Source organism: Pantoea sp. Tr-811 (assembly GCF_011752535.1).
Taxonomy (GTDB): Bacteria; Pseudomonadota; Gammaproteobacteria; order Pseudomonadales; family Pseudomonadaceae; genus Aquipseudomonas.
In genome coordinates this window covers 52858-106309 of record NZ_VWXJ01000012.1, presented here as the reverse complement: position 1 = coordinate 106309, position 53452 = coordinate 52858, and the positions used below count along the sequence as shown (strand labels likewise).

Here is a 53452-nt window from a genome sequence, read left to right as displayed (position 1 = left end):
ACACCAGCTGGGACAACATCGTCGCCGGGCTGCAGTCGCAGAAATGGGACCTGTCCCTGGCATTGAACGACACCCCGGAGCGGCGTAAGGCCATCTCGTTCTCCAAACCGGCAATCGGCTACAGCGTCAACTTCGCCTACAACAGCAAGAACCCGAAACTGGCCGCCGGCGTTGCCGGCATGGCCGATATCGACAAGCCAGGCATCAGCGTTGCGGTGATGTCGGGTACTGCCCAGGACAAGGCGATTTCGGCGGTGCTCAAGCAAGCCACGATCGTGCGCCTGCCGGGCTTCGATGAAACGCGGCTGTCGCTGATGGCCAAGCGTTCCGATTTTCTCGCCGACGACAGCATGACCAACACCCTGTTGACCTCGGCGCACCCGGACTGGGCCAAGACCTTCACGCCCACGCCCAAGCTTGCCGAGCAAGGCATCAACCTGGGCGTGAACAAGAACACCCCGGCTGAAGACATCGCCGTGCTCGACGCCTTCATCGAGGCCAAGATCGCCTCCGGCGAGATGGACAAGATGGCCAAGCACGCGGTGGACATTTCGTTGGCCGCCAGCAATTGACCCGCACGGCGCCTGCGCCATTGCGCCAGGCGCCGTCATTTCACCTTTCGCACTGACCGAGGACCCCCATGGCTCGTTCCGTCTATAAATGCATCGAAGGCCACACCGGCGGCATGCCGGTTCGCATGGTGATCAGCGGCGCACCGGCGCTTGAAGGCGCCGACATGAATGCCCGGCGGCTGCACTTCGTCGAGCACCATGACTGGCTGCGCAGCGCCTTGATGCTCGAACCCAAAGGCCACCCGAACATGTCGGGTACGCTGTTCTACCCGCCGCTGTCGGCCAACGCCGATTTCAGCCTGCTGTTCATCGAAACCTCCGGCTGCCTGCCGATGTGTGGCCATGCCACCGTGGGTTCGGTTACCTTTGCCATCGAGGCGGGGCTGGTCGAGCCCAAAACCCCCGGGGTGGTGGTGATCGACGTGCCTGCCGGGCAAGTGACCGCCCGCTACAGCTTCGATGGCGAGCGGGTGACCGGCGTGCGTTTCACCAATGTCGCCTCGTTCCTGTTGCACAAAGACCTGAAGGTGAGCATTCCGGCCCTGGGCGAACTCACCGTGGACGTGGCCTACGGCGGCAATTTCTACCCGATTGTCGAGGTTCAGCCGAACTTCCCCGGCGCCGAGTGCTACAGCCCGGAGCAGTTGCTGCAGATGGGGCGGCAGTTGCGTGACCAGGTCAATCAGGCCGTGGAGGTGGTGCATCCCGACTTCCCGCTGATCCGTGGCGTGAAGCACTGCATGTGGACCGGTGCCGCGCAGGCCGAAGGGTCCGATGGGCGAGGCGTGGTCATTGCTGGCGACCACATCATCGACCGTTCGCCCTGTGGCACGGGCACCTCGGCCAGGGTGGCGCAGCGCCATGCCCGTGGCCTGCTTGAAGTGGGGCAGCCGTACCGGCACGAGAGCATCATCGGCAGCACTTTCATTGGCCGTGTCGAAGCCGAGACAGCGCTGGCGTCGGGGTTGCAGGCGGTGTTCCCGAGTATCGAGGGGCGTGCCTGGATCACTGGCCGCAGCGAGCACTACGTGGACGAGTCAGACCCTTATGCCACCGGCTTCAGCCTGGAAGACTTCCGGCCTTAGCGGCAGGTATGGAGTTGCCGGGAGAGGGGTTGTAACCTGAATGGCAGCCTTCGGTAGCCCAGTGTCGGCACTTTGTCGACACCTGGGTGCTGAGGTATAGTGCGTCTTTGCAGTCAGGCCTACTCGCGTTGCCTGCCCCCTAGGAACCCGGAACATGGCCAAAGTTACAGAACCTCAAGCTCAGAAAGCAACCGGTGCTTCGCGCGTCTATGCCGTGCTGCGCGATGAAATTCTCACCATGAAACTGGCGCCGGGCACGGCGCTGGATGAAATCGGGCTGTCCGAGCGCTTCGACCTGTCGCGCTCGCCGATTCGCGAGGCCCTGGTGCGTTTGTCGGGCGATGGCTTGGTGTCGATCCTGCCCAACCGCAGCACCATCGTTTCGCAGATGGATTTTCGCCGTATCCCTGAATTTCTCGATGCCCTCGACCTGTTGCAGCGGGTGACCACCCGCTTGGCGGCCTTGCACCGCTCGGCGCTGGAGCTGGCCGACATGCGCACGGCACAGAAGGCGTACGAGAAAGCGATTGCCAGCTGCGTGAAGAATGGCACCAGCCAGGCGATGATCGAGAAGAATTACGAGTTCCACATGGCCATCGCCAAAGGCGGGCACAATGTGTATTTCGCCGACCTGTACCGGCGTTTGCTGGAGGAGGGCAGGCGCATGCTGCATTTGCACTTCGAGTTCCAGACCTTGGATGAACACATGACCGCCGAGGAAATCGGCCGCGACCATGCGCAGATCGTCGACGCCATTGCGGCGAAGGATGCCGATCTTGCCGAGGAGTTGGCCCACCAGCATGCCGCCCAGTTCAAGGGCCGGTTCATGCAGTTCCTCGACCGCAACATCACGGCGAGCATGAGCCTGAACTACCCGCAGGCCTGAAGCAGGCACCGCGGTCCGCCCCTGGTGGTAGGAGCGAGCGCAGCTCGCGATGGGCTGCAAAGCAGCCCCAGCGTGATGAGCTGCGAAGCTGAAGACCTGGGGCCGCTGCGCGCCCCATCGCGAGCTGCGCTCGCTCCTACCGGGGGCGGCGCAGGCCTGGAGATGGGCGCTGGATCGGCAGGCCAGGGTTGCGGTGTAGGTCAATCGGTGGTGTTCGCGTATCGCATTTTGGGCACCCACGCATTGCTGCGCGGTGGCAGGCAATGTTCCCTGTGCGACAGCGCAGCCCGCGAACACCGGCGTAGCCGGTGCAATCCGCCGCGTCGCCTGCTTCGCGGGCCGCTCCCACAGGACCCGGTAGGAGCGAGCGCAGCTCGCGATGGGCTGCAAAGCAGCCCCAGCGTTATTTGCTGCGAAGCTGAAGACCTGGGGCCGCTGCGCGCGCCATCGCGAGCTGCGCTCGCTCCTACCGGGGCGGCGCTGGCCTGGAGATGGGGGCCATCAGGTGGCCTGCTTCACCACCGAATTCATCACCCCACCCACCGCCCAATCCGAACGGGCATATTCGCTGATGATCACCTGAATGTGCTCCTCTGGGCACCGGGCGATTCTCGACGTCTCCCGCGTCAGCACCTCGGCCAGCTCGTTCTTCTGCTCCTGCGACCTACCGGCCAGCAATTCGACTCTCACTATCGGCATCTGAAAACCCTCATTCCAATCGGTTATGCAGCTGTTTTTTGCGTTTTTTAAGTCGACCAAATGTCGACATCAATGCTGTTCCTGATCACTTTCCCTGTCAATAACCCATCCCGTCGACGTGTCGTTTTTGAATTTTTCAGTTTTTTAAAACGTTAAAAATCAATTGGATAACAAAAATCTCATACGAATCTGCGACAAGCACGGTTGACACATGTCGGCATTAGGTCGACAAAATAGATCCAGGCGAAACGGCACATGGCAGGCACGAACGGCCCGCACTTTCGGACTCAGCCGAACCCACTGCCTGTCGAGATTTCGCGATACGACATACCGCGCACTCACTGAACGGATGGACTGCATATGGCAAGCGCACGCATTGGCGTTGATATTGGTGGCACGTTCACCGACCTGGTTCTGCTCGATGACCAAGGCCAGGTCACTTTCACGAAGGTATCGTCCACCCCGGCGGCGCCCGAGGAGGCCGTGCTCACCGGTGTTGCACGCATCCTGGAGCAAGCGGGGCTGGCCACCAGCGACGTGACCGAGGTGTTGCACGGCACCACCGTGGGGTCCAACACCATGCTGCAGAAAGTCGGCGCCAAGTGTGGCCTGCTCACCACCAAGGGCTTTCGCGATGTGCTGGAAATCGGCCGGGTGCGCACACCCACCATGTTCGACCTGTCCTGGGACAAGCCCGTGCCCCTGGTAGAGCGCCGCTACCGCTACGAGATCGATGAGCGCGTACTGGCCAGCGGCGAAGTGCTGCGGCCCACCCCGGTTGACCAAGTGCTCGAAGCCGGGCGCTTCTTCCAGAAAGAAGGGGTCGAGTCAGTCGCCATCTGCTTCATCAACGCCTACAAGAACAAGGCCAACGAAGCCGCCGCGCTGGAAGCCTTCCAGCAGCACTTCCCGGATATCAGCGTGACCGCCTCGATTTCCGTACTGCCGGAAATGCGCGAGTACGAGCGCACCTCCACCACCGTGGTCAACGCCTACGTGCTGCCGGCCCTGCGCACCTACCTGCAACGCCTGGAGTCGGGCCTCAAGCGCATTGGCGTGAAAGCACCGCTGCTGGTCAGCAACTCCAACGGCGGCCTGTCCAGCGCCAGCATCGCCCAGGACACCCCGGTGTTCTTCATCTCCTCAGGCCGCTCGGCCGGTGTGGTGGGCGCCGGCCGCCTGGGCCAGGCGCGCAACGACAAGGACCTGGTGGTGTTCGACATGGGCGGCACCACCGCCTCGGCCTCGCTGATCCACAACGGCGAGCTGGCCCGCACCAACGAGTATGAGTTCCGCGCCGGTATCTCCACGCCAAGCCGCTTCATCAAGGCCGGTGGCTACATGATGCGGGTGCCCACCATCGACGTGGCCGAAGTCGGCAGCGGCGCAGGCTCCATTGCCTGGCTCGATGCCGGTGGCCTGCTCAATGTCGGCCCGGTGTCCGCCGGTGCCTTCCCGGGGCCTGTGTGCTACGGCATCGGTGGCGAGAAACCGACGGTAACCGATGCCAACGCCATCCTCGGCTTCCTGCCCCAGAGCCTGGCCAGCGGCACCATGCAGCTGAACATCGGCGCGGCGCGCGACGCCGTCGAAACCCTGTTGGCAGGCCCCCTGGGCATCAGCGTGGAAGAGGCCGCGGTGGGAATCCGCGAGGTGGTCAACGTCAACATGGCGCGCACCATCAAGGCGGTTACCGTCGAGCGCGGCGTCGACCCACGTGACTTCACCCTCACCGCCTTCGGTGGTTCCGGCCCGGTGCATGCCTGCGACCTGGCCCGCGCCCTGGACATGGAGCGCGTGGTGTTCCCGGCAGCCCCCGGGGTGTTCACCGCCATGGGCATGCTCGCCGGTGCAGTGGAGCGCTACTTCGTGCACCCCTCGCTGCAGCAACTGGACGCCCTCGACCTGGCGGGCCTTGACCAGCAGATCGCCAAGATGCGCACCCAGGCCCAACAGGCGCTGGCCGCCGAAGGCTACAGCGCCGACCGCATCGAGTACGTCTTCGACCTGGACATGCGCTTCCGTGGCCAGGACTACGAATTGCCGGTGCGCGTGCCGGCCAAGCTGGACGAGTCAGCCCGCGCCCAACTGCGCAGCGACTTCCTGGCAGCCTACACCGCCATGTACGGCTATGCCTCCAAGGACGCCATCGAGTGCGCCAACCTGCGCCTGCTGGCCCGCGGCGTTGCCACCAAGACCCTGGACTTCAACGACCTGCGCACCCGCAAGGGCCAGGAGCAGGCCGCCGAACGCAGCAGCCGCAAGGTGTACTTCGACCGCCAGAGCGGCTGGGTCGACACGCCCATCCTGCCGCGTGCGGCGCTGACCGGCGAAGTGGTGGGCCCGGTGATTCTGGAAAGCACCGACACCACCATCGTCATTCCACCTCGCTGGCGCGCCACCGTCGATTCGATCGGCAGCGTAATCGCCACCCTTGCCTGATATTTGCGGAGCAGCCATGACCCAACGTAACGTTGACCCCATTACCTTCGCCGTCGTCAAGAACGCGCTGGACACCATTGTCGATGACATGGCCTTCGCGGTAATGCGCACTGCGCGCTCGCCCATCATCCGCGACGTGCTCGACTATTCGGTAACCATGTGCGACGCCGCCGGGCGCATCCTGGCCCAGGCCAAGACCGTGGCCCTGCACCTGGGCGCGGTGCCCGATGCAATCGATGTGATCATCGCCAAGTACGCCAACAATGTTGCGCCGGGCGATGTGATCATCCTCAACGACCCCTATGAAGGCGGCATGCACCTGCCGGACATCTTCATGTTCAAGCCGATCTTCTTCAAGGAACGGCTGCAGGGGTTCTCGGTGGTGATCGCCCACCACTGCGACGTCGGTGGCCGGGTGCCAGGCTCGAACGCCGCGGACTCCACGGAGATCTTCCAGGAAGGCCTGCGCATTCCACCGACCAAGCTCTACACCCAAGGTGTGGAAAACGAGACGCTGTTCGAAATCATCAAGAAGAACGTGCGCCTGCCGGACTTGGTGCTGGGTGACCTCGGTGCCCAGCTGGCCACCTGCAACATCGGCGAGCGTGAGCTGGTGCGCCTGTTCGACCGCTACGGCGAGCAGGGCCTGCGCGATTACTTCGATGAACTGCTCGACTACGGCGAGCGCCTGACCCGCAAGGCCATCGAGGCCTGGCCGGACGGCACCTACGAATTCCTCGACCACATCGACAACGACGGCTTCTGCGAAACGCCGATTCCGATCAAGTGCGCCGTTACCGTCAAGGGCGACCGCCTGTCGGTGGACTTCGCCGGTTCCTCGCCGCAAGTGCGTGGCGCGATCAACTCGACGCTGTCGTTCGTCAAGTCGGCCACCTACCTGAGCATCCGCTGCGCGCTGGACGCCGATGTGCCGAACAACGCCGGGGTTTACCGCTGCATCGACATCACCGCGCCGCAAGGCTCGATTCTCAACCCGAACATGCCGGCGCCGGTGGCGGCACGTGCCCTGACCGGCTACCGGGTGGTGGACTGCGTGCTCGGCGCCGTGGCGCAGATCGCGCCGAAGAAAGTGATGGCGGCAGGTGAGGGCGGCAATACCGTGATTGCCCTGAGCGGTTACGTCGAGCAGTCGACCGAACCCTACATCCTGGTCGACATGATCAACGGCGCCTGGGGCGGCCGGCACAACAAGGATGGCATCGAAGGGGTCACCAACCCCTCGCAGAACATGTCGAACATGCCCATCGAAACCCTTGAGGCCCGCTACCCGATCGTCATGGAGGCCTATGGCTTTGCCACCGATTCCGGCGGTGCCGGCGAGTACCGCGGTGGCCTGGGCCTGGTGCGCGAGTACCGCATCCTGTCCGAGGAGGTCGTTGCGCAGATCCGCTCCGACCGCGCCGTGCACGCACCCTACGGGTTGTTCGGCGGCAAGCCTGGCGCCTGTTCGGCCAACTACCTGCGGGTCAACAACGAACTGCAGCCACTGCCGAGCAAGTTCACCATGAACCTGGGCCGCGACGCGATCATCCGCCATGAGCAGGCCGGTGGCGGCGGCTATGGCGACCCGCTCAAGCGCAGCTTCGAGCTGATCGAGCAAGACCTTGCCAACGGCAAGATCACCCAGGCCTATGCCGAGCGCTTCCACGGGGTGGTGTTCAGCGGCGGCAAGCTCGACCGGGCGCACTCCCAGGCGCGTTGAGCGCCCGTTGAGTGGGGCGCGGCAGGCAGTTGCCGCGCCCATTGAAAGCACACACGAACGCCAAGCAAAGGTGGGCATATGGCTCAAACACTGAAACAACGGCTGGCTGCACTGGGGCATGAGTACCCCGATGCGCCCAAACCCGGCGCCAACTTCGCCGCCACGCGCCAGGTGGGCAACCTGCTGTACGTCTCGGGGCAGGTGCCGGTGGCCGGCGGGGTCGACCGCTTCGTTGGGCAACTGGGCGGTGAATTGTCCCTGGAGCAGGGCCAGGCAGCGGCGCAACTGTGCGCCTTGAACATCCTGGTACAGGTGGACCGGTTCGTCGCCGGGGATTTTGCCAAGGTGGCCGGTTGCGTGCGCCTGGGCGGTTTCGTCAACGCGGTACCGGGGTTCGCTGACCATCCCAAGGTACTCAACGGCGCGTCCGACCTGATTATCGGCGTGCTCGGCGACAGTGGCCGGCATGCCCGTGCGGCCGTGGGCTGCAGCTCGCTGCCGCGCAATGTGGCGGTGGAAGTGGAGGCGATTTTCGAACTGGCCAGCACTGCCGGGCACGCGCAGTAACCGCTCGCCCCGCTGCTGCAGCGGGGCATTGAAAAAACAAGAACAACACGAGAGGTTCGAACCATGATTCAGGTCATTCAACCGTGGCGCCAGGCGCTGGCAACCGTTGCCGTGCTCGGCGCCCTGGTACTGGGCGCACCCGCCCAGGCCGCGCAGGACGGCACCTGGGCCGAGGTACGCCAGGCCGGTGTGTTGCGCTGCGGCGCGGCGGTTTCGCCGCCCTATGTCATGCGTGACCCGAAAAGCGGCGAATACAGCGGCGTGTTCCCCACGCTGTGCCGCCAGTTCGGCGAAGAGGTGCTGAAAGTCAAGGTCGAGTTCGTCGACAGCAACTGGGACAGCATCGTCGCCGGGCTGCAGTCACAGAAATGGGATGTGTCGGTGTCGCTCAACGACACCCCGCAGCGGCGCCAGGCCATCGCCTTCACCGAGCCTGCCGTGGATTACAGCATCAACTTCACCTACAACCAGAACAACCCGAAACTGCCCCGGCAGATCAACAGCCTGGCCGACATCGACAAGCCTGCGCTGAACATCGTGGTGATGTCTGGCACGGCCGCCGACAAAGCCATTTCCGCTGAGTTCAAGCAGGCCAGGATCATGCGCCTGCCAGGCTTCGATGAAACCCGCCTGGCCCTGATGTCCAAGCGCGCCGACCTGCTGGCCGACGACAACATGACCAACCAGCTGCTCACCGCCGCCCATGGCGACTGGGCCACCACCTTCACCCCAATGCCCATGCTGGGCAAGCAGGGCATCGCCTTTGGCCTGCGCAAGGAAACCCCGGCGGCGGACATCGATGAGTTCAATGCCTTCATCGCCCGCAAGAAAGCCGACGGGGCCATCGATGGCCTGGTGCAGGCCAGTATCAAGGCATCGCTGGCGCAAGCGCGATGACGGCGGGGTGGGCGCCTGCGCGCGGCCACCGGTGAATTGGTCAGTTCCATCAGGCGCGCTGCGCTGCGAGGAAAATCCCATGTTCTCAACGGAAATCAAAGCTGTGGCTCCCTCATCCCTTTCCGCTCAGGGTGTTACCCCGTTGACGGCGGCTGGCGACTTCGTCCAGTTCCGCGACGTGTATAAATCGTACGGTGAAAGCCTGGTGGTCATGGACGGCCTGAACCTGGACATGCGCGCCGACGACCGCCTGGTGATCATCGGCCCCAGCGGCAGCGGCAAGAGTACCTTGCTGCGGGTGATGATGGGCCTGGATGACATCCAGCGCGGGCAGATCAGCTTCCAGGGCCAGCCCTACATCAATGGCGCCGGCAAGGGCCGCGCGCGCATCGACGCCGGCCTGCAGAAGCAGATCGGCATGGTGTTCCAGCACTACACCCTGTTCCCCCACCTGTCGGTGCTCAGCAACCTGATTCTGGCACCGGTGAAAATTGCTGGGTTGTCCAAGGCCGAGGCCACCGAGCGCGCACGCAAGTACCTGGCGCGCCTGGGCCTGGAGAGCAAGCTCAACGCCTATCCCAGCCAGCTGTCCGGTGGCCAGAAGCAGCGCGTGGCGATCGCCCGGGCGCTGATGCTCGAACCCAAGCTGATGCTGTTCGATGAAGTGACCTCGGCGCTGGACCCGGAAATGGTCATCGAGGTGCAGAACGTGATGCTGCAGCTGGCCGAGCAGAAGATGGCCATGATCATCGTCACCCACGACATGCATTTCGCCCGCGACATCGCCACCCGGGTGGTGTTCTGCGCCAACGGCAAGGTGGTCGAACAGGGCCCGCCCGCGCAGATGTTCACCGCCCCCAAGCAGCCGCGGACCCGGGAATTCCTGGAGAAAGTCCTTCACCTGGAGTGAGACAGGCCATGCATTACCAATTTGATTTCGCGTTTTTGCAGCACAGTGTCGGGGTGCTGTTCGAAGGCCTCAAGGTGACCCTCCAGCTGGCGCTGGCGGCTAACCTGATGGGCCTGGTGCTGGGCTTTCTGCTGTGCCTGCTGGTGATGAGCCGCTGGGCCATCCTGCGCTGGCCGGCGCAGCTGTTCATCGAGTTCTTTCGCTGCACCCCGGCGTTGCTGCAGATCGTCTGGTTCTTCTACTGCATCCCGATGATGGTCGATGTGTTCGTCGACCCCATGCTGATGGGCATTCTGGCCCTGGGCCTGAACCTCACGGCGTTCAATGCCGAGGCCTACCGGGCCGGGGTGCAGGCGGTGCCACGCGAGCACCTGGATGCCTGCACGGCGCTGGGCCTCAAGCCGTTTCACCGGACCTTCTACGTGGTGCTGCCACAGGCCCTGCGTTCGGCCTTGCCAGTGCTGCTGACCAACGGCATCGGCTCGCTGCAGCAGAGCGCGCTGGTGGCCATCGTCGCCATCTCCGACCTGATGTACGTGGCCAAGGGCCTGGCCACCGATGCCTACCGCCCGCTGGAAACCTACTCGGTGGTGGCGCTGGTGTACTTCGCCCTGTCGCTGCCGATTTCCAAACTGGCCCACCTGATCGAGCGTCGCCAGGACGCTGCGATGCAACGCTAGGGGAGGGGAGAGCATGGACCTGAATTTTTCCGCGGTGCTGCCGTTCTGGAGCGTGCTGCTCGAAGGCCTCGGCCTGACGGTGGCCTTCACCTTCGGCTGTGCGCTGCTGGGCAGCCTGCTGGGCTTCATCCTCAGCCTGCTGAAACGCTCGCCCTCGCGCTGGGTGGCTTGGCCGGTGACCCTGTTCGTCGAGTTCTTCCGTGGCACGCCGCTGCTGATCCAGCTGTTCTGGATCTTCTTCTGCCTGCCGGTGGTGTTCCGCCTGGCGATTCCGGCCTACGCCTCGGTGGCCATCGCCCTGACCTTGTTCATGGCGGCGATCACCTGCGAAACGTTCCGTGGCGCCCTGAAGTCGATCGCCAGCGAGCAGCACGACGCCTGCGTGGCGCTGGGCCTGAACCGTTCGGTGAAGACGCTGTACGTGATCTTCCCGCAGACGCTGCTGCGTGCGGTGCCGCCGCTGCTGTCGAACGTGGTCAGCCTGTTCAAGGAGAGTGCGTTGATCTCTTCGGTGGGCGTGGCCGACCTGATGTTCGTAGGCCAAAACATCTCCAACAGCACGGCGCGGCCGATCGAATTCCTCACGGTCACCGGGCTGATCTACTTTGCCATCGCTTTCCCGCTGACGCGCCTGGTTGGGTTGGTTGAACAGCGCATGTTGCGCCGTTACGCCTACTGACCATGTCGCTGACCGACCTCTTTCGCTGCATGGGAGTGCTTGAGTTGAACACTGGATTACCTTCGCAAGATGCGGCGCAGGCCGCCCCGAACAAAGGCGCTGCCGTGGTGGTGGGGGGCGGCATCGTGGGTATCTGCTGCGCGCTGTCGCTGCAACGCGACGGCCATCACGTTACCTTGGTGGACCCCGCCGCACCCGGCGACAGCACCGCCAAATGGAGCTGCGGGCAGATCTCGCTGGGCGAGATCATTCCGCTGTCCAAGCCGGGCATCCTCAAGAAAATCCCGGGCTGGCTGCTCGACCAGACCGGCCCCCTGGCCCTGCGCCCGGCTGCGCTGCCGGGGCTGTTGCCCTGGTTCCTGCGCTTTGTGGGCAATGCCCGGCATGAGCGCATCGTGCAGATCGCCACGGCCATGGCGTCGCTGACCCACCACGTGCTGGGCGACTACGCCCGCCTGCTTGAAGGCCTGGAAGACAAGGGCCTGCTGATCCAGCGCCCGGTGCTGCAGGTGTTCGACAGCCCGGCAGGCGTGGAGCGCGAGCGCGGCCACAATGACATTCGCCGCTCGCTGGGCTTCAACAGCCAGGTGCTGAACGCGGCCGAGATCGCCGACCTGGAACCGGTGCTGGCGGGCAAGTTCGCCCACGGCATCCTGTTGCCGCAGTGGCGTTTCGTCAGCGATACCGAAGGCTTCATGGTGGCGCTGACTGAGCGATTCATCGCCCAGGGCGGGCGCCGGGTGCGGGGCAAGGTGGCGCGCCTGGACGAGGCGGGCGGGCGTGCCAGCGGGGTGACCCTGGAAAGCGGCGAACGCATCGCTGCCGAGCACCTGGTGCTGGCGGCAGGCGCTGGCGCCAGGGCGTTCTTCGGCCAGTTGGGGGTAAATGTGCCGCTGCAGCCGGTGGCTGGCTACCAGGCGCTGGTGCGCGATGCCGGGGTCAGCTTCAACCATTCGGTGATCTACGGCGACGGCGGCTTCTGCTTCACGCCCATGGCCCGTGGCCTGCAGATTGGCGGCACCATCGAGTTCGCCGGCAACAGCCTGCGGCCGAACTTCAAGCGCGCGCAGATCATCCTCGACAAGGCCCGGCGCCTGCTGCCGCAGCTGCACACCGACAACGTCGAGTTCGGCGTGGGCTACCGGCCGCTGTTGCCCGATACCAAGCCCATCATCGACCGCTGCCGGCGCCTGCCGAACGTGTTCATGGCCGTTGGCCACGGCCAGTTGGGGCTGACCTTGGGCGCCACCACCGGCCGCCTGATTGGCGACCTGGTGGCCGGCCGCACGCCAGGGCTGGACCTGGCGCCGTTCAGCGCCTACCGCTTTGGCGGGGACCCCGCCCAGGGCAACCCGGACTACAAACGTTTCAGCGAAAACCTTCAGAGGTAGAACAGCATGCGTTGGAAAAAATCGCTTCAAGTTGTCGGGGTGCACTGTGAAGGTGAAATCGGCAAGGTCATCACCGGCGGGGTGGTGAACATCCCCGGTAAAACCATGCTCGACAAGATGAACTACATCAACGAGGTCGACGACAGCCTGCGCAAGCTGGTGGTGCTGGAGCCCCGTGGCTGCCTGCAGATGTCGGTGAACCTGCTGCTGCCCCCCACCCACCCGGACGCCCATGCCGGCTTCATCGTGCTGCAGGCCGACAAGGCCCACCCGATGTCGGGCAGCAATTCCATTTGCGTGGTGACCACCCTGCTGGAGATGGGCATGGTGCCGATGCAGGAACCGGAAACCACCGTGGTGCTCGATACCCCGGCGGGCCTGGTGACGGCGCGGGCGGCCTGCAAGGATGGCCGCTGCCTGAGTGTGTCGCTGGACATGGTGCCGGCCTTCGTCGAGCAACTGGACGTTGAGGTGGAAACGGCCGAGCACGGCGTGATCCGGGCCGACCTGGCCTTTGGCGGCGTGTACTACGCGCTGGTGGATGTGGAGCAGACCGGCCTTACCATCGAGCCACGCCATGCCCGGCAACTGGCCGACCTGGGGGTGGCCCTGCGTGAGCAGATCAACAGCCAGTTCCGTGTGCAGCACCCGTTGTACCCGCAGATCGACCAGGTGGCCTACGTGATGTTCCGCAGCCGCGTCAGCGACACCGACTACCAGACCTGCACCACCTTGCCTCCAGGCCGGGTCGACCGCTCGCCCTGTGGCACCGGCAGCTCGGCCAACCTGGCCACCCTGGCGGCCCGTGGCCTGGCCGAAACCGGCAGCCAGCTGACCTCGCATTCGATCATCGGCAGCGAGTTCAAGGTGCAGATGCGCGGCACCAGCGAAGTGGCCGGCCGGCCGGCCGTGCTGCCGCGCGTGCAAGGGCGCGCCTGGATCTACAGCATCGAGCAGCATGGCGTCGACCCGGACGACCCACTGGCGGGCGGCTTCATGCTCAGTGACACCTGGGGCGAAGGCTTCCCCGGCGCGTGACCCGAACCGCGCCCCCCACGCCTAGGCCTGGGGTGGCGCCAGCGTCTTCATCAGCATTTTCAAGGAGTCTTCAATGACCACTGGGAACACTCGCGTCTTTTTCATGGTGGCAGACCCGATCGAACAGGTGCGCACACCGGAAATCTTCAACAAGGTGCTGCCGCTGTGTGGCATCGATGCGGTCATGGTGCCGTTGCAGGTGGCCCCGGAGCACCTGGTCGATACCGTGCGGGCGCTGTTCCGCTCCAAGACCACTGCCGGCATGGTGCTGTCGATTCCGCACAAGACCGACGCCGCCGGCCTGGTGGACACGCGCAGCAAGATCGCCAGCACCGCCAATGCGGTGAATGCCATTCGCCGCAACGCCGACGGCAGCCTTGAAGGGGCACTGTTCGATGGCCTGGGCTTCGTCAAGTCGCTGGACCGCTACGCCATGCCCTACGAGGGCAAGCGCGTGCTGATCATCGGCGCCGGTGGGGCAGGTTCGGCCATCGCCACCTCCCTGGCCGCCGGCGGCCCGGCGCAGATTGCGGTGTTCGACCCCGACACCGCCAAGGCCCGCCAGGTGACCGACGCGATCCGCGAACACTTCGGCATTGCCGCGCTGGCGGCCACCAGCAACGACCCGACCGGGTTCGACCTGGTGATCAATGCATCGCCCCTGGGGCTGAAGGCGGGCGACCCGCTGCCCTTGCCGGTCGCGGCCCTGCAGCCTGGCACGCAGGTGTGCGACATCCTCATGAAGAACCAACCCACGCCATTGTTGCAGGCGGCCATCAAGCAAGGCCTGCAAGTGCAGCCAGGGTTTGACATGTTGATTCTGCAAACACCGTTGTTCTTCGAATTCTTTGGCCTTGAACAAGTTGCCAATTACTTGCGCACCGATGATTCGGCCGTGCGCGAAATGTTGTTCCCCAAAGAATTGTACCGGCTGGTAGAGCCAGCCTGAGTGCGCGCCGGCCATTGCTGATGGCCCGTAGCAGGTAGCTGAAGCCCGTTCGGGCAAAGGCCCTTGGCGTGATTTGAATGTGTTTTTGCACGTGCCGGTTTCAAGGCACGGCGGCCCCGTGCGCGTGCGAAACGGCTCCGGGCAGGGTTCAGGCAACAACCCGTTAGTGCTGGGTTGACCGGTGTTCGACTTACTTGATGCAGGAATTGAAATGAACAAAATCCGTAATTTCAGGGATTTGCTTGAAGTTGGCGATATTCCCTCGCGCCAGGTCGTGCTTGCAGTGGCCGACCAGACACTGACCCGCCTGGACGGCTATGAGCGCATTCGCAGTATCATGCGCCTGGAGGGGAATGTGCTGCATGTGGGGGCGAAAAGCTGGGACCTTTCGCGCAAGCGCAATGTGTACCTGTTCGGTGCCGGCAAAGCCTGCAACCACATGGCCATGGCCGTGGACCATGTGCTGGGCGAGCGCCTGACCCGCGGCATTGCCATCGTCAAGATTCACGAGGCCAGCGACCGTTTCCACAAGACAGAGGTGTATGTAGGCGGCCATCCGCTGCCCAACGAGGAAGGCTACCGCGCCTCCCAGGAAATCATCCGCATCATCGAGCAGGCGAACCAGGATGACCTGTTCATCGCGGTGATCAGTGGCGGCAGCTCGGCGCTGATGTCGTGCCCGCGCGAGGGCATCAGCCTGCAGGACGAAATCGACGCCACCGACGTGATGCTCAAGTCCGGGGCCGGCATCTACGAGATCAACGCGGTGCGCCGGCATATCTCCGCGCTCAATGGCGGCATGCTGGCCAAGCGCATCGAGGCTATCGGCGCCGAACTGATCGGCATCGGCATCAGCGACGCCGTTGGCACGCCCGCCACCGGCGATATCGGCCAGCCCTACCCGGCCTACAAAAGCACGCCCATCGGGCCGGACGCCACCACCCTGGACGATGCCCGGGCGACGATCGTCAACTTCAACTTGGCCGACAAGCTGCCGCGCAGCATCGTTCATTACCTGAACACGGTGGGGCCGGAAGGGGAGACGCCCAAGGCATTCCCAGGCAACACCTACTACCTGCTCAACACCCTGCCGGACTCGTGCATCTATGCCAAGCAAGCGTGCGAGGCGATGGGCATTCCGGCCCTGATCGTGTCGTCCTTCCTGGAAGGTGAAAGCCGCGATGCCGGCACCTTCATGGCCGCGATGGCGCGGGAAATCCAGGCCTACGGCAACCCCATCAAGCCGCCTTGCGTGCTGCTCAGTTCCGGTGAGGTGACCACGCAGATTCTCGACAATGCCCTTATCAAGGGGCACGGCGGTCCGGGCCAGGAAATGGCCGTGGGTTTCGCCATTGCCGCCGCCAAGGCGCCGGGCGCCTGCCTGCTGTCCATCGACAGCGAAGGTACCGACGGCACCACCCGGGTGGCCGGGGGGATCACCGATTCGCAGAGCCTTGCGGCGGCGACGGCCCAGGGCATCAACCTGTACCAGGCCCTGCGCGAGCACAGCACCTATGAAGCGCTCGAAGCCATCAATGGCGCGATTTTCACCGGGAACACCGGCACCAACCTGTGCGACCTCAACATCGTCTACGTGCCTGCCCTGGGGGGTAAATAAGATGGCTGACAAGATCGTATCGGTGCTGGCCCAGCAGATCATCGACTGCAAGTGCCGGCCAGCCGTGGAAGTGGAAATCCGTACCGAAAGTGGCGCCGTGGGCCGGGGGGCTGCGCCTACCGGAACCTCCGTGGGCATGCACGAGGCCTTCGTGCTGCGCGATGGCGACTTCTCGTCCTATGGCGGCCTGACCGTGCACAAGGCCGTGGAGGCCGTGACCCGGGTGATCGCCCCGGCCATCATCGGCCTGGACGTCAACGACCAGCGCACCATCGACCAGGTGATGATCAACCTGGACGGTACTGCCGACAAGCACGTGCTCGGTGGCAATGCCATCTATTCCACCTCGATCGCCGCGTTCCGCGCCGCCGCCGATGCCAAGCGCATTCCGCTTTACAACCATATCGCCGGTGGCGCCATCGGCACCGTGCCGGTGCCTTGTTTCAACGTGGTGAACGGCGGCAAGTACAGCGGCTTTACCCAGGCGTTCAACGAGTTCCTGATCGTCCCCTACAAAACCACCCGCATCGACCATGCGGTGGAGATGGCCGTGGCGGTGTTCCAGGCGCTGAACGACGTGCTCACCGAGTACCTGGGGCACAAGCCGGCGGTGGCTAGCTCGTACGGCTACGCCGCGCCCTCGGACGACCCGGAAGTGGTGCTGCGCCTGATGCGCCAGGCCATTGAACGTACCCCGTACCAGGGCGCGATCGCCTTTGCGCTCGATTGCGCATCGAGCGAGTTCTACGACAAGCAAAACGGCACCTACCTGCTCAAAGGGCAGCGGGTGACGGCCGCCGAGCTGATCGACTACACCCGCCAGCTGACCGAGCAGTTCGACTTCGTGTTCATCGAAGATTTGCTGGATGAAAACGACTGGGACGGCTACCAGCGTGCCAAGCGCGAACTGGGGCGTACCTTGATTCTGGGGGACGACCTCACGGTCACCAACCTGGGCTTCCTGCAGAAGGCCTACGACCTGCAGGCCGTGGACGGCTTCATCCTCAAACCCAACCAGGTCGGCACCATCAGCGAGGCGCTGGATGCTTACCGCTTCGCCGCCCAGCACGGCATGATCGCGGTGCCGTCGGGGCGTTCCGGGGGCGTGGTCGACGACGTGGTGATGGACCTGTCCGTCGGCCTGCAGGTGCCGTTTCAGAAGAACGGCGCGCCGCGCTCTGGCGAGCGTATTGAAAAACTCAACTTCCTGATGCGTGCCAGCGCCCGCAACGCAGGCTGCCGCCTGTTCGACATCCAGCCGCTGCTGCGTTTCTGACCCGAACGTTCCTCCCTACCTAGCGAGAAGACATCATGTACCCGAAGATCGATTTCACCTACCTGTCCGAAGCCGACATGATCGCTGCCGGCGTACTGGATGCCGAGCGTTGCGTGGCTGTGTGCGAAGAGACGTTCAGCCTGCTCGGCAAGGGCGATTACCTGATGGGCGGCGCCAACCACAACAGCCATGGCCTGAACATCGTGTTCCCCAAGGAAAGCCGCTTCCCCAACATGCCGGTGGCAGGGCCGGACCGGCGCTTTGCGGCCATGCCGGGTTACCTCGGCGGGCGCTTCGATGTGTGCGGCAACAAGTGGTACGGCTCCAACCACGCGAACATGGAAAAGGGCCTGCCGCGCTCGGTGCTGACCATGATGCTCAACGACAAGGACACCGGCGCCCCGCTGGCGCTGATGTCGGCCAACCTGCTCAGCGCCGCACGCACCGGCGCCGTGCCGGGCGTCGGCGCCAGGCACCTGGCCAACCCCGACAGCAAGCGCCTGTCGGTGGTTGGTTGTGGCCCGATCAACAAGGCCTGCTTCTCGGCGATCATCACCCAGACCAAGGCCGTGGAGGAGGTGGTGTGCTTCGACCTGTTCCTGGAAAAGGCCAATGAGTTCGCTGCTTGGGTCACGGAAACCCATGGGATCAAAGCCCGTGGCACCGACGACACCGAAGCGGGCTTTCGTGATGCCGACGTGATTACCGTGGCGGCCTCGCGGCTCAAGCCGCTGTACTTCAAGGACGAGTGGATCAAGGCCGGCGCCACCGTGCTGGTGTCTGGGCCAGTGAACACCGATGAGTCGTTCCTCACCAGCGCACGCATCGTCTACGACCACACCCAGCTGCACGAGGCCTATGTGGAAGACGCGGTGGCTTCGGGCAACAAGGACGGCTACTACGGCGGTGTGATCGGCGGCCCCCTGTACCGCCTGATCGACGCCGGCAAACTGCCCGCGCTGACCGAGTCCACCGGCCTTGGCGATATCGTCAACGGCCACAAGGCCGGCCGCACCCAGGCGTCGGACCGGGTGATGTTCATTGCCTGTGGCATGGCGGTGTTCGACATCAGCTGGGGCTACGAGGTGCTGCAGAGCGCCCAGGGCAAGGGCATCGGCGCGCGCCTGAACCTGTGGGACGTGCCGCACCAGGGCTAACCCGCGCCTGGCGCGGCGGTTGCCGCGCCGGGGCTCCCAACACCAAAACAAGGAAGCCTTGCATGAACCAGCAGCTCGATCTCTCGCGTTTTGCCATCAACCAGATCACCACGCCGTCCTGGTCGATGCCCCAGGCCATCGAGGGCTATGCCCGTGAAGGGGTCAGCGGTATCGCCGTTTGGCGGCACTTCCTGGACGACTACGGTGTGGCGCCAACAGCCCGCCACTTGAAAGATGCAGGCATGTGGGTGGCCTCGCTGTGCACCAGCGCCTGGTTCAACGACGCCGCCTCGGCAGGCGGCATCGGCAAAGGCATCGCGGCCAACCGCGCCATCCTCGACCAGGCCGCGCAGATCGGCGCGCCGTGTGTGGTCATGGTGGTGGGCGCCATGCCCGACGGCGAGAAGGACATCGCCGGGCACCGCGCGCGCATCCGCGATGCCTTGGGCGAACTGGCCCCCTATGCACGCTCGGTTGGCGTGAAGCTGGGCCTGGAGCCGCTGCACCCGATGTATGCCGGAAGCCGCAGCGTGTTGAACCGCATGCAGGACGCCAACGACCTGTGCGACTGGCTGGGGGACGCAGCCAGTATCGTGGCCGATGCCTACCACTGCTGGTGGGACCCTGATTTCGAGGCCGAACTGCGCCGCACCGGCAAGCAACGCCTGAGCACCTTCCACCTGTGCGACTGGCTGGCAGACACCCGCAACCTGAAGGACCGCGGCATGGTCGGGGACGGGGTGATCGATTTCGCCCGGCTGCGCAGCGTACTGGATGAAATCGGCTACGACGGCCCGTTCGAGCTCGAACTGTTCTCGGAGCTGGACTGGTGGCGCCGGGCGCCGGAAGAAACCGTGCGCATCGGCGTGCAGCGCTGCGCGCCCTTCGTTGGCCCGCGCGTTCGCTAGCCCACCCACTGCGCTGCCGAGGAATACCGCATGAGCCCGTCTAATGTAGTGGATGTGCATACGTTTCTGGATGCCCGGCCCATTGGCCGGCAGCAGTGGTTGGTGATTGGGCTGGGGCTTCTGATCCTGGTGCTCGATGGCTTCGACACGATGATGATGGGCTTTATCGCGCCGGCCCTGGTCCAGGATTGGGGGTTGCAACGGCACGTGCTTGGGCCGCTGATGATGAGCGGCCTGGTGGGGCTGTCGTTGGGCTCGCTGTTTGCCGGCCCCTTGGCCGACCGATTCGGCCGGCGTGTGGTGATCATTGCCTCGGTCGCGTTCTTTGGCTTCTGGTCGCTGGCCTGCGCACTGGCCCAGGACCTGACGATGCTCACCGTGGCGCGCTTGCTGACCGGGGTAGGGCTGGGGGCGACCATGCCCAACATCACCACCTTGCTCGCCGAGTGCGCGCCACTGCGCAGGCGCTCGACGCTGGTCACCTCGACCTGGTGCGGGTTCGCATTCGGGGGCGCCATGGGGGGCGTGTTGAGCGAGTACCTGATCGAAGACTACGGCTGGCAGGCGGTGTTCGTTGCCGGTGGGTTGATGCCGTTGGTGCTCGCGCTGGTGCTGGCGATGCTGCTGCCCGAGTCGCTGCGCTACATGATTCAGGCCAAGCAGCCACAGGCGCGGATCGTCGCGGCCATCAACGCCCTGGCACCGGGCGCTGCCAACCTGCACACCCGTGTGGTCAGCAGCGAGCACAGCGGCCTGGTGGCGGCGCGCCAAGGGGTCGGTAGCCTGGTGCGGGGGCCTTATCGGCTGGGCACGTTGATGATTTGGGTTGCCATGTTCGCAGGTTTTCTCAACCTCTACCTGCTCAGCAACTGGCTGCCGATCACCGCGCAATCTGCCGGCATGAGCTTGTCCCAGGCGGCGATCATCGGGGCAGTGCTGCAGCTGGGTGGGGCGGTGGGCGACTTCAGCGTCGGGCTGAAGATGGACCGCTGGGAGCAGAACAACGTGGTCAGCCTGATGTTCGCGGGCAGCGCGTTGGTGTCGGTGTTGATTGCCTTGTGGGCCGATGGTGCGCTGGCGCTGTACGTGCTGGTGTTCTGCCTGGGGTACTGCATGATGTCGGCGAATGCCGGGTGTTTCGCCCTGGCGGCCAATTTCTACCCAACGGCCATCCGTGCCACCGGGGTGAGTTGGGTGTTTGGCATCGGCCGCACCGGGGCGATTCTGGGGGCGGGCGCGGGGGCTGTGATGATGGGCTGGAACTGGTCGATCACACAGATCTTCCTGTTCCTTTGCGTGCCTGCGCTGGGGGCGATGATTGCCATTCAGTGCAAGCGGTTGGTGGCGTCGAGGGCGCTGGGTGCAGTGTCAGGGTAGCGCGCAATTGAACACCGCGCCTGTGGCCCTTTGCAGGCTGATGCCCTTGCCGCGGTAGGTTCTGATTTCGAACGCCGATTCCAGGGTGGCCAGGACGCCGCGCAGGTAGTGGACCTGCACCTCGATGATTTTCGTGCCAGGATCGAAGTCGTAACCCCAGATGCGTTTGTACAGGGTCTTGCGGCTCACCACCTCGCCTGCGTTTTCCAGCAGCAGGTGAAGCAGGCGGCATGGCGTTGCCTTGAGCGTGTGGCTGATGCCGTTACAGATGATCTGGCAGGCACATACATTCAACGACAACACCTGGCCGCAGGCTGACCTGATTGCCACGGTTTGCGCTTTGCTGAAGGGGACGCCGCTCACTGGAAACTGCACGCTTTACTGTATCAAGATGCAGGATGCTATATTGTGTGCAGCAATGAATGCAACGGACTGTTTGGTTAGTGTTGTTCACCCAACCGCCGCGCCTGCGCCGCATCGCGAGCTGCGCTCGCTCCTACCAGGGCTGCGCAATCCTCCTGTAGGAGCGGGCTTGCCCCGCGAACACCGGCGCAGCCGGTGCCATGCACCGCGTCGCCTGCTTCGCGGGTCAAGCCCGCTCCTACAGAAGCCTCCACGGCCTGCCGTGGACTATTCAAGGGTGCAGCAGAATGCTGCCCTTCGCTTCACGAGACGCCAACCGCGCATACGCCGCCTTGTGCTCTTCGAGGGGGTAGCTGCTGTCTATCCTGGGGCGCAAGCATTTCTTGGCGACGAGATCGCGGATCGCCGCGAAGGCTGCCGAAACGTCCTGGTCGGTTTCCAGTCAGGCGTCGTATCCGAGAATTCGCTTCTCCTCGATCACCAAATCAGCGACGTCGATGCTGGCGGACATGCCGCCGACAAAACCGATGGAGATCAAGGCGCCACGAGCCCGCAGGGCTGCCACCATACTTCCCAGCAGTTCACCACCGACCGGGTCGAAGGCCAAGTCCGCACCTTTGCCCTCGGTAGCCGCGAACACTGCGTCCTTGAGCACGTCACGGGACAAGTCAATCACCACGGCTGCCCCCGAGTGGTGGGCAGATGACACCTTTGGCGTGCTCGAAACAATGCCGATAGGGACCGCTCCCAGCGCCAAGGCCGTTTGGATGAGCGCATGGCCCAGTGCGCCGGACGCGCCCGACACCAGCACCCGCTGCCCCGCTTTGACTTGGCCAACGCGGGTCAACGCCTGATAGGCGGTGACGTAATTGATGGGAAGGGCTGCACCTTCATCGAGGCTGATGTTGTTCGGTAGCTCGAAGAGGCGATTGTTCTCGATGACTGCCCACTGCTGTTGCAGGCCGTCCTCTTTGATTCCAAGCGTTGCACCTCCGTACACCGCCACCCGGGTGCCCCGTTTCAGAAGCGTGCTTTCCTCGACGATGCCAGCGCCGTCATTGCTCAGCACCAAAGGCGCCAGAGCGCCCGAGACAATGCCAGAGCGAACTTGGCTGGAAAGCGGGTTGACCGTGGCGGCATGGATCCGGACCAGGCTGTAGCCTGGCTTGAGCGAGGGCATGGGGCGGTCTTCGATGGTCATTTCTGCCGGCGAGCCGAACCGGCTGGCAACGAGTGCTTTCATCAGAGTATCCAACGGGTGAGGGAGCGTAGCGCTTGGGCGAGCCCCAGGGCGCGGGTGAGGGGAGGTGCAGGCTCAGCTTTGTGGGTGCCCCAACAGTGGCAACCTCGCCAGCATGTTCTTCATTGCAAGGGCGTCCCACGGCAGGTGCTCGGCGATACCGATACCCACTACATCGACGGCTGCGGCGACATCGGCTAGCAGGCGGATAACCTGCTCCATGTTCATTTTCCCCTGGGCGACGCCGTCGTAGGTGCCGGCGGCAATGTTTGGCTCGGCAAACAGCAGGGAGCGGAACAGGGTTGGATCAAGCACATCCAGGTCAAGGTGTATGGCGAGCCGTTTGGCGCCTATGTCACGCAGCCACTGCAGAACAGGCTCGCTGCTGGTGGCCAGCTCTGTTGGGCCAGCGCTGCGCAGGCCCAAGCGGCGCAAGGTCGCCGTTTCCGCCGGCAGGGTTTGCTGCAGGCCTGCATACATGACGTTGGCCGGCTTGAGGGGGCGTTGCACGGCGCCGGCGAATTCACCATCACCTTCGCCCAGCAAGTTGCCCAGGACCATGGCATGGGCGTGCTGGAAGTCTTGGGGCGTCATCACATCGGGATGGGCGTCTACCCACAGCACCGCCAGATCGCCGTCATACCGCTCATTCAGATAGGCAAACGGGGCGAGGTCCACCAGGCAATCGCCGCCAAGCACCACCAGCCGGTCAGGCTGGTGCTGCTCGATCAACCGGCGAGCGCTGTGAAACTGCTGGAGGAGCGCTTTGCGTCCGATGATGCCGTCTTCCAGGGGGAGAGGCGCAGGGTTGGGTTCGGCCACGGGCACATGTTCGACCGGGCCTTGTGGTGCGGGTGCCAGCCAGGCCAGCAGCTGCGCGCCAAAGTAGTAGGGCGGGTTGTTGCCGCCTTGCCATTGTGGGAACAGCAGGCGCAAGGTCTTTTCCTGGGTAGTGCTCATCAGTTCACCATCGGCTTCAAGCAATCGGGGTTAGGGCCCTGATGCTGCGCCGTTGGGATAGGCACTGCTTTGCCGTACAGGCCAGAGCCTGTGCTCAAACTGCCAGTTGGCGATCGGCCCCCGTCAGCAGCTGCTGCGCCGGGACGCCATAAGCCTGCTTGAAGGCTTTGCTGAAGTGCGAGAAATTGGTGAAACCGCAGCTTAACGCGGCCACACTGACCTGCTGAAAGCGCCCGCTGACCAGCCCGGCATGGCACGCTGCCAACCGTTGCTGCCAGAGCCAACGCATGACGGTCGAACCCTGCGCCGCGAAAATACGGTTCAAGCTGCGGGGCGACAAATGGTTCGCCGCTGCGATGCTGTCCACGGTCAGGTCGCTGCGCGCCAGGTTTGCCAGCAGGAAACGTTTGACCTGCTCAACCTGCTGCTCACGGCGTTGCTCGGTTGCCGGCTTGTGGCCGCCAAACGCACTCTCGTAGGCCACTGCGAGCACATCGAGCAGGGCTGCATTGAGGCGTTCACTGATGGATGACGAGGTGCTTTCGCTGTTGCAGGTGTCCACCAGCAGTGAGCGCGCAAGCCCGCTGAGTGGCGCATGGCTTTGCAGCGTTCGATTCAGGTAGCGCTCGACATCCGGAATATGCTGCATCACCAGCGGCCGTGGTATCCCCAGCACGACCTGGTCATCGCCTTTGGGAAAGGAGGCGGTGAAAGGGCGAGCGCTATCGTAGAGTACGATGTCTCCAGTGCCTTGTTTGGACAGCCGGTCGCCCTGTTGTACATACGCTTCAGCGCAGAAACTCAGTGAAATGAAATAGTGATCGAAGTGGTCATCGCTACGCTGGCGCGTGTATTCGATGGGGAGCGAGCGAATCCGCGAAAAACTCACGGTCCCCTTGGTCACCGACGTTAGCGAACCGTCGAAACAGTCATCGCTCAGTTGCCGGTTGGTGGTGGGCACGAATTGGGCCCCGACGACGTCCTGCCAGTAATCGAAGCGCTCTTTGGCTTCAAGGCCCTTGGTGGGGAAGAGAATCGTCATGGTGAGACACGCTTGAGCTGTGGCACGTCCTGTACGATAACAAACCTGGGTGGGCCTATACAGAGCACGGCAGTTCAGCCCCCTGTAGGCGCGAGCGCAGCTCGCGATGGGCTGCAGAGCAGCCCCGGCGTTCCAAGCCGCGAAGCTAACACCTGGGGCCGCTGGCGCGCCCCATCGCGAGCTCCTACCTCACGGGGCAAACCCTCGGATGGGCGCCAGCGGCACATCCGCTGCCTGGCTTAGTACTCCCAGAAAATCCGCTGCAGCTCCTTGCTATCCTGGGTCTTGGTCATTGCCACCATGGCCAGGATCCGCGCCTTCTGCGGGTTCAGGTCATGGGCCACCACCCAGTCGTACTTGTCATCGGGCTGCTCGGCATTGCGCAGCACGAAACCGCCCTGGTTGACGTGGGATGAGCGGATGATCTGCACGCCGTTCTTGCGCAGCTCCTGCAGTGCCGGCACCACCCGCGCCGCCACCGAGCCGTTGCCGGTGCCGGCATGGATGATCGCCTTGGCACCGCTTTGCGCCAGGGCCTTGTAGGCGGTATCGCTGACATTGCCGTAGCTGTAGGCGATGTCCACCTGGGGCAGGGCGCTGATCTGCTTGATGTCGAATTCCGAGCTGGTGGTGTGGCGCTTGGCTGGCAGGCGGAACCAGTACGACTTGCCTTCCACCACCATGCCCATCGGGCCCCAGGCGCTCTTGAAGGCCTCGGTCTTGATGTTGATCGACTTGGCCACGTCACGCCCGGACTGGATCTCGTCGTTCATGGTCACCAGCACGCCCTTGCCGCGCGACTGCTTGTCGCTGGCCACGGCCACGGCGTTGTACAGGTTGAGCATGCCGTCGGCGGACATTGCCGTGCCGGGGCGCATGGAGCCGACCACCACGATCGGCTTGTCGGTCTTTTCCACCAGGTTGAGGAAGTAGGCGGTTTCTTCCAGGGTATCGGTGCCGTGGGTGATCACGATGCCGTCGACATCGTTGCTTTCGGCAAGCTCTGCCACACGCTTGCCCAGCTTGAGCAAATCGTCGTTGGTGATGCTCTCGGAGGCGATCTGCATCACCTGTTCGCCACGCACGTTGGCCAGGTCAGCCAGTTCCGGTACGCCGGCGATCAGCTTGTCGACGCCCAGCTTGGCGGCCTGGTAGGTGGCGCTGTTGGCCGCGCTGGCACCGGCACCGGCAATGGTGCCGCCGGTGGCGAGAATGACCACGTTGGCCAGTTTCTGCTGGGTTTCAGCTTCCTTGGCCGAGGCAGTAGCGGGCAGGATCAGCAGCAGCGCCAAGGCGCTGGGGACGAAGGTTTTCACTGCAGCATTCATAATTATTGTTCTCTCTCTTCCTAATGAGATGGTTGCTGTGTCGCGCAGGGGGCTACGCAGGTTTCGTACCAACAGGCGTTGCCCAAGGCGCAGCGGTGTCCACGGGGCTATTCCATTCGGGGCCCCGAACAAGCATAGGAAAAGGTGTTCGGTTTTTCGGAAAAATTCAGGATAATCCGTTGCAGCAGCATCTTGACCGCGTTAGCGAAACGGATTTGACAAAACCGCTTCGTGTTTCCATAGTGGGTTAACGCAAACGTTTGCGATCCGATAAAAAACACAAGATTCGGAGTCATTCCCATGAAGCTGCCGTTCCCCGGTCGTCTGCTGGCGCTCGCCGTCATCTCCTCGTTGTCCCTCGCCCTGCCACTGTCGGCGGCCCACGCCGAAGAAGCGCCCAAGGTTGCCCTGGTCATGAAATCCCTGGCCAACGAATTCTTCCGCACCATGGAAGACGGCGCCAAGGACTACCAGAAAAGCCACACCAGCGATTTCGAGCTGATCGCCAACGGCATCAAGAACGAAACCGACACCGGCGAGCAGATTCGCATCGTCGAACAGATGGTGAATGCCGGCGCCAAGGCCCTGGTGATCGCCCCGGCCGATTCCAAGGCGTTGGTTTCGGCGGTGAAGAAGGCCATGGACCAAGGTGTGATCGTGATCAACATCGACAACCGCCTGGACCCCGACCTGCTCAAGAGCAAAGGCATCAGCGTGCCGTTCGTTGGGCCTGACAACCGCAAGGGCGCACGCCTGGTGGGCGAGTACCTGGCCAAGCAGAAGCTCAAGGCCGGTGACCAGGTAGGCATCATCGAAGGGGTGCCGACCACCACCAACGCCCAGCAGCGCACTGCCGGCTTCAAGGACGCCATGGAGGCTGCGCAGATGAAGATCGTCTCGGTGCAGTCCGGCAACTGGGAAATCGACAAGGGCAATGCCGTGGCTGCCTCGATGCTCAATGAATACCCCGAGCTCAAGGCCCTGCTGGCCGGTAACGACAGCATGGCCCTGGGCGCCGTTTCGGCCGTGCGCGCTGCCGGCAAGACCGGCCAGGTGCAAGTGGTCGGCTACGACAACATCAACGCCATCAAGCCGATGCTCAAGGATGGCCGCGTGCTTGCCACCCTCGACCAGGCAGCCAGCCAGCAAGCCGTGTTCGGCATCCAGGCGGCGCTGAAGATGCTCAAGGGCGAGAAGCCGGACGTGGATGCCGACAATGTCATCCAGACGCCGGTCGAACTCATCACCCAGCCCTGACCTTGCAGGAGAACCTGGCCATGTCGGTAACGGCCAACGAAGTGGTGCTCGACGCCAGCGGGCTGGGCAAAAGCTATGCCCAGCCCGTGCTCGGCGACGTCAGCCTGGCCCTGCGCGCCGGGGAAGTGCTGGCGCTGACCGGGGAGAACGGCGCAGGCAAGAGCACCCTGTCCAAGCTGATCAGCGGCCTGGAAACCCCCACCACCGGGCACATGACCTACCGCGGCCAGGCCTACGCCCCGGCCAGCCGCAGTGAGGCCGAGCGCCTGGGCGTGCGCATGGTGATGCAGGAACTGAACCTGTTGCCGACCCTGACCGTGGCCGAGAACCTGTTCCTCGACAACCTGCCCAGCCGCTTTGGCTGGATCAGCCACAAGCGCCTGCGCCAACTGGCCACTGCAGCCATGGCCCAGGTTGGCCTGGATGCCATCGACCCGGACACTCCGGTGGGTGAGCTGGGCATCGGCCACCAGCAGATGGTGGAAATCGCCCGTAACCTGATCGGCGACTGCCGGGTGCTGATTTTCGACGAACCTACCGCCATGCTCACCGCCCGCGAGGTGGAGCTGCTGTTCACCCAGATCGCCCGCCTGCGTGAGCGTGGCGTGGCCATCGTGTATATCTCCCACCGCCTGGAAGAACTGCAGCGCGTGGCCCAGCGCATCGTCGTGCTGCGCGACGGCAAGCTGGTGTGCGACGAGCCGATTCAGCGCTACAGCAGTGCCGAGCTGGTCAACCTGATGGTTGGCCGCGAGCTTGGCGAGCACATCGACCTGGGCCGGCGCAGCCTTGGCGCACCGCTGCTCAAGGTGGACAAGTTATCCCGTGGCGACAAGGTGCGCGAGGTGTCGCTGCAGGTCAGGGCAGGGGAGATCTTTGGTATCTCCGGCCTGATCGGCGCCGGCCGAACCGAGCTGTTGCGGTTGATCTACGGCGCCGACCGCGCCGACAGTGGCCGTATCGAAATCGGCCAGCCGCTCAAGGCGGTGACCATCGACTCGCCCAAGGCGGCGGTCAAGGCGGGCATCGCCCTCATCACCGAGGACCGCAAGGGCGAAGGCTTGCTGCTGTCGCAATCGATCAGCGCCAACATTGCCCTGGGCAACCTTGGCGCCGTGTCCCGCGCTGGGGTGCTCGACGGCGACGCGGAGCAGGCCCTGGCCGAGCGCCAGATCAGCGCCATGCGCATTCGCAGTGCCAGCCCCGCTCAAGCCGTGGGCGAGTTGTCGGGTGGCAACCAGCAGAAGGTGGTGATTGGCCGCTGGCTGGAGCGCGATTGCCAGGTGTTGCTGTTCGACGAGCCCACCCGCGGCATCGACGTGGGTGCCAAGTTCGACATCTATGGCCTGCTGGCCGAACTTGCACGCCAGGGCAAGGCCCTGGTGGTGGTGTCCAGCGACTTGCGCGAGCTGATGCTGATTTGCGACCGCATCGCCGTGCTCTCGGCCGGCCGCCTGATCGACACCTTCGACCGCGAACACTGGAGCCAGGACCAACTGCTGGCCGCCGCCTTCGCCGGTTACCAGAAACGTGACGCCCTGCTGCACGACGCAGCACCCAGGATGGATGCATGAAAACCACACCCCTCGACACCTCCGGCGCCACCCCGGCCCGGCGCAGCGGCACCTACTTCGGCCTGGGCACCTACCTGGGCCTGGCCGGCGCCTTGCTGGCCATGATCGTGCTGTTCTCGTTTCTCAGCAGCCACTTCTGGTCGTACGCCACCTTCAGCACCCTGGCCAACCAGATCCCCGACCTGATGGTGCTGGCGGTGGGCATGACCTTCGTGCTGATTATCGGCGGCATCGACCTGTCGGTAGGCTCGGTGCTGGCGTTGGCCGCGTCCACGGTCAGCGTGGCGATTCTCGGCTGGGGCTGGGGCGTGCTGCCGGCGGCCTTGCTCGGCATGGCCATCGCCGCGCTGGCAGGCAGCATCACTGGCGCGGTCACCGTGGCCTGGCGCATTCCCTCGTTCATCGTATCCCTCGGCGTGCTGGAGATGGCCCGGGGCCTGGCCTACCAGTTCACCGACTCGCGCACCGCCTATATCGGCGATGCCTATGCCTGGTTCTCCAACCCCCTGGCCTTCGGCATTTCGCCCGCGTTCCTGATTGCCTTGCTGGTGATCGTGGTGGCACAGCTGGTGCTGACCCGCACGGTGTTTGGCCGCTACCTGATCGGCATCGGCACCAATGAAGAAGCCGTGCGCCTGGCCGGTATCGACCCGCGCCCGTACAAGGTGCTGGTGTTCGCCCTGATGGGCGTGCTCGCAGGCCTGGCCGCGCTGTTCCAGATCTCGCGCCTGGAGGCTGCCGACCCCAATGCCGGTTCCGGCCTGGAGCTGCAGGTGATCGCCGCCGTGGTGATCGGCGGCACCAGCCTGATGGGCGGGCGCGGCTCGGTCATCAGCACGTTCTTCGGCGTGCTGATCATCTCGGTGCTGGCCGCGGGGCTGGCGCAGATCGGCGCTTCGGAACCGACCAAACGCATCATCACCGGGGCGGTCATCGTGATCGCCGTGGTGCTCGACACTTATCGCAGCCGGCGTGCAGGCCGGCGGAACTGAAACCATGGCAACCATCAAAGACGTCGCGGCCCTTGCGGGCATTTCCTACACCACCGTGTCCCACGTGCTGAACAAGACCCGCCCGGTCAGTGAGCAGGTGCGGCTGAAGGTCGAGGCGGCGATCATCGAGCTCGACTACGTGCCCAGCGCCGTGGCCCGCTCGCTCAAGGCCCGCAGCACGGCCACCATCGGCCTGCTGGTGCCCAACAGCGTCAACCCGTACTTCGCTGAACTGGCCCGGGGCATCGAGGATGCCTGCGAGCGCAACGGCTACTGCGTGATCCTGTGCAACTCCGACGACAACCCACAAAAGCAGCGCAGCTACCTGCGCGTGCTGCTGGAAAAGCGTATCGACGGGCTGGTGGTGGCCTCGGTGGGCGAAGATGCCGACCTGCTGCAGAGCCTGGCCTGCGTGCGCACGCCAATGGTCATCGTTGACCGTGAACTGGACGGCGTGGACGCCGACCTGGTGCGCATCGACCACGAGCAAGGCGCCTACCTGGCAACCCAGCACCTGCTGGAACTTGGCCACCGCGACATCGCCTACATTGGCGGCCCGGCGGAAACCGGCGTGACCCAGTTGCGCCTGGCGGGTTTTCACCGGGCCATGGCCGAAGCCGAGGTGGCGGTGCGCGCACAACGGGTGCTGCACTGCGACTTCACCAGCCCCGGTGGCCATGCCGCCGCCGCGCAACTGCTCGAAGGTGAGCGGCCCACGGCGATTTTCGCCGGCAACGACATGATCGGCTTTGGCGTGCTGCGCGCCGCCGCCGAGCGCAACATCAACGTACCGGGCGAGCTGTCGGTGATCGGCTTCGACGATATCGAGCTGAGCCGCTATGTGTACCCGCCGCTGACCACGGTCGGCCAGTCGATTCGAGAGCTGGGCGAAAACGCTGCCGCGCTGCTGCTCTCGCGCATCGCCAGCCCGCGCCGCGAGGCCGCCGAACAGCGCATCGTCGCCCCGCGCATCGTGTTGCGCGAATCCACCGGGCCGCGCCCGGACCTGTTCAATGATTACCGCTAAGGAATCGTCATGAGTGCCAAGGTAGTGGTGGTCGGAAGCCTCAACATGGACCTGGTGGCCCGCGCCGAGCGGCTGCCACGGGCCGGTGAGACACTGGCCGGCGAAAGTTTTTTCACCGTGCCCGGCGGCAAGGGTGCCAACCAGGCGGTGGCCGTTGCGCGCCTGGGGGCCAGTGTGGCGATGGTGGGCAACGTGGGGGATGATGCCTACGGCCAGCAATTGCGCCAGGCCCTGAACGTGGAGGGTATCGACTGCCAGGCGGTGGGTGTGTGCCCGGGGGTGTCCAGTGGCGTGGCGTTGATTACCGTGGATGCCGCGAGCCAGAACTGCATCGTCATCATTCCCGGCGGCAACGGGCTGCTGACGCCCGCGGCGGTGCAGCGCTTCGATGCCCTGTTGCAGGCTGCCGAGCTGATCATTTGCCAACTGGAAGTGCCGACCGAAACGGTGGCCTGGACCCTGGCCCGTGGCCGCGCGCTGGGCAAGCGGGTGATCCTCAACCCGGCGCCTGCCACAGGCCCGCTGCCGGCCGAGTGGTTCGCTTACATTGATTACCTCACGCCCAATGAAAGCGAGGCCGAGGCGCTGACCGGCGAGCCCGTCAACGACATGGCCAGCGCCCAGCGTGCAGGCGAGCGCTTGCTGCAGTTGGGCGCAGGCAAAGTGATCGTCACCCTGGGCGCCCAGGGGGCATTGTTGGTGAGCCGCGATGGCTGCCAGCACTTCCCGGCGCCGCAGGTGCAGCCACTGGATACGACGGCCGCAGGCGACACCTTCATCGGCGGCTTCGCTGCCGCGCTGGTGCAGGGCAAGGAGGAGGGCGAGGCAATCGCTTTCGGCCAGCGGGCCGCGGCGTTGTCCGTTACCCGCGCCGGTGCCCAGCCGTCGATTCCCTACCTGGCGGAGCTGGCCCCATGAAAAAGACCGCGCTGCTCAATATCGCCCTGTCGCGAACCATTGCCGGCATGGGCCATGGCGATATCCTGGTGATCGGCGATGCCGGGTTGCCGGTGCCGCCGGGTGTGGAGCTGATCGACCTGGCGCTGACTGCCGGCATTCCGGATTTTGCCAGTGTGTTGCGGGCGGTGCTCAGCGAGCTGCAGGTGGAACGGCATGTGCTGGCCGAAGAGATGCAGAAGGTGGTGCCGCCGGCCTTGGTGGAGATCGAGCGCCTGAAAGCCAAGCTGGGCAAGCGCGAGTGGCAGAGCCATGAGGAATTCAAGTTGTTGTCGCGCAATGCCCGGGCGATCGTTCGCACTGGCGAATGCCAGCCCTACAGCAATATCGCCTTGATCTCGGGTGTGACGTTCTAAGCTGGCAATGTTTCAGCGGCGCCGTCGGAATGGGTGGGGCCGCTTTGCCGCCCTTTCGCGGCGCGAGGCCGCTCCTACAGTGGTCGTATTTCACTTCATGGCAACAGGAGTGCCCGTCATGCTCAAACCTCTGCTTCAAGGACTTACCCTCATGGCCGCCGCCGCCGTCACCAGCCTTCAGGCCGCCCCACGCGAGCTGATAATCGACACCGACCCCGGCGCCGACGACGTGGTCGCGCTGTTCCTGGCCATGGCCTCGCCCGACGAACTCAACATCCGCGCCATTACCACCGTAGCCGGCAACGTGCGCCTGGAAAAAACCGCGCGCAACGCCCGCCTGGCCCGCGAATGGGCGGGGCGTGAGGACATCCCAGTGTACGCCGGGGCAGGGCGCCCGCTGGTGCGTACACCGATCTACGCCGCCGAGGTGCACGGTGAAGAAGGCCTGACCGGTGTACCCGTGCATGAGCCGAAAAAGCCTCTGGCCGACGGCAACGCCGTGCAGTACCTGGTCGACACCTTGGGCAGCGCGGCCCCCCACAGCATCACAGTGGCCATGCTCGGCCCACAGACCAACCTGGCCCTGGCGTTGATCCAGCGCCCGGAAATCGCCCAAGGCATCAAGGAAGTGGTGGTGATGGGCGGCGCCCACTTCAATGGCGGCAACATCACCCCGGTGGCGGAATTCAACCTCTATGCCGACCCGCATGCTGCCGAGGTGGTGCTGGCCAGCGGCGTACCGCTGACCTACCTGCCATTGGACGTGACCCACAAGCTGCTCACCAGCGACGCCCGGCTGGCGCAGCTGGCGGCGGTGAACAACCACGCCAGCCAGTTAGTGGTGGATATCCTCAAGGCCTATATCAAGCACGACATGGACCTCTACGGCATGCCCGGCGGCCCGGTGCACGACGCCAGTGTGATCGCCTACCTGCTCAAGCCTGAGTTGTTCAGTGGCCGGCGCATCCACCTGAGCGTCGACAGCCGTGAGGGCCCGACCTTCGGCCAGACCGTCGCCGACTGGTACGGCGTGCTCAAGCAGCCGGCCAATGTGCTGTGGATCAACCAGGGCGATGCCCAGGGCTTTTTCGACCTGCTTAGCGCGCGCCTGGCCCGCCTGCAATAGCGGCGTGGGGCGCGTAGCGCTCGAACACCTGGTCGATGAAGCTGCGCGCGGCTTCGCTGCCGCGGTCGCGTACCAGCAGGTCGATGGCGATCAACAGCAACTCTTCGGGGGTGCCGGGGCTGTAGGCGCTCTGGCCTTCGGCCCATTTGACCTTGATATCGGCGTCGATGCTGTGGCTGCTCATGAAAAGGTCTCGCTGGTGCCTGGGGCGGAGGGGCGAACACCGGATCCTGGTGTTCGAAGGAGGCACAATGCCTGCACTTCTTAAAGTAAATCATGACTTTGCGCCCGGCACCAAGCAGCTTGTCGGGCGTGCGGTAAAATCCAGTCACGATTGCCGTTTCCCCTGAGGGAAAACCTTCAGGCAGACTTGTACGGTTTTGCAACGAATTCATGACAGCACTGTCCCAAGAGGCAGTTCCCCGTTTTATTTAGGAGGTTACATGTTCCGTACCCGTGCTTACCTGGCGACCCTAGCGGTGGCTGCTGTGCTGGCTGGCTGCAGCACCGGGGGTGATGCTGGTGGTGGCAAGGCGCCCGCAACGCCGGCCGGCAATGATGGCCGGTGCGAGGCCAGTGGCGCTGATTTTGCCATCGGCAAGCAGGGCAGCGCCGAATTGCTGGAGCAAGCGCGCAAGGCCAGCGGGTCGCAGATGGCGCGCATTCTCAAGCCGCACGACGTGGTGACCCTGGAGTACCGCTCCGAGCGCCTGAACCTGAATGTGGATGAGCAAGGCGTCGTCACCCGCGTCAACTGCGGTTGAGCCGCGCCCGCACCCATAACGGTTTCCCCCTGTAGGAGCGAGCGCAGCTCGCGATGGGCTGCAGGGCAGCCCCGGCGTGGTGAGCTGCGAAGCTGAGTAACTGGGGCCGCTGCGCGCCCCATCGCGAGCTACGCTCGCTCCTACAAGGGGTAGGCCAGGGTTCGCATTGCGGGCATAAAAAAACCCGCCACAAGGGCGGGTTTTTTTACAGCCTATCCGAATTACTCCGGACGAACCTGTGCAGCCTGCATACCTTTCTGGCCTTTTTCAGCCACGAAGGAAACAGACTGGCCTTCTTTCAGGCTCTTGAAGCCGTCGGATTCGATGGCCTTGAAGTGTACGAACAGGTCGTCGCCGCCGCCTGCTGGGGTGATGAAGCCGTAGCCTTTCTCATCATTGAACCATTTGACGGTGCCTTGTTGGCGATTGGACATGGGTGAATCTCCAGAACATTTAGTTTTTTCAGTGGTGCAATGCGGCCGAGGCTACGGAGCACGGACAACATCATAGTCTAATTCTGCGCATCTAGCGCCTTTTACCTTCGCAGGATCTTGATCCAGGGCAAATATTGGCCGAATCGGCCCCTGCAAAGGGGGTCATTTGGGCTTGCAGGCAGCCTGCACCACGCTCTGGGCGCGTTGCATCAGCTTGGCGTCAACGCCGTCCTTGCTGTCCAGGTCTGCGATCTCCTTATCGGTAAAATTCTTTTTGATGGCCTGTGCACCGCAGTCGCAGTGCTTTTTCGCGGTGGCGGCATCGACGCCTTGGGCGCCGGCGGCTTTTTCGCATTGGGTCATGTAGGACTGCTCGCTCCCGGCAGGGAAGTTGCCAGCGTTTGCGGCCAGGGGCAGCAGCAGGGCGCCGGCGGCCGCCAGGGCCAGAAGGGACGGAACTCGCATAACCAGTTACTCCTTGGGTTAAGGTCTATCAAGAGTAGGTTGCTTCCCAAAGTCTGATAGGAATTTTTCCGCGTTAGTTCACCGGGGTTGCGTAATTTCCAAATATTTCTGCGGGCCGCGAACCCGCGTGCTAGCATGCTCGGCTCGCGGTCACACTGTTGCCGCGGGCTTTTTTACTTTCCAGTCACTCTGGTTCGTCCCTGGCAAGCCGAAAGGCTTCTGCCACTGTGAGGCAGGCTTCCCTAGAAGGAAGGCAGGTCGGATCTTGTACTGGCTCATCCCAACCCACGTGACCTTTGGTAGGGGTCACCACTAGGAGAGGAGGCGCCATGCCCGTTATTACTCTTCCCGATGGCAGTCAACGTACGTTTGATCACGCCGTATCCGTAGCCGAAGTTGCCGCTTCCATCGGCGCCGGCCTGGCCAAGGCCACCGTGGCCGGCAAGGTCGACGGCAAGCTGGTCGATGCCTGCGAGCTGATCCCGAACGACGCCACCCTGCAGATCATCACCCCTAAAGATGAAGAGGGACTGGAGATCATCCGTCACTCGTGCGCCCACCTGGTTGGCCACGCCGTGAAGCAGTTGTACCCGACCGCCAAGATGGTGATCGGCCCGGTGATCGACGAAGGCTTCTATTACGACATCGCCTACGAGCGCCCCTTCACCCCTGAAGACCTGGCCGCCATCGAAAAGCGCATGATGGAGCTGATCGACAAAGACTACGACGTGGTCAAGAAGGTCACCCCGCGTGCCGAAGTCATCGACGTGTTCACCCGCCGTGGCGAAGACTACAAGCTGCGTCTGGTCGAAGACATGCCCGATGAGCAGGCCATGGGCCTGTACTATCACGAAGAATACGTCGACATGTGCCGTGGCCCGCACGTGCCGAACACCCGCTTCCTCAAGGCGTTCAAGCTGACCAAGCTGTCTGGCGCCTACTGGCGCGGTGATGCCAAGAACGAACAGCTGCAGCGCGTCTACGGCACCGCCTGGGCCGACAAGAAGCAGCTGGCTGCGTACATCCAGCGCATCGAAGAAGCCGAAAAACGCGACCACCGCAAGATCGGCAAGCAGCTCGACCTGTTCCACCTGCAGGAAGAAGCCCCGGGCATGGTGTTCTGGCACGCCAACGGCTGGACGGTTTACCAGGTGCTTGAGCAGTACATGCGCCAGATCCAGCGCGTCAACGGCTACCAGGAAATCAAGACCCCGCAAGTGGTCGACCGTATTCTCTGGGAGCGTTCCGGCCACTGGTCCAACTATGCCGAGAACATGTTCACCACTTCGTCGGAAAGCCGCGACTACGCGGTCAAGCCGATGAACTGCCCGTGCCACGTGCAGGTGTTCAACCAGGGCCTGAAGAGCTACCGCGACCTGCCGCTGCGCCTGGCCGAGTTCGGTGCCTGCCACCGTAACGAGCCGTCCGGCGCCTTGCACGGCATCATGCGCGTGCGTGGCTTCGTGCAGGACGACGCGCACATCTTCTGCACCGAAGACCAGGTGAAGAAAGAAGCCGCCGACTTCATCAAGCTGACCCTGGATGTGTACAAGGACTTCGGCTTCACCGACATCGCCATGAAGCTGTCGACCCGCCCAGCCAAGCGCGTGGGCTCCGAAGAGCTGTGGGACCGTGCCGAAGGTGCACTGGCCGATGCCTTGAACGAGTCGGGCCTGGAGTGGGAATACCAGCCGGGCGAGGGCGCGTTCTACGGCCCGAAAATCGAGTTCACCCTGCGCGACTGCCTCGGCCGTAACTGGCAGTGCGGCACCCTGCAGTACGACCCGAACCTTCCAGAGCGTCTGGATGCCAGCTACATCGCCGAAGATAACAGCCGAGTTCGCCCGGTCATGCTGCACCGCGCCATCCTCGGTTCGTTCGAGCGCTTCATCGGCATGCTGATCGAACACTATGCCGGTGTGTTCCCGGCTTGGCTGGCGCCAACCCAGGCCGTGATCATGAATATCACCGACAAACAGGCTGATTTCGCCCTTGAGGTGGAAAATGCTCTGAACGGTAGCGGTTTCCGTGCCAAGTCGGACTTGAGAAATGAGAAGATCGGCTTTAAAATCCGCGAGCATACTTTGCTCAAGGTCCCGTACCTTTTGGTTATAGGGGATCGCGAAGTCGAAACGCAGACCGTCGCCGTACGCACCCGTGAAGGTAAAGACCTCGGCTCCATGCCGGTGGCTGAATTCACGCAGCTGCTCAACAGCGCTGTTGCCCAGCGCGGTCGCCTAGAATCGGAGTAATGACTATTAAGCGTGAAATGAGAAACGATAAACGAACTGCACCGAAAGCCCCGATCAACGAGAATATCTCGGCACGCGAGGTTCGGTTAATTGGCGCTGACGGCGAGCAGATTGGCATCGTCTCGATTGATGAAGCGCTTCGTATCGCTGATGAAGCGAAGCTGGATCTGGTGGAAATCTCTGCAGACGCGCAACCGCCCGTCTGCAAGGTGATGGACTACGGCAAGCACCTCTTCGAGAAGAAGAAGCAGGCCAACGAAGCCAAGAAGAACCAAAAGCAGATCCAGATCAAAGAAATCAAGTTTCGTCCAGGGACGGAAGAAGGGGATTACCAGGTAAAACTACGCAACCTGGTACGTTTCCTTACCGATGGGGACAAGGCCAAGATCTCTCTGAGATTCCGCGGCCGTGAGATGGCCCACCAGGAGCTGGGCATGGAGCTGTTGAAGCGGGTCGAAGTCGACCTCGCCGAATACGGCACCGTTGAGCAGCATCCGAAGATGGAAGGACGCCAGCTTATGATGGTCATCGCCCCCAAAAAGAAGAAGTAATCTCCCGGGCACGGCAGGCCTGATGATTATTGTGTAATTTTATTCGAATGCGGAGTTCCAACATGCCAAAAATGAAAACCAAGAGCGGTGCTGCGAAGCGCTTCCTGAAGACCGCTTCCGGCTTCAAGCACAAGCACGCTTTCAAGAGCCACATCCTGACCAAAATGTCGACCAAGCGTAAGCGTCAACTGCGCGGTGCCAGCCTGCTGCACCCGTCTGACGTGGCAAAAGTCGAGCGCATGCTGCGCGTACGTTAATTCTGGTTAAGATAGAGGAAGTTACTCATGGCTCGTGTAAAGCGCGGCGTTATCGCTCGTAAGCGTCACAAAAAAATTCTGAAACTGGCTAAAGGTTACTACGGTGCACGCTCGCGCGTATTCCGCGTAGCCAAGCAAGCGGTCATCAAGGCAGGCCAATACGCCTACCGCGACCGTCGCCAGAAGAAGCGTCAGTTCCGCGCACTGTGGATCGCTCGTATCAACGCCGGTGCCCGCACCAACGGTCTGTCCTACAGCCGTCTGATTGCTGGCCTGAAAAAGGCTTCGATCGAAATCGACCGTAAGGTTCTGGCCGATCTGGCAGTGAACGAAAAAGCGGCGTTTGCTGCGATTGTCGAGAAAGCTAAAGCCGTTCTGGCTTAAGTACCCGCGACAATCACCCGGCGGCGCTTGCGCTGTCGGGCATTGAACGTCATCGATAGGGGAAGAGCCTTCAAAGCTCTTCCCCTATTTTCGTATCTGGAGTCTGTACATGGAAAACCTGGATGCGCTGGTCTCACAAGCCCTGGAGGCCGTCGAGCGCGCTGAAGACATCAATACCCTGGAACAGATCCGGGTTCAGTACCTCGGCAAGAAGGGCGAACTGACCCAGGTGATGAAGACCCTGGGCAACCTGCCAGCCGAAGAGCGCCCGAAAGTCGGCGCACTGATCAACGACGCCAAAGAGCGCGTCACTGTGGTGCTTAACGCACGCAAGGCTGCCTTCGAAGAAGCCGAGCTCAGCGCTCGCCTGGCCGCCGAATGCATCGACGTGACCCTGCCAGGCCGTGGCCAGACCACCGGCGGGCTGCACCCGATCACCCGTACCCTCGAGCGCATCGAGCAGTTCTTCACCCACATCGGCTACGGCATCGCCGAAGGCCCTGAGGTCGAAGACGACTACCACAACTTCGAAGCGCTCAACATCCCCGGCCACCACCCGGCCCGGGCGATGCACGACACCTTCTACTTCAATGCCAACATGCTGCTGCGCACCCACACCTCGCCGGTGCAGGTGCGGACCATGGAGTCCACCCAGCCGCCGATTCGCATTGTCTGCCCTGGCCGCGTCTACCGCTGCGACTCGGATATCACCCACTCGCCGATGTTCCACCAGGTCGAAGGCCTGCTGATCGACCGTGATATCAACTTCGCCGACCTCAAGGGCACCATCGAGGAATTCCTGCGGGTGTTCTTCGAGAAAGAACTGGCCGTGCGCTTCCGGCCGTCGTTCTTCCCGTTCACCGAGCCGTCCGCCGAAGTCGACATCCAGTGCGTGATGTGTTCCGGCAAGGGTTGCCGCGTGTGCAAGCAAACCGGCTGGCTGGAAGTGATGGGCTGCGGCATGGTTCACCCGAACGTGCTGCGCATGTCCGGCATCGACCCTGAAGAGTTCCAGGGCTTCGCCTTCGGCATGGGTGCCGAGCGCCTGGCCATGCTGCGCTATGGCGTCAACGATTTGCGTCTGTTCTTCGATAACGACCTGCGGTTCCTGGCGCAATTCCGCTAGGCCCAATCGACGCACTTTCTAGGAGAACAGCATGAAATTCAGTGAACAGTGGCTGCGCGGTTGGGTAAACCCGCAAGTCTCCCGTGACGAACTGGTCGCTCGCCTGTCCATGGCCGGCCTCGAAGTCGACAGCGTTACCCCTGCTGCCGGCCAGTTCAGCGGCATCGTCGTGGGCGAAATCCTCGCCACCGAACAACACCCGGACGCCGACAAGCTGCGCGTGTGCCAGGTGAGCAACGGCCAGGAAACCTTCCAGGTCGTGTGCGGCGCGCCGAACGCGCGCCCAGGCATCAAGATTCCATTCGCCATGATCGGCGCCGAACTGCCAGGCGACTTCAAGATCAAGAAGGCCAAGCTGCGCGGCGTCGAGTCGTTCGGCATGCTGTGCTCGGCCGCCGAGCTGCAGATCAGCGAAGAGAACGACGGCCTGCTGGAACTGGCCGCCGACGCCCCGGTAGGTGAAGACATTCGCCAGTACCTGAGCCTGGACGATGCCAGCATCGAAATCGGCCTGACCCCAAACCGCGGCGACTGCCTGTCTATCGCAGGCCTGGCCCGCGACGTCAGCGCCTTGTACGACACCCCGGTCACCCGCCCCGTGGTGCCCGCCGTTGCCGCCGCCCATGACGAAGTGCGCCCGGTCGAAGTCAGCGCCCCGGCTGCCTGCCCACGCTACCTTGGCCGCGTGATCCGCAACGTCGACCTGAGCAAGCCGACCCCGCTGTGGATGGTTGAGCGCCTGCGCCGCAGCGACGTGCGCAGCATCGACGCCGCCGTCGACATCACCAACTACGTGATGCTCGAACTCGGCCAGCCGATGCACGCCTTCGACCTTGCCGAGATCAACGGCGGCATTCGCGTGCGCATGGCCGAGGAGGGCGAGAAGCTCGTTCTGCTCGACGGCCAGGAAGTGGCCCTGCGTGCCGACACCCTGGTGATCGCCGACCACACCCGCGCCCTGGCCATCGCCGGCGTCATGGGTGGCGAGCACAGCGGCGTGAACACCGAGAAGACCCGCGACCTGTTCCTGGAAAGCGCCTTCTTCGAGCCGATTTCCGTCGCCGGTAAAGCCCGTTCCTACGGCCTGCACACCGATGCCTCGCACCGCTACGAGCGCGGCGTCGACTCGCAACTGGCCCGCGAAGCCATCGAGCGCGCCACCCAGCTGCTGCTCGACATCGTTGGCGGCGAAGCCGGCCCTGTGGTCGAAGCCGTCAGCGAGCAGCACCTGCCGAACATCGCCCCGGTGACCCTGCGCGCCGAACGCATCACCCAGATGCTCGGCATGGAAATGGACCCAGCCCAGGTCGAGCAACTGCTCAACGCCCTGGAACTGACCACCACCCGCACCGGCGACGCCGAAGGTGTAGCCCAGTGGACGGTAACCGTCCCAAGCCACCGCTTCGACATCAGCCTTGAAGTCGACCTGATCGAAGAGCTGGCCCGCCTGTACGGTTACAACAACCTGCCGGTACGCTACCCGCAAGCTCGCCTGGCGCCGCAAGCCCGCCCGGAAACCCGCGGCGAGCTGCCCAACCTGCGCCGCCTGCTGGTTGCCCGTGGCTACCAGGAAGCCATCACCTACAGCTTCATCGACCCGAAACTGTTCGAGCTGTTCAGCCCAGGCGTCGAGCCACTGCTGCTGGCCAACCCGATCTCCAACGACATGGCCGCCATGCGCGCGTCCCTGTGGCCGGGCCTGGTCAAGGCGCTGCAGCACAACCTGAACCGCCAGCAAGACCGCGTGCGCCTGTTCGAAAGCGGCCTGCGCTTCGTCGGCCAGCTCGGTGACCTGAAGCAGCAACCGATGATCGCCGGCGTTGTCACCGGTAGCCGCCTGCCAGAAGGTTGGGCCAACGGCCGCGACGCCCTCGACTTCTTCGACGTCAAGGCAGACGTGGAAGCCCTGCTGGGCTACAGCGGCGCCCTGAGCGACTTCACCTTCGCCGCCGGCAAGCACCCAGCCCTGCATCCTGGCCAAACCGCTGTGATCCAGCGCGAGGGCAAGGACGTCGGCTACCTCGGCGCCCTGCACCCGGAGCTTGCCAAAGCGCTGGACCTGGACCGCCCGGTGTTCGTGTTCGAGCTGGTATTGGGTGATGTGGTGGAAGGCCGCCTGCCGAAATTCAGCGAACTCTCCAAGTTCCCGGAAACCCGCCGCGACCTGGCGTTGATCGCCGGACGTGATGTAGCGTCTCAGGATGTGCTTGAAGTAATTCGTGACAATGCAGGCGAATGGCTCACAGACCTCAGGCTGTTTGATGTCTACCAGGGTAAAGGCATTGATCCTGATAGAAAAAGCCTGGCCGTTGGCTTGACCTGGCAGCATCCATCGCGCACTCTTAACGACGATGAGGTGAACACTACCCTGCAAAACATCCTCACCTCGCTCGAACAAAGGTTGAACACCACGTTAAGGAAATAACGGCATGGGTGCTCTGACGAAAGCTGAGATGGCCGAAAGGCTGTACGAGGAGCTGGGGCTTAACAAGCGTGAGGCCAAAGAACTGGTCGAGCTGTTTTTCGAAGAAATTCGGCACGCACTTGAAGAGAACGAGCAGGTGAAGTTGTCCGGTTTCGGCAACTTCGACCTTCGCGACAAACGCCAGCGGCCGGGCCGCAACCCCAAGACAGGGGAAGAAATCCCGATCACTGCACGGCGTGTCGTCACCTTTCGTCCAGGGCAGAAACTGAAAGCCCGGGTTGAGGCCTATGCTGGAACCAAGCCATAACGACGAACTGCCCCCCATACCGGGCAAACGCTACTTCACCATCGGTGAAGTCAGCGAGCTGTGTGCCGTAAAGCCACACGTGCTGCGGTATTGGGAGCAGGAGTTTCCGCAGCTGAACCCTGTGAAGCGGCGGGGCAACCGGCGGTATTACCAGCGCCAGGACGTGCTGATGATCCGCCAGATCCGGGCCCTGCTGTATGACCAGGGCTTCACCATTGGCGGGGCGCGGTTGCGGCTCTCCAGTGATGAGGTGAAGGATGAGTCAAGCCAGTACAAACAGCTGATTCGGCAGATGATTGTCGAACTGGAAGATGTGCTGGTGGTGTTGAAGAAGTGAGCTGGTTTTTGGTGAATGAAAATTTTTGAGAAAAAGCTTTCATTTATCAAAAGGTTAGGGTACATTCTTCAACGTTCTCGGCAGGATTGAGAACATGCTTCAAAGCCCAGTCGGGGCGTAGCGCAGCCCGGTAGCGCACTTGCATGGGGTGCAAGGGGTCGAGTGTTCGAATCACTCCGTCCCGACCATATATTTCAGCGACTTAGCCACCTTCGGGTGGCTTTGTTGTTTTTGGGTGTGGGGAGTTTTTCGGGACTTCATCCGATTTTCCTCTTCAATATCGTCAACACCGGCCCGCGCGAGTCCGTTGTTGATACCATGTTCGCAGCTTCAATCAGCTTGCCCAGCTCAGCGCCGGAGTAGTGGCTGGTGACGCTGCCGTTCTTGTGCCCGAGCAGTGACTTCCGATCCTCTTCAGTAACGCCTGCGGCGCGCAATCGTCGCCCGAAGGTGTGCTTCAAGTCGTGAATTCTGATCGAGGCATATCCAGGGTGAGCGGGGCGAAGGTTTTCCTCCTGCCAGAGTTTCGCCGCTCTCACCCGCGCCTTCTTCCAGGCTGAGTCGTTCATCCGGTGCATCGCGGTCCCGTTGTATGGGAAGACCCATTCCTTGCTGATGCCGCGTTGCCGCTCGATGATCGACTTGGCCACGCTGTTCAACACCACCAGGCGCTCGTCGCCGTTCTTTACGCCCGACCGGGCGTGTCTCCCGCCAAAGTCAGCGGGGATCAGGAACACACTGGTCCCCAGTTCCGGCACCGAAATCTCCCAATCCCACCTCAGCTTGCACACCTCCTGCTCGCGGCATCCCGTGTTCACTTTGAACAGGGCCATCGTCTGCAGGTGGCCAGGCAGTTCGTTGAACAGAATCGACTGCTCCTCCCACGACATCGGGTAGGGCTTGCGGCTCGACTTCTTCTCCTCAAGCTTTTTCAGCATCGGTACGCTGTCCAGCCAAGGCCGGCGGTCATCATCCCGCCACTTCCTGGCGCAAAGGGTAAGAACTCGCACCGCGCGCTCGATCGCGATGTTGATCGTCCGGTTGCTCACCGCCTTCTCGATTTTTCCGTCTGAGAGAACCTTTTCTGTCTGCCGATCCCGTATGAAAGGCTCCAAGGCCTGGTCATCAATGTGTGTCAACGGCAGGTGGCCCAGGTACGGGTGGAGTTGTTTCATGCACAAGGCAGTCAGGTGGATGGATGGCTGATCCTTGACTTCAAGGAGGTAGCGCATTGCGGCTTCCTCCCAGGTCCTGATCTGCCGCACGCCGTACACCTTCTGCTGTCGCAGCTTCTCCAGTTTGTGGATCAGGTACTGCTCTGCTTCTTCCCGGTCACTAGTGCCAGTACTCTCTCGAATTCGCTCCCCTCTGTAGACTTTATCGATTTGCCAGACACCGCCCTTCTCGTAGAGGCCGGTGATCGTTTTTCGCGCCATGTATCATCTCCTCGGCGCTCGCTGCGGGGCCGATTGTTGTCCTGTCCGGTGGCTTTTTCAATCGCCTTGGCCTCGATGTAGACGTCTGCCCACTCGTCCAGCTCCTGGCGATCAAAGGCCACGCCCTGCTTGCCAATGGGGAATTCCTTAACGCAGGGCCTGACCGTCTTGTTGAATTCATCCCGGCACATGCCGAGATATCCTGGGGCATCGCCGAAACGGATGAACCGCGGCTGAATGCTTGAGGGTTTTGCTGCAGTGGCATTCGCCATGGTTTTCTCCACTCCGCCGGTGGCGGCAGGTTGGTGGTCAGTCGCAGCTGCTCGAACTGGATCCGCTATCGCTGGAGCTGCTGCTGTCGCTAGACGAATAGCTGCTCCCGTTGTCGTAGCTGCTGTAGTCCCGGCCGGTGCAGGCACTGCTCGATCGCGTCGGCTCGTAGCTGTCCACCTGGTGGATGGGATGCGAGGGGCTGGCAATGCTCATTGGATTGAGCGGGTCGAGGACAGGATCCTGCCGACCAGCTGCCGGGCTATGGCCTCGGGCGTAACCGGTCGAACCGAGCGCGGCGCGTTGTGCAGGCTTCTTCTTGCGCTTAAACAGGCGGGTCAAGAAATTGAGCATGAGGTTCTCCATGCCCGCGCATATCGGCGGGCATATGTGTTAAAAAAGTGGTCAAAAGGAGATTCGATATGGGCAAGACAGCCAAACCGTTTTACTTAGCCGCGGCGCCGCTGATAGCTGTTGGTGCTGCATTTGCCGCTGTAGGCGCATCTGGGCAGACTGCTTTCGGCTACACCGCAGTTGGCTTGCTGGTGCCCGGCGTTGTGTTATTGATCGCCGAGTACTGTCGGCGGGCTTGAGTTTTAGGGTGAGGGGTTAGGCTGCTGGGCGCTTCATGAAGGTGATCCAGTGCGTCTTCTCGCGCTTGCCGGACTTGTGGCCAAATAAAGGCTTTTCTTCAGTGAGGGCCAGCAGCTCGCTGACCAGCACCTGGGTTTCGTTCCACTTGAAGATCAGGATTCCCTCGGGCTCCAGCACGCGGAAGCATTCGGCAAAACCTTGGCGGATGTCCTCCCGCCAGTCGCTGGTGAGCACCCCGTACTTGGCCCTCATCCAGCTGTCCACGCCGGCGCGGGTAAGGTGCGGGGGATCGAAGACGACCAGGCGGAACGTTGAGCCCTCGAAAGGCAAGTGCCGGAAGTCCATGAGCACATCAGGCTCTACCTTCAGCACCCGGCCATCGCACAGCAGGTGCTCTTCGTCGCGGATGTCGCCGAACAGGGCGCGCTGGTCTTCCTTGTCGAACCACATCATGCGGCTGGCGCTGCAGGGATCGAGCACTTTGGCCGCAGCACTCATCGCGGCGCCTTCCATACCAGATAGGCCATGTACATCAGGGGCAGGATCATAGAAGGTGCGCTCCAGATTCAAGAAGGCCGTCGCGGTCTTCGCGAAGGTTGTTGCGCTCGGTCGCCAAGCGCTGGATCTCGCGGTGCAGGTACTGGGCGATGGACTCGCCCGCGCGAAGGTCGCCGGGCATGGCACGCCCTTTAAGGGCCGCCTCCAGCTCGTTCAAAGTGAATTGCTCGATCATGGCATCAGTTCCTTCGGCACCTGGACGGTATCGCCGAGCTTGTAGTGGACGAATCCCCGGCAGAACGCGACCAGCGCAGTGGGGCCGTAGCAGAAGATGCCAGCGCCCGCCGGCCCGCCGCTGTAGCAAACGTCTTTGGCAAGGCCCGGTGAGTGCTGCGCGCTCCCGTGGTGTTTGTCGATCAGCTGGCCGCCTTGCTCCCAATTGGAAGATGGGCGATAGCCAAAGTCCTCGGCAGCGCCGCGAATGCTGATACTTGCCGGATATGACTCTGAGATCCAAATAGTCGTCCGGTGCTCCGGGTCGACCTTGAAGCCCTCAGCCATGGCGGCCGCCCAGTCCAGCGGCGCGCCGATCAACTTGGCCGTCTTCACTTCGATCAGGTCGGTCATGGCTGGGCACCTGGTGGAGAGGGCAGGTGCTGCCAGTGGGTAGGCTCGTGCTCATCGCTGGCGTCGCTATCCACGACCTCCCACTTGCCCTTGTTGAAGTAGTGGCCGTAGCAGGCCGACCACATCCAGCCATCGGTGCTCGAAGCGCGCTCTCCGACGATCATCACGTCCCCATCCATGCGCAGCCAGACGGGGGTGTCGAGTTTGGGCAGCTCGTCGTTGCACTTGATCCACTGGCTCATGCTCACGCCTCCTTTCTTCGTTCTTTCTCGATCTGGCCATAAAGAGCGTCCACTCGCTTCTGCTTGCGATTGATCGCTTCAGTACGCTTTACGCTCTCTAGCAAGGCCTTCTTGTAGGGTTCGATTTTCTCCAGCAGTCGAAGACGTTCGCGCGGACAGGTTGAGGCGTTGAACTGCTCGGCCAGCCGGTCGTGCTCTTTGAAATCGAGATGGTCGAGCGCTCGGTTCTCCTTTTCCATTTCTGCCAGGACGTCTGCCGACTGCCGATGCCAGCGCAGGTACAGAACATCGCTTTTCCTTGGCCCCTTGAGGAAGGGCTGCGACCTGATCCAGTCGATCAGCTCGTCTTTGGTCATCTCGTCGAGGATGTCTTTCTTGGCGGCCTTGCTCACATCTGATACCTCTCATCAATCCAGCGCCCAGGCGCCAGTGCGGGTGTAGGTTCTGGTTGTGTTTCGTGCGGGGAGAGCTGGCGCTGGTTGCCGGCCTGCAGCTGGCTGTCGGGGATGCAGCTGATGCCGACCCCGTTGAGCAAATAGCAGGTGACGCCCCGCTTGCTGTCATGCTGCACGTCTATGACGTTTTCGGTTGCGCTGGCGCCGGTGGCCAGCAGCAGGAGGCAGAGGGCGAGGCGGGTCATGGCGTCACCACTCGACGACCCCACCAGCATGAGGGCCCGTCGTCAGTGTCGTAGATGGCCAGGCAGAACCAGCCTTCACCATCTGGCTTGCTGGGTTCCCAGTAGCTGCAATCGGGGGCGCCAGACTCGAAGTAGCGTTCTGCGATGTCCTCTGGTGCGTCGGTTTCGAGTTCGACTCGGACCACCTCAAGTCCCTGCTGGGATACCCAAGCCTTGCTTTTCTCGACGTCGCCCTCGTCGAAATCGGGCAGGTCAGGGTGCTGAAACATCCCGTATTCGTCACGGCGCACAACTGCGGGCTTGATCAGGCTCTGGCGGTCAAGGCGTTCGATCTCCGCAAGGATCAGTGCACCAGCTTTCACCAGGTCGCGCCGGCGATCTGCGCTTGGCTTGAACGTTTCTGGCGCCCATGGCCAATCGGTACTCATGGTTCCAGGCTGGCCGGAGAGACGAGCGTAGACGCTTGCTGCCCTGGCCAGTTCGCCGCTGGCGTAGTCGTCATCGCGATTTAGCGAGTAGCCTTCGTCGCTGACCTGCCGCTGGCGCTCGAGCACGACGGCCAGCGCCGCGCGGTTGAGGGTGATTCCACTTTTCTCGGGCATGACGATTCCTTGGCCGCCATATCGCGGCAGTGAATAGAGGGGAGAAGGGTTACAGCTATGGAGTACAGATGTTCTCTTTCGGCGCGGAGTCTTCCGCGCGCATGAAGGCCGCCATGGTGCCCATCTGCTCGACGATGGCGCGTTCCTCAGCCGATGCGGTCTTGGCGATGTTGCTCTTGCGCTTCTGGCACAGCCGACAATCGACCATGCCCCAGTCACCTGACAGGTCGGAGGAATCCCCTAGCCACGTTCCGCAGGGTGCTTGCTCAAGGTCATCCAGGTCGGTGAATGGTGCGAAGTGCGTCGTCATGACTTCGTCTCCGGCTCTGCGCCGGCGGCGGATAGCTGATGATCAATTCGCCCGATCAGCTGCAGGGTTGCGCCGCGGAAGCCAATCTCGGACTTAATGGCTAGGAGCTCTGTGTAGCATTCGCGCAGTAGCGCATCACGCTCGGCCAGCTGGGCGCGCAGGGTGTCGAATGTGCTCGCCCTTGCCTCAAGGGCCACCCTTGCTGCGTGCAGGTCACGGCGCAGCCGCTCAACCTCGCCAGGATCGGCGTGGGTGTAGAGCGGTCCAAGCTTGGCAATTTTGTCGAGGCAGGCGTTCCAGCCATCCTTGCGAGCATTAACTTCGGCTGCATTGCTCGGGATGACGCCCGGCAAGTATCTGGTGTAATGCTCTCGCTCAGGCAGAGCCACCGGCTCGCCCTGGTGCTGCTCGCCTGTCTGCTGAAAAACAGCTTCAGCAATCAGCCCGCAGCCCAGGTCATGCAGGCTCTGCACCTTCTCCAGCGCAGCGGCCAGAGAGCTTTCGGTGAAGGTCAACGCCTTCTCGGTGTTGCTGGATCGGTTTTCTGTGGGCATGGGGATACCTCAATGAACTTGAAAATTCGCTGCTTGCTTCGTCTTCCAGGGCTAGACTGGCTTGGTTCGACTGGGAGAACTGTCATGTCCACAGACCAGATTTCGCACTTGGAGCAAGCGCTTGTAGCGGTGCTTGCAGCAGCAGAGCAGTCAGGTTTAGAAATTGATGACTTGCGGCGAATTGCAATCGGTGGCCTGATGGGTAGCGCCTCATGGCGATGGGTCTGTTCGGATGCAGTGCCCGGCGCTATCGATGAGATTGAAAGGGCGACCAGGATCATTAATAGGTCACGACTCCGCAATCAGTCCTGAGATGATCGCTCTAGCTGCTGCTGAATCCTCTTTCCGATCCAGCGAACGACGAACACGGCCTTACTGTTGCCGATCGCCTTGTAGCGCGGCCCGTCAGGACATTCACCGGCGGGCTTGCCGCGATAGGGGATGCGGGTATGGTCGCCGGAGAAGCCCTGGAGCCATTCGCACTCGCGCGGGGTGAGTCGGCGAACACCAGCCCCCTCCTGGACCATTGGCTGGCCACGGCCTGTGCCGTCTTCGCTGGCATCGAAGCCCTCAGCCTTCAGCGTGTGAGTGATCTCGCCAGTGATGCACACGGCGGCCTGGCCGCCGGCGTTTGGATGGCTGGAGCCGTGACCCATGGCTCGGAGTGTTGGGGCCAGTTCACCAGCATCAGCACCATGATCGTTGCAGCTGAAGGCAAGCAGAGCGTTCTCCTGGCCGCTGTTACGACCCAGCGCGAATGCCTGGTCATCAAGCGTGCAGGGATCTTGTGTGCCATGGACGACAAGCATGCCGCTCTCGGCATCCTGCTGGGTGTAGCTACCAGCCGCTTTGCCATTCGCCTGAAGCGTGCCCGAGACGATGAATGCCTCGCTCTCGAAATCCATTCTTCCGCTGGCGCTGGCGCATGCGTTGCGCGCTGGAGCCACATCAATCGGGCCGCTTGTGTTGTTACCGCCGAACACCTTTGGCCAGTCGGGCGGCGCGACTACATGCCCGCCAGTGGCTCCGTCTGTTCCCGGGAAGCCACCGCCTTCAGTGCGTGCATCAAGGGTGCAGGCAAGGTCTTGCCCCTCGCCTCGGCGCGGCGGAGTATCCCGGCGCACGCCTTCGCGCTCAAAAAGTATTTCGAGGGGATCGAACCCTGCTCTAGCACTTGCGACAACGAACACACGGCGGCGTCGTTGGGCCAGGCCGAAATATTGGGCATCCAGAACCCGCCATGCGGCTGTTCGCGTGGGTCCATACACACAACCAGCGTCCTTCCATTTGCCCCCTGGCGGTTGGAGTTCTTCGGATTCGCCCACCAGGGCGCCGAGGAAGCAGCCGAACGCATTGCCCTTGTCGGAGAGGACGCCTGGGACGTTTTCCCAGAGACAGGTAGCCTCGGGCTCGCCGCGCTTTGTTCGAACATGGTCAATTGCATCAAGGAGCTCCACGTATTTGATGGTGAGGGCGCCGCGGGGATCGGACAGGCCCTCGCGCATGCCTGCGACGCTAAAGGCCTGGCAGGGCGTGCCGCCTACCAGCACCTCGGGCGCCGGGATTTTGCCGGACAGCACCGAGGACGCCAGGCGGGTCATGTCGCCGTGATTCGGCGTTCCGGGGTAGTGGTGAGCCAGCACCGCGCTAGGGAACGGCTCGATTTCGGCGTACCACTCGGCACGCCAGCCCAGCGGGTGCCAGGCTACGGTCGCAGCTTCAATGCCGCTGCAGACGCTTCCGTAGGTGATGGGCATGATGGCTCCTGGCCGGTATAGTCCTGCAATTTAGGAAGGGATGGACAGGTATGTCTCTTTGCTTAGCAATCACTGACGCTGACTGGATCCTGACAAAGGATGTTTTGGGGGTCATAACACCTATAGCCGGAGCACTAATTAGTGCCGGCACTCTTTGGGTGGCTTACAAATTTGGGCGAGAAGGCTTGAATACATGGAAAAGGCAGTTAAAGGGGACTTCTGATCACGCACTTGCCAGATCCGCAGCAGTCGCAATCTATAAGTACCGCGACCTTTTGATTATTCTCTGGGAAGTTGGCGGGCATGCTATAGATGAAATTGAAAGTAATCGCTGGATCAATCCAGACGATGATAGTGATTTTTCTAGCACCTTCTTCCAGTCTTGGCTGGATAAGATGAGGGCCGCGCGTTCGGAGTTGGAGGCGATAGGGGTAGAGTGTGCTGCAATTTGGGGCGGAGTATTCGAAAATGGATTTTCTGAAATTTATCGGCGTGAAGGTGAGTGTTCAGAAGCCATCGAGAATTGTCTATATCTTTATTCTAAGGGGGGGTTCGATCCGAGCATGGAGTATACGTCAGATTACTCACAGCTCAGGTGGTTGAAGTTTAAAAACGAAGTTGGCAAGGATAGGGTTGACGTCAAGAAGTACATTGATGGTCTGTTCGCGCCTCTGGTGGCTGAGATTAATTCAAAACAGCTTAAAGACATCTAATATCGCCTTGCAGGAATTGCGTTATCGTTGAATAAGGGAAGGCGCTGGCGGGCAACGCCAGAGGGTCAGGCGGCGTATCGAGAGCGCAATGCCTCTGCTATACGCGGGTCGGGCTGCATATCGGCGTAGGCCATTGCTATCTGGTGTTTGTGCTCTCGCCAAGCTTGGTGCGCTTCTGAAGCGCTGGTGTGATAGCCAAGAAACTCGTGCCGGCCAGAGAAAGGGTTTCTGCACTGAGCCACGAACCTCTGCCGCGCCTTGTGCCAAGAAACGCCGATCGGCAGGTCGCCGCGAATCGCCTGGCTATCCACCATGAACCTGTTCAAGTCAGGCGAGATAAACGCACAAGTTGCCGGGGAATAGACCTTGTTGCCTGGCACAAGCAGATCCTTGTCCAGGTGATTTCCCTCATGATCCTGGGCTGACATCCAGCCCCGGAAGGATGAGAAGGTGAGCCAATCATTTGATGCCGAGCAGTCCTGATAGGTGGGGTTCCTGATCTGAAACTTCTCGCTGTAGCATCGCTCCAGCATTCCGGTCCATGCCTTGTAGAACGGGCAGGTCCATACGGATCGCCGGCGTCCGCCAACCGTTTCGGTGAGGCAGACTTGGTAGTCGGCGTCGTTTGCTCCGACACCATAAACCAGCTTCAGGGCTTTGCTCATCGCGTTCTCCTGATATGTGTGGGCAGCGCCATGCCTCCGAGGGCCGGATGCGGCATGGTGGCAATTTGGGGTGGGATGGGGTATTACGGGTGACCGGCAAGAGGCCGGTGCACAAGGAGTAGTAAATGAGCCAGCAACAAGCGCAATTGGATGCACTGGAACACTTGCTGATGGCAGTGCTCAAAACAAGCGGGTCAAGCATCCCGAGCAAAGCAGTGTTCAGCAAAGCTGAATCATCGCTAGCAGGTGCAGACTGGCCGCCAGGTACTGATGAAAAGACAGCTGCAAGAAAGTATCTGGAGCACCTCAAGCAGCAGCTCTAATCCTGATCGCAGGAGAGCCGGAGCGCCTCGCGCGCTCTGAAGTTTTCAAGCTTCCGCGCCACAGCCGGTGAAACCGTAATTTCGTGGCGCGGCGGCTCCAGCAGGGGTAGCGCGCCGCCTGGGCCCAGCCCATGCAGGTGATGAATCATCAGCGTCATCGCCTCGCCCTGCTCCTCGATCCCGGCCCACTCCATCAGTTCCAGCAGGGCCTGCTTAGTCCCTGGTCGAACCTTCAAGCGCAGGTCTTCTTCCTGCAGCCTGGCGGCTTTGGCGCGGCGCTTCTCGTCGCGCGCCTGCTGAGACATCGCCATACGGCACCTCCTTGATTCCGCTGGGCGGGATGTGTAAATGCAGCTGGCGGCGACGCTGCTGCGTGAGCTTCTGGATGCGTCTCATGGGTAGCACACCTCAATGGGCGTTTTCTTCGTCGAGCCAGACGGCATGACTACCAGTAGGCGCTTGTTTCATCGGTACACGCCCCAAGGCTGACCAGTGGATCTGGCCATGGCCGCCGCGCACTTCACGGCGGGCACAGGCTGAGACATGGTGGCGATCATGCGCCCGCCAGGTGATGGACCGGGGCGAACGGGATGTCGTCGTCGAAGTTGTCCGGGCCATGAGCGCCTTGCTGGCTATGCGGTGCCTGGTTGTAGGACTGGTTGGCAGCTTGCCCGCCGTCGCGCAGCTTGCGAACAGGGTTTTTGGCGATATATGCGATGTAGCTGCCCAGCGCCGAGGCTTGGTTTTGGCCGCCAAGGATCTCGGCCGCCATGCGTTCGGTTCCGTGCTCGAACGGCGCTGCCAGCACCATGCGCTCCCCAATATCACCATTGCCTTTGCGGTATTCCTCTTGCTGCAGGACCAGGCCAATCTTCTTGCCAGCCAGCTCTACGCAGCATTCTTTCTGCTTGGATACGACCTTCTGCTCGTCGTAGTCGTAGAGGTCGAGAGGCTGGCTCTGCCAGGACAACTTCTTTACCTTGGCGCAGGTCATCAGCGCATTCAGGGTCTTGTAGCCAGCGATTACCTCGCCTCGGCCATTGTGCGTGTACAGCGGCAAAGGCCCACATTCCTGCCCGCTGTCAGAGATGAACATGATGTTTACGATCTCGGTGCCGTTCTGGTTCTGCTCGTAGAAGGCCGCTGCGATGGTGCCTGGGTATTTACCGGTTTCGGTGATGCGCTTGCCGCCAGTGTTTGCCTCTTTCGCTGCTTGGGTATCGAGTGCGTAGGAGCGTGCCATGGTGATGCCTCCTTAGGCTGCCTGCTGGGTGATTGCGTAGTAGTTGCAGATGGCCGCGTCGACGGCAGCCAGGTCGTTGTCGATCAGATCGTCCTCGAACATCCCCATCGGGGCCTTCGTGGTGTCTGATCCGTTGTTGCGGGTGGAGAAGAAGTTTTGTCCGTCCTGCACGACTGAACGAAGAACGATGGTCACCATGCCTTCCAGGGTGATCTTTTCGTCCAGCATCTTGCCGATGGTCTTCATCTTGATCTGGCCGCTCTCCGTCTCTTCGGTGTGGCTCAGGATGTAAACGCGGACATCGTCGGGAAGCTTCAACATTGCGTCGAAGACGTCCCAGGTGTGCCGGCCGATCTCGGTGAATTTGTCGAATCCGCGCTCTGCACTGCGGCGCATGAATTCATTGGCCAGCATGTATTGGAAGTCATCGATGATGATGATCTTGCGCTTGGTCTTCATGCAGGCCCGGATGATCATGTTGTGGTCATCGCTGATTAGCGGGGTCCAGGCGTTCGAATCTTTGAATGGAAGCGGCTTCCTGATCACCTGGATCAGTGCCACGTCTTGAGGGTTGAAGTTTCGGAGGGAAGTGCTCTTTCC

64 protein-coding genes and 1 tRNA gene (2 of these 65 running past the window's edge) are annotated in these 53452 nt (G+C 62.6%); 38 read left to right on the top strand and 27 right to left on the bottom strand.

Annotated features, from left to right (window positions below; all coding sequences use genetic code 11):
- The 3 genes from F3J44_RS18770 to F3J44_RS18760 all read left to right on the top strand — a co-directional run.
- Positions 1 to 572 carry the 3' portion of an ABC transporter substrate-binding protein gene (locus F3J44_RS18770; RefSeq protein WP_167274939.1) on the top strand. It extends 262 nt beyond the left edge of the window, so the window shows 572 of its 834 coding nt (coding positions 263-834); its start codon lies beyond the left edge, outside the window; it ends in the stop codon at positions 570 to 572.
- Between the two features lie 68 nt (positions 573 to 640).
- Positions 641 to 1657 carry a 4-hydroxyproline epimerase gene (locus tag F3J44_RS18765; protein WP_167055979.1) on the top strand — a complete coding sequence of 339 codons (1017 nt, stop codon included), beginning with the start codon at positions 641 to 643 and terminating at the stop codon, positions 1655 to 1657.
- Positions 1658 to 1811: 154 nt separating this feature from the next.
- Positions 1812 to 2543 (top strand): GntR family transcriptional regulator, encoded by a 732-nt coding sequence (locus F3J44_RS18760; protein ID WP_167055976.1) that lies wholly within the window; start codon positions 1812 to 1814, stop codon positions 2541 to 2543.
- 501 nt (positions 2544 to 3044) lie between these two features.
- Here the strand turns inward: F3J44_RS18760 and F3J44_RS18755 are convergent.
- On the bottom strand, positions 3045 to 3242 hold the full coding sequence (locus tag F3J44_RS18755) for a 2-hydroxymuconate tautomerase (RefSeq protein ID WP_167274936.1): 198 nt from the start codon (positions 3240 to 3242) through the stop codon (positions 3045 to 3047).
- A gap of 360 nt (positions 3243 to 3602) precedes the next feature.
- On the opposite strand from F3J44_RS18755, the gene F3J44_RS18750 reads away from it, so the two are divergent.
- The 15 genes from F3J44_RS18750 (at position 3603) to F3J44_RS18680 (ending at position 20854) form a co-directional block, all read left to right on the top strand.
- On the top strand, positions 3603 to 5684 hold the full coding sequence (locus F3J44_RS18750) for a hydantoinase/oxoprolinase family protein (RefSeq protein ID WP_167274934.1): 2082 nt from the start codon (positions 3603 to 3605) through the stop codon (positions 5682 to 5684).
- 16 nt (positions 5685 to 5700) lie between these two features.
- On the top strand, positions 5701 to 7407 hold the full coding sequence (locus tag F3J44_RS18745) for a hydantoinase B/oxoprolinase family protein (RefSeq protein WP_167055967.1): 1707 nt from the start codon (positions 5701 to 5703) through the stop codon (positions 7405 to 7407).
- A 78-nt stretch (positions 7408 to 7485) separates the two neighbouring features.
- Positions 7486 to 7974, top strand: coding sequence for a RidA family protein (locus F3J44_RS18740; RefSeq protein WP_167055963.1), 489 nt, complete (start codon positions 7486 to 7488; stop codon positions 7972 to 7974).
- A gap of 63 nt (positions 7975 to 8037) precedes the next feature.
- The gene (locus tag F3J44_RS18735) at positions 8038 to 8871 is read left to right on the top strand and encodes an ABC transporter substrate-binding protein (RefSeq protein ID WP_167274931.1); all 834 of its coding nucleotides are present in this window, start codon (positions 8038 to 8040) and stop codon (positions 8869 to 8871) included.
- 211 nt (positions 8872 to 9082) lie between these two features.
- Positions 9083 to 9781: an amino acid ABC transporter ATP-binding protein gene (locus F3J44_RS18730; RefSeq protein WP_205299995.1), complete on the top strand. Its 699-nt coding sequence runs from the start codon at positions 9083 to 9085 to the stop codon at positions 9779 to 9781.
- An 8-nt stretch (positions 9782 to 9789) separates the two neighbouring features.
- Positions 9790 to 10461 carry an amino acid ABC transporter permease gene (locus F3J44_RS18725; RefSeq protein ID WP_167055952.1) on the top strand — a complete coding sequence of 224 codons (672 nt, stop codon included), beginning with the start codon at positions 9790 to 9792 and terminating at the stop codon, positions 10459 to 10461.
- 13 nt (positions 10462 to 10474) lie between these two features.
- A complete protein-coding gene (locus F3J44_RS18720; RefSeq protein ID WP_167055949.1) occupies positions 10475 to 11140 on the top strand; it encodes an amino acid ABC transporter permease in 666 nt (221 codons plus the stop codon).
- A gap of 44 nt (positions 11141 to 11184) precedes the next feature.
- Positions 11185 to 12531 (top strand): FAD-binding oxidoreductase, encoded by a 1347-nt coding sequence (locus F3J44_RS18715; RefSeq protein WP_240158423.1) that lies wholly within the window; start codon positions 11185 to 11187, stop codon positions 12529 to 12531.
- A 6-nt stretch (positions 12532 to 12537) separates the two neighbouring features.
- Positions 12538 to 13569 carry a proline racemase family protein gene (locus F3J44_RS18710; RefSeq protein ID WP_167274926.1) on the top strand — a complete coding sequence of 344 codons (1032 nt, stop codon included), beginning with the start codon at positions 12538 to 12540 and terminating at the stop codon, positions 13567 to 13569.
- A 73-nt stretch (positions 13570 to 13642) separates the two neighbouring features.
- Positions 13643 to 14518 carry a shikimate dehydrogenase gene (locus F3J44_RS18705; RefSeq protein ID WP_167274923.1) on the top strand — a complete coding sequence of 292 codons (876 nt, stop codon included), beginning with the start codon at positions 13643 to 13645 and terminating at the stop codon, positions 14516 to 14518.
- A 211-nt stretch (positions 14519 to 14729) separates the two neighbouring features.
- Positions 14730 to 16136 (top strand): glycerate kinase, encoded by a 1407-nt coding sequence (locus F3J44_RS18700; RefSeq protein ID WP_167274921.1) that lies wholly within the window; start codon positions 14730 to 14732, stop codon positions 16134 to 16136.
- Between the two features lies 1 nt (position 16137).
- Positions 16138 to 17412, top strand: coding sequence for an enolase C-terminal domain-like protein (locus F3J44_RS18695; protein WP_167274918.1), 1275 nt, complete (start codon positions 16138 to 16140; stop codon positions 17410 to 17412).
- A 35-nt stretch (positions 17413 to 17447) separates the two neighbouring features.
- Positions 17448 to 18569, top strand: coding sequence for a tyramine oxidase subunit B (locus tag F3J44_RS18690; protein ID WP_167055932.1), 1122 nt, complete (start codon positions 17448 to 17450; stop codon positions 18567 to 18569).
- A gap of 62 nt (positions 18570 to 18631) precedes the next feature.
- On the top strand, positions 18632 to 19477 hold the full coding sequence (locus tag F3J44_RS18685; RefSeq protein WP_167055929.1) for a sugar phosphate isomerase/epimerase: 846 nt from the start codon (positions 18632 to 18634) through the stop codon (positions 19475 to 19477).
- Positions 19478 to 19507: 30 nt separating this feature from the next.
- Entirely contained in the window at positions 19508 to 20854 is a 1347-nt protein-coding gene (locus F3J44_RS18680) for an aromatic acid/H+ symport family MFS transporter (protein WP_167274916.1), read from the top strand.
- On the opposite strand, the gene F3J44_RS18675 is transcribed toward F3J44_RS18680, so the two are convergent.
- From F3J44_RS18675 to F3J44_RS18655, 6 genes are all read right to left on the bottom strand, one after another.
- On the bottom strand, positions 20846 to 21184 hold the full coding sequence (locus tag F3J44_RS18675) for a winged helix-turn-helix domain-containing protein (RefSeq protein WP_167055923.1): 339 nt from the start codon (positions 21182 to 21184) through the stop codon (positions 20846 to 20848). The two genes, F3J44_RS18680 and F3J44_RS18675, sit on opposite strands and share 9 nt — an antisense overlap.
- Positions 21185 to 21488: 304 nt before the next feature.
- Complete coding sequence (locus F3J44_RS30395) at positions 21489 to 21659, bottom strand: zinc-binding dehydrogenase (protein ID WP_205299994.1); 171 nt, start codon at positions 21657 to 21659, stop codon at positions 21489 to 21491.
- Entirely contained in the window at positions 21660 to 22460 is an 801-nt protein-coding gene (locus F3J44_RS18670; protein ID WP_205299986.1) for a zinc-binding alcohol dehydrogenase family protein, read from the bottom strand.
- 72 nt (positions 22461 to 22532) lie between these two features.
- On the bottom strand, positions 22533 to 23417 hold the full coding sequence (locus tag F3J44_RS18665; RefSeq protein ID WP_167274913.1) for an arginase family protein: 885 nt from the start codon (positions 23415 to 23417) through the stop codon (positions 22533 to 22535).
- Between the two features lie 94 nt (positions 23418 to 23511).
- Positions 23512 to 24459, bottom strand: a complete 948-nt coding sequence (locus F3J44_RS18660) for a helix-turn-helix domain-containing protein (protein ID WP_167274911.1) — start codon at positions 24457 to 24459, stop codon at positions 23512 to 23514.
- A gap of 239 nt (positions 24460 to 24698) precedes the next feature.
- Positions 24699 to 25787 (bottom strand): asparaginase, encoded by a 1089-nt coding sequence (locus F3J44_RS18655; protein ID WP_167274908.1) that lies wholly within the window; start codon positions 25785 to 25787, stop codon positions 24699 to 24701.
- A gap of 300 nt (positions 25788 to 26087) precedes the next feature.
- On the opposite strand from F3J44_RS18655, the gene F3J44_RS18650 reads away from it, so the two are divergent.
- The 7 genes from F3J44_RS18650 to F3J44_RS18620 all read left to right on the top strand — a co-directional run bounded on the left by F3J44_RS18650 (position 26088) and on the right by F3J44_RS18620 (position 33076).
- Positions 26088 to 27044, top strand: coding sequence for a sugar ABC transporter substrate-binding protein (locus F3J44_RS18650; protein WP_167055910.1), 957 nt, complete (start codon positions 26088 to 26090; stop codon positions 27042 to 27044).
- 20 nt (positions 27045 to 27064) lie between these two features.
- Positions 27065 to 28618: a sugar ABC transporter ATP-binding protein gene (locus F3J44_RS18645; protein WP_167055907.1), complete on the top strand. Its 1554-nt coding sequence runs from the start codon at positions 27065 to 27067 to the stop codon at positions 28616 to 28618.
- Complete coding sequence (locus tag F3J44_RS18640; RefSeq protein WP_167055904.1) at positions 28615 to 29610, top strand: ABC transporter permease; 996 nt, start codon at positions 28615 to 28617, stop codon at positions 29608 to 29610. The genes F3J44_RS18645 and F3J44_RS18640 overlap by 4 nt, the downstream gene beginning before the upstream one ends.
- A gap of 4 nt (positions 29611 to 29614) precedes the next feature.
- Positions 29615 to 30637: a LacI family DNA-binding transcriptional regulator gene (locus tag F3J44_RS18635; protein WP_167274906.1), complete on the top strand. Its 1023-nt coding sequence runs from the start codon at positions 29615 to 29617 to the stop codon at positions 30635 to 30637.
- Between the two features lie 9 nt (positions 30638 to 30646).
- The gene (rbsK, locus tag F3J44_RS18630) at positions 30647 to 31555 is read left to right on the top strand and encodes a ribokinase (RefSeq protein WP_167274903.1); all 909 of its coding nucleotides are present in this window, start codon (positions 30647 to 30649) and stop codon (positions 31553 to 31555) included.
- Positions 31552 to 31950 carry a D-ribose pyranase gene (gene rbsD, locus F3J44_RS18625; protein WP_167055896.1) on the top strand — a complete coding sequence of 133 codons (399 nt, stop codon included), beginning with the start codon at positions 31552 to 31554 and terminating at the stop codon, positions 31948 to 31950. The genes rbsK and rbsD overlap by 4 nt, the downstream gene beginning before the upstream one ends.
- Positions 31951 to 32068: 118 nt before the next feature.
- Positions 32069 to 33076 (top strand): nucleoside hydrolase, encoded by a 1008-nt coding sequence (locus F3J44_RS18620; RefSeq protein ID WP_167274900.1) that lies wholly within the window; start codon positions 32069 to 32071, stop codon positions 33074 to 33076.
- On the opposite strand, the gene F3J44_RS18615 is transcribed toward F3J44_RS18620, so the two are convergent.
- A complete protein-coding gene (locus tag F3J44_RS18615; protein WP_167055889.1) occupies positions 33048 to 33260 on the bottom strand; it encodes a hypothetical protein in 213 nt (70 codons plus the stop codon). The genes F3J44_RS18620 and F3J44_RS18615 overlap by 29 nt on opposite strands.
- A gap of 259 nt (positions 33261 to 33519) precedes the next feature.
- Between F3J44_RS18615 and F3J44_RS18610 the strand changes: the two genes are divergently transcribed.
- Positions 33520 to 33840 (top strand): I78 family peptidase inhibitor, encoded by a 321-nt coding sequence (locus tag F3J44_RS18610; RefSeq protein WP_167055886.1) that lies wholly within the window; start codon positions 33520 to 33522, stop codon positions 33838 to 33840.
- Positions 33841 to 34061: 221 nt separating this feature from the next.
- Here the strand turns inward: F3J44_RS18610 and F3J44_RS18605 are convergent, their stop codons facing one another.
- Positions 34062 to 34274, bottom strand: a complete 213-nt coding sequence (locus tag F3J44_RS18605) for a cold-shock protein (RefSeq protein WP_167055884.1) — start codon at positions 34272 to 34274, stop codon at positions 34062 to 34064.
- A gap of 162 nt (positions 34275 to 34436) precedes the next feature.
- Positions 34437 to 34739: a hypothetical protein gene (locus tag F3J44_RS18600; protein ID WP_167055880.1), complete on the bottom strand. Its 303-nt coding sequence runs from the start codon at positions 34737 to 34739 to the stop codon at positions 34437 to 34439.
- Between the two features lie 329 nt (positions 34740 to 35068).
- Between F3J44_RS18600 and thrS the strand changes: the two genes are divergently transcribed.
- The 9 genes from thrS (at position 35069) to F3J44_RS18555 (ending at position 42566) form a co-directional block, all read left to right on the top strand.
- Positions 35069 to 36991 (top strand): threonine--tRNA ligase, encoded by a 1923-nt coding sequence (gene thrS / locus F3J44_RS18595; protein WP_167274896.1) that lies wholly within the window; start codon positions 35069 to 35071, stop codon positions 36989 to 36991.
- 17 nt (positions 36992 to 37008) lie between these two features.
- On the top strand, positions 37009 to 37542 hold the full coding sequence (gene infC / locus F3J44_RS18590) for a translation initiation factor IF-3 (protein WP_060480252.1): 534 nt from the start codon (positions 37009 to 37011) through the stop codon (positions 37540 to 37542).
- A 62-nt stretch (positions 37543 to 37604) separates the two neighbouring features.
- Positions 37605 to 37799 (top strand): 50S ribosomal protein L35, encoded by a 195-nt coding sequence (rpmI, locus tag F3J44_RS18585; RefSeq protein ID WP_003250667.1) that lies wholly within the window; start codon positions 37605 to 37607, stop codon positions 37797 to 37799.
- Between the two features lie 27 nt (positions 37800 to 37826).
- Positions 37827 to 38183, top strand: a complete 357-nt coding sequence (gene rplT, locus F3J44_RS18580) for a 50S ribosomal protein L20 (protein ID WP_003250671.1) — start codon at positions 37827 to 37829, stop codon at positions 38181 to 38183.
- A gap of 109 nt (positions 38184 to 38292) precedes the next feature.
- Complete coding sequence (pheS, locus tag F3J44_RS18575; RefSeq protein ID WP_167055874.1) at positions 38293 to 39309, top strand: phenylalanine--tRNA ligase subunit alpha; 1017 nt, start codon at positions 38293 to 38295, stop codon at positions 39307 to 39309.
- A gap of 31 nt (positions 39310 to 39340) precedes the next feature.
- A complete protein-coding gene (pheT, locus tag F3J44_RS18570; RefSeq protein ID WP_167274893.1) occupies positions 39341 to 41734 on the top strand; it encodes a phenylalanine--tRNA ligase subunit beta in 2394 nt (797 codons plus the stop codon).
- A 4-nt stretch (positions 41735 to 41738) separates the two neighbouring features.
- Entirely contained in the window at positions 41739 to 42041 is a 303-nt protein-coding gene (gene ihfA / locus F3J44_RS18565; RefSeq protein ID WP_003250679.1) for an integration host factor subunit alpha, read from the top strand.
- Positions 42022 to 42378 (top strand): MerR family transcriptional regulator, encoded by a 357-nt coding sequence (locus F3J44_RS18560; protein WP_008100384.1) that lies wholly within the window; start codon positions 42022 to 42024, stop codon positions 42376 to 42378. The genes ihfA and F3J44_RS18560 overlap by 20 nt, the downstream gene beginning before the upstream one ends.
- 111 nt (positions 42379 to 42489) lie before the next feature.
- Positions 42490 to 42566 (top strand) — tRNA-Pro (locus F3J44_RS18555).
- Between the two features lie 69 nt (positions 42567 to 42635).
- Here the strand turns inward: F3J44_RS18555 and F3J44_RS29885 are convergent.
- The 3 genes from F3J44_RS29885 to F3J44_RS18545 all read right to left on the bottom strand — a co-directional run bounded on the left by F3J44_RS29885 (position 42636) and on the right by F3J44_RS18545 (position 44438).
- Positions 42636 to 43268, bottom strand: a complete 633-nt coding sequence (locus F3J44_RS29885) for a tyrosine-type recombinase/integrase (RefSeq protein WP_255456988.1) — start codon at positions 43266 to 43268, stop codon at positions 42636 to 42638.
- Between the two features lie 416 nt (positions 43269 to 43684).
- A complete protein-coding gene (locus F3J44_RS29880; RefSeq protein WP_240158422.1) occupies positions 43685 to 44086 on the bottom strand; it encodes a hypothetical protein in 402 nt (133 codons plus the stop codon).
- A 37-nt stretch (positions 44087 to 44123) separates the two neighbouring features.
- Positions 44124 to 44438 (bottom strand): hypothetical protein, encoded by a 315-nt coding sequence (locus F3J44_RS18545; protein ID WP_167274886.1) that lies wholly within the window; start codon positions 44436 to 44438, stop codon positions 44124 to 44126.
- A 68-nt stretch (positions 44439 to 44506) separates the two neighbouring features.
- Here F3J44_RS18545 and F3J44_RS18540 point away from each other — a divergent pair, with 68 nt between their 5' ends.
- Positions 44507 to 44677 carry a hypothetical protein gene (locus F3J44_RS18540; RefSeq protein ID WP_167274884.1) on the top strand — a complete coding sequence of 57 codons (171 nt, stop codon included), beginning with the start codon at positions 44507 to 44509 and terminating at the stop codon, positions 44675 to 44677.
- Between the two features lie 16 nt (positions 44678 to 44693).
- Here the strand turns inward: F3J44_RS18540 and F3J44_RS18535 are convergent, their stop codons facing one another.
- The 10 genes from F3J44_RS18535 to F3J44_RS18490 all read right to left on the bottom strand — a co-directional run bounded on the left by F3J44_RS18535 (position 44694) and on the right by F3J44_RS18490 (position 49908).
- Positions 44694 to 45176: a class I SAM-dependent methyltransferase gene (locus F3J44_RS18535; RefSeq protein WP_167275087.1), complete on the bottom strand. Its 483-nt coding sequence runs from the start codon at positions 45174 to 45176 to the stop codon at positions 44694 to 44696.
- Positions 45177 to 45222: 46 nt separating this feature from the next.
- On the bottom strand, positions 45223 to 45411 hold the full coding sequence (locus F3J44_RS18530; RefSeq protein WP_167274881.1) for a hypothetical protein: 189 nt from the start codon (positions 45409 to 45411) through the stop codon (positions 45223 to 45225).
- Positions 45408 to 45803, bottom strand: a complete 396-nt coding sequence (locus F3J44_RS18525; protein WP_167274879.1) for a phage protein NinX family protein — start codon at positions 45801 to 45803, stop codon at positions 45408 to 45410. The genes F3J44_RS18530 and F3J44_RS18525 overlap by 4 nt, the downstream gene beginning before the upstream one ends.
- Positions 45800 to 46045, bottom strand: coding sequence for a DUF551 domain-containing protein (locus tag F3J44_RS18520; RefSeq protein WP_167274876.1), 246 nt, complete (start codon positions 46043 to 46045; stop codon positions 45800 to 45802). Before F3J44_RS18520 ends, F3J44_RS18525 begins: the two co-directional genes overlap by 4 nt.
- Positions 46046 to 46047: 2 nt before the next feature.
- Positions 46048 to 46437 carry a hypothetical protein gene (locus F3J44_RS18515; RefSeq protein ID WP_167274873.1) on the bottom strand — a complete coding sequence of 130 codons (390 nt, stop codon included), beginning with the start codon at positions 46435 to 46437 and terminating at the stop codon, positions 46048 to 46050.
- Positions 46434 to 46685, bottom strand: coding sequence for a hypothetical protein (locus F3J44_RS18510; RefSeq protein WP_167274871.1), 252 nt, complete (start codon positions 46683 to 46685; stop codon positions 46434 to 46436). Before F3J44_RS18510 ends, F3J44_RS18515 begins: the two co-directional genes overlap by 4 nt.
- Positions 46682 to 47287 (bottom strand): hypothetical protein, encoded by a 606-nt coding sequence (locus tag F3J44_RS18505; protein WP_167274868.1) that lies wholly within the window; start codon positions 47285 to 47287, stop codon positions 46682 to 46684. The genes F3J44_RS18510 and F3J44_RS18505 overlap by 4 nt, the downstream gene beginning before the upstream one ends.
- A gap of 55 nt (positions 47288 to 47342) precedes the next feature.
- Complete coding sequence (locus tag F3J44_RS18500) at positions 47343 to 47597, bottom strand: hypothetical protein (protein ID WP_167274866.1); 255 nt, start codon at positions 47595 to 47597, stop codon at positions 47343 to 47345.
- A complete protein-coding gene (locus F3J44_RS18495) occupies positions 47594 to 48151 on the bottom strand; it encodes a hypothetical protein (RefSeq protein ID WP_167274863.1) in 558 nt (185 codons plus the stop codon). The genes F3J44_RS18500 and F3J44_RS18495 overlap by 4 nt, the downstream gene beginning before the upstream one ends.
- A 302-nt stretch (positions 48152 to 48453) precedes the next feature.
- Positions 48454 to 49908 carry a DNA cytosine methyltransferase gene (locus F3J44_RS18490; RefSeq protein WP_167274859.1) on the bottom strand — a complete coding sequence of 485 codons (1455 nt, stop codon included), beginning with the start codon at positions 49906 to 49908 and terminating at the stop codon, positions 48454 to 48456.
- 50 nt (positions 49909 to 49958) lie between these two features.
- Between F3J44_RS18490 and F3J44_RS18485 the strand changes: the two genes are divergently transcribed.
- Positions 49959 to 50621 (top strand): hypothetical protein, encoded by a 663-nt coding sequence (locus tag F3J44_RS18485; protein WP_167274857.1) that lies wholly within the window; start codon positions 49959 to 49961, stop codon positions 50619 to 50621.
- A gap of 65 nt (positions 50622 to 50686) precedes the next feature.
- Here F3J44_RS18485 and F3J44_RS18480 read toward each other — a convergent pair whose 3' ends face one another.
- Positions 50687 to 51286, bottom strand: coding sequence for a hypothetical protein (locus F3J44_RS18480; protein WP_167274854.1), 600 nt, complete (start codon positions 51284 to 51286; stop codon positions 50687 to 50689).
- A 125-nt stretch (positions 51287 to 51411) separates the two neighbouring features.
- Here F3J44_RS18480 and F3J44_RS18475 point away from each other — a divergent pair, with 125 nt between their 5' ends.
- Positions 51412 to 51609, top strand: a complete 198-nt coding sequence (locus F3J44_RS18475; protein WP_167274853.1) for a hypothetical protein — start codon at positions 51412 to 51414, stop codon at positions 51607 to 51609.
- Here the strand turns inward: F3J44_RS18475 and F3J44_RS18470 are convergent.
- From F3J44_RS18470 to F3J44_RS18460, 3 genes are all read right to left on the bottom strand, one after another.
- Entirely contained in the window at positions 51606 to 51920 is a 315-nt protein-coding gene (locus tag F3J44_RS18470) for a hypothetical protein (protein ID WP_167274850.1), read from the bottom strand. The genes F3J44_RS18475 and F3J44_RS18470 overlap by 4 nt on opposite strands.
- A 242-nt stretch (positions 51921 to 52162) precedes the next feature.
- The gene (locus F3J44_RS29620) at positions 52163 to 52852 is read right to left on the bottom strand and encodes a hypothetical protein (protein WP_205299985.1); all 690 of its coding nucleotides are present in this window, start codon (positions 52850 to 52852) and stop codon (positions 52163 to 52165) included.
- Between the two features lie 12 nt (positions 52853 to 52864).
- Positions 52865 to 53452, bottom strand: partial view of an AAA family ATPase gene (locus tag F3J44_RS18460; RefSeq protein ID WP_167274848.1) — the 3' portion only. Its footprint extends 39 nt past the window's final position; the window shows 588 of its 627 coding nt (coding positions 40-627); its start codon lies off the right edge, out of view; the stop codon is at positions 52865 to 52867.

What these genes read in the sequence shown, in the direction of transcription:
- F3J44_RS18765 (WP_167055979.1), top strand. Translation starts at nt 641, where the DNA reads ATGGCTCGTTCCGTCTATAAATGCATCGAAGGCCACACCGGCGGCATG.
- F3J44_RS18760 (WP_167055976.1), top strand. Translation starts at nt 1,812, where the DNA reads ATGGCCAAAGTTACAGAACCTCAAGCTCAGAAAGCAACCGGTGCTTCG.
- F3J44_RS18755 (WP_167274936.1), bottom strand. Translation starts at nt 3,242, where the DNA reads ATGCCGATAGTGAGAGTCGAATTGCTGGCCGGTAGGTCGCAGGAGCAG.
- F3J44_RS18750 (WP_167274934.1), top strand. Translation starts at nt 3,603, where the DNA reads ATGGCAAGCGCACGCATTGGCGTTGATATTGGTGGCACGTTCACCGAC.
- F3J44_RS18745 (WP_167055967.1), top strand. Translation starts at nt 5,701, where the DNA reads ATGACCCAACGTAACGTTGACCCCATTACCTTCGCCGTCGTCAAGAAC.
- F3J44_RS18740 (WP_167055963.1), top strand. Translation starts at nt 7,486, where the DNA reads ATGGCTCAAACACTGAAACAACGGCTGGCTGCACTGGGGCATGAGTAC.
- F3J44_RS18735 (WP_167274931.1), top strand. Translation starts at nt 8,038, where the DNA reads ATGATTCAGGTCATTCAACCGTGGCGCCAGGCGCTGGCAACCGTTGCC.
- F3J44_RS18730 (WP_205299995.1), top strand. Translation starts at nt 9,083, where the DNA reads ATGGACGGCCTGAACCTGGACATGCGCGCCGACGACCGCCTGGTGATC.
- F3J44_RS18725 (WP_167055952.1), top strand. Translation starts at nt 9,790, where the DNA reads ATGCATTACCAATTTGATTTCGCGTTTTTGCAGCACAGTGTCGGGGTG.
- F3J44_RS18720 (WP_167055949.1), top strand. Translation starts at nt 10,475, where the DNA reads ATGGACCTGAATTTTTCCGCGGTGCTGCCGTTCTGGAGCGTGCTGCTC.
- F3J44_RS18710 (WP_167274926.1), top strand. Translation starts at nt 12,538, where the DNA reads ATGCGTTGGAAAAAATCGCTTCAAGTTGTCGGGGTGCACTGTGAAGGT.
- F3J44_RS18705 (WP_167274923.1), top strand. Translation starts at nt 13,643, where the DNA reads ATGACCACTGGGAACACTCGCGTCTTTTTCATGGTGGCAGACCCGATC.
- F3J44_RS18700 (WP_167274921.1), top strand. Translation starts at nt 14,730, where the DNA reads ATGAACAAAATCCGTAATTTCAGGGATTTGCTTGAAGTTGGCGATATT.
- F3J44_RS18695 (WP_167274918.1), top strand. Translation starts at nt 16,138, where the DNA reads ATGGCTGACAAGATCGTATCGGTGCTGGCCCAGCAGATCATCGACTGC.
- F3J44_RS18690 (WP_167055932.1), top strand. Translation starts at nt 17,448, where the DNA reads ATGTACCCGAAGATCGATTTCACCTACCTGTCCGAAGCCGACATGATC.
- F3J44_RS18685 (WP_167055929.1), top strand. Translation starts at nt 18,632, where the DNA reads ATGAACCAGCAGCTCGATCTCTCGCGTTTTGCCATCAACCAGATCACC.
- F3J44_RS18680 (WP_167274916.1), top strand. Translation starts at nt 19,508, where the DNA reads ATGAGCCCGTCTAATGTAGTGGATGTGCATACGTTTCTGGATGCCCGG.
- F3J44_RS18670 (WP_205299986.1), bottom strand. Translation starts at nt 22,460, where the DNA reads ATGAAAGCACTCGTTGCCAGCCGGTTCGGCTCGCCGGCAGAAATGACC.
- F3J44_RS18665 (WP_167274913.1), bottom strand. Translation starts at nt 23,417, where the DNA reads ATGAGCACTACCCAGGAAAAGACCTTGCGCCTGCTGTTCCCACAATGG.
- F3J44_RS18660 (WP_167274911.1), bottom strand. Translation starts at nt 24,459, where the DNA reads ATGACGATTCTCTTCCCCACCAAGGGCCTTGAAGCCAAAGAGCGCTTC.
- F3J44_RS18655 (WP_167274908.1), bottom strand. Translation starts at nt 25,787, where the DNA reads ATGAATGCTGCAGTGAAAACCTTCGTCCCCAGCGCCTTGGCGCTGCTG.
- F3J44_RS18650 (WP_167055910.1), top strand. Translation starts at nt 26,088, where the DNA reads ATGAAGCTGCCGTTCCCCGGTCGTCTGCTGGCGCTCGCCGTCATCTCC.
- F3J44_RS18645 (WP_167055907.1), top strand. Translation starts at nt 27,065, where the DNA reads ATGTCGGTAACGGCCAACGAAGTGGTGCTCGACGCCAGCGGGCTGGGC.
- F3J44_RS18640 (WP_167055904.1), top strand. Translation starts at nt 28,615, where the DNA reads ATGAAAACCACACCCCTCGACACCTCCGGCGCCACCCCGGCCCGGCGC.
- F3J44_RS18635 (WP_167274906.1), top strand. Translation starts at nt 29,615, where the DNA reads ATGGCAACCATCAAAGACGTCGCGGCCCTTGCGGGCATTTCCTACACC.
- rbsK (WP_167274903.1), top strand. Translation starts at nt 30,647, where the DNA reads ATGAGTGCCAAGGTAGTGGTGGTCGGAAGCCTCAACATGGACCTGGTG.
- rbsD (WP_167055896.1), top strand. Translation starts at nt 31,552, where the DNA reads ATGAAAAAGACCGCGCTGCTCAATATCGCCCTGTCGCGAACCATTGCC.
- F3J44_RS18620 (WP_167274900.1), top strand. Translation starts at nt 32,069, where the DNA reads ATGCTCAAACCTCTGCTTCAAGGACTTACCCTCATGGCCGCCGCCGCC.
- F3J44_RS18615 (WP_167055889.1), bottom strand. Translation starts at nt 33,260, where the DNA reads ATGAGCAGCCACAGCATCGACGCCGATATCAAGGTCAAATGGGCCGAA.
- F3J44_RS18610 (WP_167055886.1), top strand. Translation starts at nt 33,520, where the DNA reads ATGTTCCGTACCCGTGCTTACCTGGCGACCCTAGCGGTGGCTGCTGTG.
- F3J44_RS18605 (WP_167055884.1), bottom strand. Translation starts at nt 34,274, where the DNA reads ATGTCCAATCGCCAACAAGGCACCGTCAAATGGTTCAATGATGAGAAA.
- F3J44_RS18600 (WP_167055880.1), bottom strand. Translation starts at nt 34,739, where the DNA reads ATGCGAGTTCCGTCCCTTCTGGCCCTGGCGGCCGCCGGCGCCCTGCTG.
- thrS (WP_167274896.1), top strand. Translation starts at nt 35,069, where the DNA reads ATGCCCGTTATTACTCTTCCCGATGGCAGTCAACGTACGTTTGATCAC.
- infC (WP_060480252.1), top strand. Translation starts at nt 37,009, where the DNA reads ATGAGAAACGATAAACGAACTGCACCGAAAGCCCCGATCAACGAGAAT.
- rpmI (WP_003250667.1), top strand. Translation starts at nt 37,605, where the DNA reads ATGCCAAAAATGAAAACCAAGAGCGGTGCTGCGAAGCGCTTCCTGAAG.
- rplT (WP_003250671.1), top strand. Translation starts at nt 37,827, where the DNA reads ATGGCTCGTGTAAAGCGCGGCGTTATCGCTCGTAAGCGTCACAAAAAA.
- pheS (WP_167055874.1), top strand. Translation starts at nt 38,293, where the DNA reads ATGGAAAACCTGGATGCGCTGGTCTCACAAGCCCTGGAGGCCGTCGAG.
- pheT (WP_167274893.1), top strand. Translation starts at nt 39,341, where the DNA reads ATGAAATTCAGTGAACAGTGGCTGCGCGGTTGGGTAAACCCGCAAGTC.
- ihfA (WP_003250679.1), top strand. Translation starts at nt 41,739, where the DNA reads ATGGGTGCTCTGACGAAAGCTGAGATGGCCGAAAGGCTGTACGAGGAG.
- F3J44_RS18560 (WP_008100384.1), top strand. Translation starts at nt 42,022, where the DNA reads ATGCTGGAACCAAGCCATAACGACGAACTGCCCCCCATACCGGGCAAA.
- F3J44_RS29885 (WP_255456988.1), bottom strand. Translation starts at nt 43,268, where the DNA reads ATGTCGTGGGAGGAGCAGTCGATTCTGTTCAACGAACTGCCTGGCCAC.
- F3J44_RS29880 (WP_240158422.1), bottom strand. Translation starts at nt 44,086, where the DNA reads ATGGCGAATGCCACTGCAGCAAAACCCTCAAGCATTCAGCCGCGGTTC.
- F3J44_RS18545 (WP_167274886.1), bottom strand. Translation starts at nt 44,438, where the DNA reads ATGCTCAATTTCTTGACCCGCCTGTTTAAGCGCAAGAAGAAGCCTGCA.
- F3J44_RS18540 (WP_167274884.1), top strand. Translation starts at nt 44,507, where the DNA reads ATGGGCAAGACAGCCAAACCGTTTTACTTAGCCGCGGCGCCGCTGATA.
- F3J44_RS18535 (WP_167275087.1), bottom strand. Translation starts at nt 45,176, where the DNA reads ATGAGTGCTGCGGCCAAAGTGCTCGATCCCTGCAGCGCCAGCCGCATG.
- F3J44_RS18530 (WP_167274881.1), bottom strand. Translation starts at nt 45,411, where the DNA reads ATGATCGAGCAATTCACTTTGAACGAGCTGGAGGCGGCCCTTAAAGGG.
- F3J44_RS18525 (WP_167274879.1), bottom strand. Translation starts at nt 45,803, where the DNA reads ATGACCGACCTGATCGAAGTGAAGACGGCCAAGTTGATCGGCGCGCCG.
- F3J44_RS18520 (WP_167274876.1), bottom strand. Translation starts at nt 46,045, where the DNA reads ATGAGCCAGTGGATCAAGTGCAACGACGAGCTGCCCAAACTCGACACC.
- F3J44_RS18510 (WP_167274871.1), bottom strand. Translation starts at nt 46,685, where the DNA reads ATGACCCGCCTCGCCCTCTGCCTCCTGCTGCTGGCCACCGGCGCCAGC.
- F3J44_RS18505 (WP_167274868.1), bottom strand. Translation starts at nt 47,287, where the DNA reads ATGCCCGAGAAAAGTGGAATCACCCTCAACCGCGCGGCGCTGGCCGTC.
- F3J44_RS18500 (WP_167274866.1), bottom strand. Translation starts at nt 47,597, where the DNA reads ATGACGACGCACTTCGCACCATTCACCGACCTGGATGACCTTGAGCAA.
- F3J44_RS18495 (WP_167274863.1), bottom strand. Translation starts at nt 48,151, where the DNA reads ATGCCCACAGAAAACCGATCCAGCAACACCGAGAAGGCGTTGACCTTC.
- F3J44_RS18490 (WP_167274859.1), bottom strand. Translation starts at nt 49,908, where the DNA reads ATGCCCATCACCTACGGAAGCGTCTGCAGCGGCATTGAAGCTGCGACC.
- F3J44_RS18485 (WP_167274857.1), top strand. Translation starts at nt 49,959, where the DNA reads ATGTCTCTTTGCTTAGCAATCACTGACGCTGACTGGATCCTGACAAAG.
- F3J44_RS18480 (WP_167274854.1), bottom strand. Translation starts at nt 51,286, where the DNA reads ATGAGCAAAGCCCTGAAGCTGGTTTATGGTGTCGGAGCAAACGACGCC.
- F3J44_RS18475 (WP_167274853.1), top strand. Translation starts at nt 51,412, where the DNA reads ATGAGCCAGCAACAAGCGCAATTGGATGCACTGGAACACTTGCTGATG.
- F3J44_RS18470 (WP_167274850.1), bottom strand. Translation starts at nt 51,920, where the DNA reads ATGGCGATGTCTCAGCAGGCGCGCGACGAGAAGCGCCGCGCCAAAGCC.
- F3J44_RS29620 (WP_205299985.1), bottom strand. Translation starts at nt 52,852, where the DNA reads ATGGCACGCTCCTACGCACTCGATACCCAAGCAGCGAAAGAGGCAAAC.